Raw genomic sequence first — 56,226 nt, forward strand, 5'->3', positions numbered from 1 at the left:
TGCCTGGTCGGGCGCGACCGCCTACAACCGCGGCCAGATCCTGTACCGCGTCGCCGAGATGCTGGAGGGCCGCCGCGAGCAGTTCGTGCGCGAGGTCGCCGACGCGGAGGGCCTGTCGAAGTCCAGGGCGGCGTCGGTCGTGGACGCCACGGTCGACCGCTGGGTCTGGTACGCGGGCTGGACGGACAAGATCGCCCAGGTGACCGGCGGCGCCAACCCGGTCGCGGGCCCGTTCTTCAACCTCTCCTCGCCCGAGCCGACCGGTGTCGTGGCCGTCGTGGCCCCGCAGGAGTCGTCGTTCCTCGGCCTGGTCTCGGTGATCGCCCCGGTGATCGCCACCGGCAACACGGCGGTCGTGGTCGCGAGCGAGAGGTCCCCGCTCCCGGCCCTCTCCCTGGGCGAGGTCCTGGCCACCTCCGACCTGCCCGGCGGAGTGGTCAACGTGCTCTCCGGCCGTACGGCCGAGATCGCGGCGCCGCTCGCCGCGCACCAGGACGTCAACGCGATCGACCTCGCGGGCGCCGACGAGGCGCTGGCCAAGGAGCTGGAGATCGCGGCGGCGGACAACCTCAAGCGGGTCCTTCGTCCACAGCCTGTGGACGACTGGTCCGCGGCGCCGGGCACCGACCGCATGACGGCGTTCCTGGAGACGAAGACGGTCTGGCACCCGACCGGTTCGCTCGGCGCCTCGGGCTCGTCGTACTGACGGTGCCGGCAGGGCCGTGGCGACCGGCCGCGGCCACACGGACGAGAGCCGCGCCCTCCCTCCGTCCGGGGAAGGCGCGGCTCTCCGCGTCGGCGGGGACGCCGGCCGGTCAGCGCACCGCGCCGAGCACCTGCCCCAGCACCGGGATGCTCCCGACCGACGGGGCCTGCGCCACCGGGTGGGTGAGCATCTGCGAGGTCAGCGGCTGGAAGTCGGCGAGCTTGGTGCCGACCCCGTTGTCCAGCGGGTCGACGCCGGTGCCCGCCAGCGGGTTCGGCTTGAGACCGGCCACCGGACCGGTGACGTAGCCGACCGTGCCCGTCAGCGCCCGCAGGCCCGCCTGCGGGTCGATCTTCCCGACGGAGCCGGTCTGGTACTCGCCGTTCAGGACCGGGAGGCTCTCCGCCGCGGCGGTCGACGCGCCCGCGCCCAGGGCAGCACCGGCGGTCGCCACGGCGATCAGCACGCGCCGGACGGTGGGACGGGGAACGGACGCGGACGCGTGTCGGGCCATTTCTGGTGCCACCTTCTGATGCGCTGAGTAACGGAGACAGCGCACAGGGTAGTTGAGACATGAGCCACCCGCCAAAGCCGACCCGCGGGCTCGGCAGGAAGGCCGCCATGCGTCAAACTGGTGTTCCGTGAGCCTTCATCCCCCGTCCCCCGCCCGTGTCGTGCTGCTGTGCGGCCCCTCGGGTTCCGGCAAGTCCCTGGTCGCCGCCCGTTCCGGGCTGCCCGTGCTGCGCCTCGACGACTTCTACAAGGAGGGCGACGACCCGACGCTGCCGCTGGTGGCGGGGAGTTCGGACATCGACTGGGACCATCCCGCCTCGTGGGACGCCGACGTCGCCGTCGAGGCGATCACCCGGCTGTGCGCCACGGGCTCCACGGGCGTACCGGTGTACGACCTCGGGCGCAGCGCCCGCACCGGTGAGGAGACGCTGCGCATCGGGCGTACGCCGCTGTTCGTCGCGGAGGGCGTCTTCGCGGCGGAGATCGTGGAGCGCTGCCGTGAACTGGGCGTGCTGGCCGACGCGCTGTGCCTGACCCGGGGTCCGGTCACGACCTTCCGGCGCCGTTTCCTGCGTGATCTGCGGGAGGGCCGCAAGTCGGTGCTGTTCCTGCTGCGCCGCGGCTGGCGGCTGATGCGCGCGGAGCGGGCGATCGTCGCCCGCCAGGTCTCCCTGGGCGCGCACGCCTGCGGCCGGGACGAGGCGCTGGGACGACTGGCGGCCGCGGCGGCGGGCCGCCGGATGCCGACGCGGACGGCGGCGTGACGACGCCGGACATCGGCGCCACGACGGCCGGACACCGACGCAAGGGCGGCCGGGCGGCCCCGTCGCCCGGCCGGCGGTGGGCGGGCGCACACGAAGGCGGGACCGGACGGGCCCCCCGGCCCTCCAGCCCCGCTCCCCGTGTTCCCCCACTTCCCCCGTGGGTTCCCCATTTCCCCTGTTTCCCCCGTGGGTTCCCCTGTTTCCCCCGTGGGTCCCCCGTTCCCCCCAGCCTGCGGCGGGCCGGTCAGGCGACCAGTTCGCCGAAGGACTCCTCGTGGTCACGGCCGAAGCTGAGGACCTCGTCGTCGCGCAGCCGGCGCAGCGAGCGCCAGATGCTGGACTTCACCGTGCCGACGCTGATGCCGAGGATGTCGGCGATCTCCGGGTCCGTGCGGCCCTCGTAGTAGCGCAGGACCAGCATGGTGCGCTGGAGTTCGGGCAGCCGGGTGAGCGCCTGCCACAGGACGGCGCGCAGTTCGGTGCCGCGCATCGCGTCCGTGTCGCCGGGCGTCTCCGGCAGTTCCTCGGTCGGGTACTCGTTGAGCTTGCGGCGCCGCCAGGCGCTGATGTGCAGGTTGGTCATGGTGCGGCGGAGGTATCCGCCGACGGCCGCCTTGTCACTGATCCGGTCCCACGCCCGGTACGTCGAGAACAGCGCGCTCTGCAGCAGGTCCTCGGCCTCGAAGCGGTCGCCGGTGAGGTGGTAGGCGGTGGCGTACAGGGAGGCGCGGCGCTCCTGGACGTAGGCGGTGAACTCCGCCTCCGACGGGCTGCGGCGCTCCCCCGAGGCCTCCCCGTACGCGGTTCCCCCGGGTGTCTCCCCCGTGTGTGCGTCGACCACCGTCATGTACGCGGTGTGCTGACGCCCGGTGCCGCGAGCGCATCCCCGCGCCCCCGCCGCACCGGTCTTCTCCGATCCGCGGGTCACGTCGTGCAGACGCGTGACCACTGCGCTGGTGCTGGTGCCGTGCAGCGTGTTCATCTCGCGCCCCCCGTCGGTGGACCTCTGGTGTTCGGATCATTCCTTGCTGGTGTCGAAAATCCTGCCCGGGGCACTTCATGGCCGTGTCCGCCGACTGTCACAGACCTGTCACAGGGCCTCAAGCCGCCGGCCGGTCCGTACAGAGCCGTACGGGTGTCGAAACCCCGGCCCCGCATGGGCCAGAATGAGGCCCGTGCCTTCCCTGTTGCTGATCGAGGACGACGACGCCATCCGGACGGCCCTGGAGCTCTCACTGACGCGCCAGGGACACCGGGTGGCCACCGCTGCCAGTGGTGAGGACGGTCTGAAGCTGTTGCGCGAGCAGCGGCCGGACCTGATCGTGCTGGATGTGATGCTGCCCGGCATCGACGGGTTCGAGGTGTGCCGGCGCATCCGGCGCACGGACCAGTTGCCGATCATCCTGCTCACCGCGCGCAGCGATGACATCGACGTGGTGGTGGGCCTGGAGTCCGGCGCCGACGACTACGTCGTCAAACCCGTGCAGGGGCGGGTGCTGGACGCCCGGATCCGGGCCGTGCTGCGGCGCGGCGAGCGGGAGGCGAACGATGCGGCGGCCTTCGGCAGCCTGGTCATCGACCGCGCGGCGATGACGGTGACGAAGAACGGCGAGGACCTGCAGCTGACCCCGACCGAGCTGCGGCTGCTCCTGGAGCTGAGCCGGCGGCCCGGTCAGGCGCTGTCCCGGCAGCAGTTGCTGCGGCTGGTGTGGGAGCACGACTACCTCGGTGACTCGCGGCTGGTGGACGCCTGTGTGCAGCGGCTGCGGGCCAAGGTGGAGGACGTGCCGTCGTCGCCGACGCTGATCCGGACCGTGCGCGGGGTCGGTTACCGCCTGGACGCGCCTCAGTGACCAAGCAGCAAGGGGGGTCCGGCGGCTGGTCCGCGGGACGCAAGGGAGTGCTGTCCAGGTGGCGGTTCACGAGTCTGCGGCTGCGGCTGGTCGTCGTCTTCGCGCTGGTGGCGCTGACGGCCGCCGTGTCGGCGTCCGGGATCGCGTACTGGCTCAACCGTGAGGCGGTGCTGACGCGCGCGCAGGACGCGGTGCTGCGGGACTTCCGGCAGGAGATGCAGAACCGTGCGGGCACGCTGCCGGTGCACCCCTCGCAGGACCAGTTGCAGCACACCGCCGGCCAGATGGCGGGCAGCAGCCAGCGGTTCAGTGTGCTGCTGGTGAGCCAGGACACGGACGGCCGGGCGGTGTACGCCAGTTCGGGCGGGCTGAGCGGGTTCTCGCTCCAGGACGTGCCGATGACGCTGCGGACCGCGGTGAACAAGGAGCAGTCGCTCTCCTCGGGGAACACGTCGGCGTACCACCTGTACTGGCAGCGGGTCACCGAGCACGGCACGCCGTACCTGGTGGCCGGGACCAGGGTGATCGGCGGCGGTCCGACCGGCTACATGCTCAAGTCGCTGGAGCCGGAGGCCAAGGACCTCAACTCGCTGGCCTGGTCGCTGGGGGTCGCGACCGCCCTGGCGCTGGTCGGGGCGGCGCTGCTCGCGCAGGCCGCCGCGACGACCGTGCTGAAGCCGGTGCACCGGCTCGGTGTCGCCGCGCGGCGGCTCGGCGAGGGCCGGCTCGACACCCGGCTGCGGGTGTCCGGCACGGACGAACTGGCCGACCTCTCGCGGACGTTCAACAACGCGGCCGAGGCGCTGGAGAAACGGGTCGCCGACATGGCCGCCCGGGACGAGGCGTCCCGGCGCTTCGTGGCGGACATGAGCCATGAGCTGCGGACGCCGCTGACCGCCATCACCGCCGTGACGGAGGTGCTGGAGGAGGAGCTGGAGTTCGAGGGCGGCGGCATCGATCCCATGATCGAACCGGCGGTACGGCTGGTGGTCAGCGAGACGCGGCGGCTGAACGACCTGGTCGAGAACCTGATGGAGGTCACCCGCTTCGACGCGGGCACGGCCCGGCTGGTGCTGGACGACGTGGACCTCGCCGACCAGATCACCGCGTGCATCGACGCGCGGGCCTGGCTGGACGCGGTGGAGCTGGACGCCGAGCGCGGCCTGCACGCCCGGCTGGACCCGCGCCGCCTCGACGTCATCCTCGCCAACCTGATCGGCAACGCGCTCAAGCACGGCGGTTCGCCGGTGCGGGTGTCGGTGCGGGAGTCGGCCGGGGAGACCGAGGAGGACGCGCAGATCGTGATCCAGGTCCGCGACCACGGTCCGGGCATCCCCGAGGACGTCCTGCCGCACGTCTTCGACCGGTTCTACAAGGCGAGCGCGTCCCGGCCGCGTTCGGAGGGCAGCGGACTGGGTCTGTCCATCGCCCTCAACAACGCCCACATCCACGGCGGTGACATCACCGCGGCCAACTCGCCGGAGGGCGGTGCGGTGTTCACGCTGCGGCTGCCGAGGGACGCCTCGGCGCTCACCGAGGAGGGCGCGGAGGGCGCCGGGGGCCGGAGCGGCGACGGCGAGGGCACCGGCGCGGCCGGTGGCACGAAGGGGGGTGCCCGGTGAGGGCGCGCGGGACCCGCGGGCGCTGGACGTCCGCCCACCGGCCGCTGCTGGCACTGCCCGCCCTGGCCCTGCTGCTCGCCGGGTGCGGGATCCGTCCCACGGGGGTGCCGACCGACTTCGGCGGGGCGCCCTCCCGGGTGCCGTGCTCGCTGTCCCAGCCCGGCCTGGCCACGCAGACCTCGCGGGGGGTGCCGGTCCAGGCGTTCCTGCTGTGCGGCTCGTCGCTGGTGACCGTGGACCGGGTGGTGCCGGTACCGGAGGGCACGGCGGACGCGCGGCGGCGGCTGATCGTGGCGCAGGGCCTGCTGAGCCAGCTCGCGGCGCCGCCGTCGCCCAGTGAGAAGGCGGCCGGGTACACCACGCACGTCCCGGCCGGTCTGACCGTGTCCGGGCCGCGCCCGAAGGACCCGGAGGACAGCCTGCGGCTGAGCACCTCGCCCAGCGGTCTCGACCCGTACGCGCTCGCGCAGATCGTCTGCACGCTGTCCGACTCGGCGGCGGCCGAGGGCGACGGCTCGGTGGTCCTCGGCGGCCCCGCCGAGGCGCATCTGCGCCGTTACGAGTGCACGGACGACCTCCGTTCCCGCCCCGGCACGACCCGGCCCCCGGCGACGGACGTCACACCCGCCTGACACCCGGCCCGGGCCGCCCGGGCCGTTGCGCACCCCGCCGGGCCCGGTCCGGCTGCCGGCAGCGGCCCGGCCGCCCGTGGCGCCCCTGTCCGGGCCACCGGCGGCTCCCCCGCCCCGGGAGCCCCCGCCGTGGCGCGCGGGCCCGGTGGCCTCCGGCCGTGTGGTGTGGGACTCATCGGGGCGGGTGGCGGGTTTTCCGGAACCGATCGTGCGAGGGGGCGCGTCTTGGGGGGCGTGCAGCTTCAAGGCTCCATCGGCGGCAGCGCCGCGTTCCGCGTCCGCGTGACAGGAGGTGTCCTCCTCGTCGCCCATCTCGCGTTCGTCGCCTGGCTGATGCTGCGGCCGCTGGACGTCCCGTGGGTGATGCCGGCGAATCTGCGGCCGCTCACCACGATCCGCGCCGACCTCGCGCTCGGCGGCGCCGAGGCGGTCCGGCGCATCGGGGAGGGGCTGGTGCTGCTGGCCCCCCTGGGAGTGCTGCTGCCGCTCGTGCACGGCAGGGTCCTGGCCGTCTCCCCGGTGGCGTCCGGAGTCCGTACGACCGCCGCCGGCGCCCTGGTGTCCCTGGGGATCGCCCTGCTGCAGACCGGCGTGCCCGGCCGGGTGGTGGACGTCGACGCGCTGCTCCTGAACACCGCCGGGGTGGCCCTCGCCCATCTCGCGGTCGTCCCCGCGGCACGCGCCCTGCTGCGCCGCGGGGCCGAGCGGCGCGGCGGGTGGGCGGTACGTCAGGAGGACGCCTCTCAGGGGCGGACCCCGACGATTCCCAGGGTCGGGATCGCCCCGTGGAGCGACGCTTTGCCCCCTTCGTCTCCGTAGCGTGGTGGTCAGACGGGGCCGCCGACGGGGAGGCTCCGCACCGACAGTCCACGGAGGCACCGAGATGAGCGCCCTTTCCCGCCCCACCAACGGCCGCATGATCGGCGGAGTGTGTGCCGCGCTGGCCCGGCGCTTCGGCACCTCCGCGACGACGATGCGCGTGATCTTCCTGCTGTCCTGCCTGCTGCCGGGCCCGCAGTTCCTGCTCTACATCGCGCTGTGGATCCTGCTGCCCGCCGAGGGCAAGGCGGCCCGCACGGCGTGGTAGCCGTGGTGACCGGACGCCGCCGGGGCGCATCCCGGAGCAAGGGGTGCGCCCCGGCGGCGTACCGGCGAAGCCGTCGAGCCGGGTGGGCTCAGCCCAGCGGCAGACCGTTCACCGGCAGGCCGTGCGTGGGCAGGCCGTTGACGGGCAGCCCGCCGAGCAGGCCGGCGACCGGTGCGGTCGGGCCGTGCTGCAGCATGCTCTGGACCACCGGCTGGGCGGCGGCGAGACCCGTCGCGAGGGTCGGCTTGGCCTGGTCCAGCGCCTGACCGGCCCCCGGCAGCGTCTTGGTGAGGTTCTCCGTGGGGAGCGCCTTGCTGACGGTGCCCAGCGCCTGGCCGGCGTCCGGGGCGGCGGGCGCGGCGTTCGCGGCACCCGCGCCGGCCGCGGCGAACGCGGCACCGAGGGCGGCGACACCGAGGGTCTTGACAGCAGACTGCTTCATGAAAATGCGTCCTTGACTGGAAGACGGGGGGACTGAGCGGTCCTCGACCGTAAACACGTCGGGTGTCGCACCGCAAACATCGAAATCCCAACGGGTGACAAACCCGTTTCACCCCGCCCGGCCCGCACTTTCCCCTCGGTCAGTCCTGATGACGCGAAGACGCCCTGGTGGAGGCGGTCTGGCGGAACAGCCATTCGGATTTCAGGGCCGCGTATCCCGGCTTGATCACGTCATTGATCATGGCCAGTCGTTCATCGAAAGGAATGAACGCTGATTTCATCGCATTGACGGAGAACCACTGGATGTCGTCGAGCGTGTAACCGAATGCGTCGACAAGGTGCTCGAATTCCCGGCTCATGCTGGTGTGGGACATCAGCCGGTTGTCCGTGTTGACCGTGGCGCGGAAGTGCAGGCGCCGCAGCAGACCGATCGGGTGCTCCGCGTAGGAGGCGGCGGCGCCGGTCTGGAGGTTGGAGCTGGGGCACAGCTCCAGCGGGATGCGCTTGTCGCGGACGTAGGCGGCCAGCCGGCCGAGTTCGACGCTGCCGTCCTCGCGGACGTGGATGTCGTCGATGATCCGCACCCCGTGGCCGAGCCGGTCGGCGCCGCACCATTGCAGCGCCTGCCAGATGGAGGGCAGCCCGAAGGCCTCCCCGGCATGGATGGTGAAGTGGTTGTCGGCCCGCTTCAGGAACTCGAAGGCGTCCAGGTGCCGGGTGGGCGGGTGACCGGCCTCGGCGCCCGCGATGTCGAAGCCGACGACGCCCGAGTCCCGGTACCGGTCGGCGAGTTCGGCGATCTCCAGGGAGCGGGCCGCGTGCCGCATGGCGGTGAGCAGGGCGCCGATCCGGATGCGGCGGCCGTCCGCGAGGGCGGCCCTCTCCCCCTCCCGGAAGCCCTCGTCGACCGCCTCGACGACCTCCTCCAGACTGAGGCCGCCCTCCAGGTGCTGTTCGGGGGCGTAGCGCACCTCGGCGTAGACGACACCGTCCGCGGCGAGGTCCTCGGCGCACTCGCGGGCGACCCGGACGAGCGCGTCGCGGGTCTGCATCACGCCGACCGTGTGGGAGAAGGTCTCCAGGTACCGCTCCAGCGAGCCGGAGCCGGCGGCCTCGCGGAACCACAGGCCGAGCTTGTCCGGATCGGTGTCGGGCAGGTGCGCGTAGCCACCGGCACGGGCCAGGTCCACGACGGTCGCCGGGCGCAGCCCGCCGTCGAGGTGATCGTGCAGCAGGACCTTGGGCGCGCGGCGGATCTGGTCACGGCTCGGGGCACTCCCCGGAAGGGCAGGCTGGCTCGTCATTTCCGCACTTTAACTCCTACGCGCGTAGAAGGAGCTGTACGCGGCCCGCCGGGCGTCGCCCGCGTACCGGCGTGCGTCCTCGCCGTACGTCTTCGCCGCCGCGGGCGTCCGCGCGGGTGGCCGGTACCCGTCCGTACATCCACGCCGATACGTAACGGTGACCGCACGGACGGGTCGCGTACACCCGGCCTTCTGACACTGTTCTGTCATGGCACAGCAAGCGACGCCGGTTCGCACGGCCCGGCTGGGGAGGACGCTCGGCCCGGAGCCGGCCGCGGTGAGCGGAGCGGTGCTGCTGCTCCCGGCGGGCCGGGAGGTGTCCGCGCGCAGACCCCACGCCCTGACGGCCGCCCGGGTGCGCGCCCTGGGGCGCCGGCTGGCCCGCGTGGGCCGCGCCGAGGGCCTGGCCACCCACGTGGTGCACTACCGCTACCGCGGCTGGAACGGCGGCGAGGCGCACCTCGCGCACGACGCCACCTGGGCCGTGGAGGAGACCGTACGGCGCTACGGAGACGTCCCCGTGTGCCTGGCCGGTCTCGACATGGGCGGCCGGGCGGCGCTGCACGCGGCCGGGCACGAGGCCGTCAACTCGGTGGTGGCGATCGCCCCCTGGCTGCCCGAGGACGACGTCGCCGCCTCGCCCGAACCGGTGAAGCAGCTCGCCGGCCGGCAGGTGCTGATCGTGCACGGCACGAACGACGAACGCACCGACCCCGAGCTGTCCTTCCGCTTCGCGGAGCGTGCGAAGAAGGCGAACCGGGACGTGTGCCGGTTCGAGGTCCACGCCGACGGGCACGGGTTACGGCAGTACCGCGAGGAAGTGGCAGCGCTCACCGCGAACTTCGTCATGGGCGCGCTGTTCGGCCGGGTGCTGTCGCGGCCGGTGCGGGACGCGCTGGCGGCACCGCCGCCGCTGGGGCTGCGGATGCCGCTGGCGGCGGGGTTCGGGAAGTCGCTGCGGCAGTGACCGCACCGTCGTGGCCCGGACCGGCCCGCACGGCCACCGGACCGTCGTGGCCGGGACCGGCCCGCCTCCGGCCACTGCGCCGCCGCGCCCGCGCGCCGGAACGGGGCACTGCCCGTCGCCGCGGGCAGTGCCCCTGACGGCACCGCCTACGGCAGCAGTCTGCCCCGGCGGGAGAGCAGGAACTTCTTGAAGGCCGCCACCGGCGGTGTGTCCGGGTGGCCCTCCAGCCAGGCCACGCCGATCTCGCGCACCGCGCGCGGCGCCGTGACCGTCAGTTCGGCCACGCCCGGCCGGGGCACGGCCGGCGGCGGGAGGAGGGCGACCCCGAGCCCGGCCGCCACCAGACCCCGCAGCGTCTCCGTCTCCTCCCCCTCGAAGGCGATCCGCGGGGTGAAGCCCGCCTCCCGGCACAGCGCGTCCGCGATACGGCGCATGCCGTACCCCGGCTCCAGGGTCACGAAGGTCTCCTCGGCGGCCTCGGCGAGCCGGATGCGGCGGCGGCCGGCGAGCCGGTGGTCGGCGGGGACCACCAGGCGCAGCTTCTGCTCGTCCAGGCGCCGGGCGACCAGGTCGGGGGCGTCGGGGACGGGCGAGGTCAGGCAGAGGTCCAGTTCGCCCGCGCGCAGCCGCTCCAGCATGGCCTCGCCGTAGTTCTGCACGAGGCTGAAGCGGACGCGGGGGTGGTCGGCGCGGAAGGCCTGGAGGAGGCCGGGCACGGTCTCGGCGCCCATGGTGTGCAGGAAGCCGAAGGCGACCTTGCCGGTGGCCGGGTCGGCGTCCGCACGCACCTCCTCGGCGGCGCGCCGGACCTCGGCGAGGGCGCGTTCGACGGAGCCGAGGAAGGTGCGGCCGGCGGGCGTGAGGGACACGGTGCGGCCGCGCCGGGCGAACAGGTCGACGCCGAGGTCCTGTTCCAGGCGGACCATGGCCCGCGACAGCGTGGACTGCGGGACCCGCATCTCCTGCGCCGCGCGTGTCACGTGCTCGGTGCGGGCGACACCGGCGAAGTAGGCGAGCCGCGGCGCGAGCAGCCGCGCGACCTCCTCCTCACCGTTCCCGCGCATGACTTCTGTGTCACCGGACGGTGACACGCGCCGCTGTGACCTCTGCTGATGCACCATGGGAACGATTATGGCGAGTGTGTGCATTGGACGGATGAACGCGGGGTTCCTACCGTCGAAGCATGTCTCCCGCCGATACCGGGGCGTCCACCGCCGTGGACGCCGTGACCGCCGCCCCCGCCGCCTCTCCCGGCACGCCCGCCGCTTCCCCCGCCGCCGACTCCCGGATGGCGCCGGGCGGCCCCGGCTACCGCCGGATGAGCCTGGCCCTCTTCCTCGCCGGGGTCGCCACCTTCGCCCTGCTGTACTCCACGCAGGCGCTGCTCCCGCTGATCTCCGGGGAGTTCGGGGTGGCGGCGAGCGAGGCGAGCTGGACGGTGGCGGCGGCGACCGGGGGCCTCGCGCTCTTCGTCCTGCCGATGAGCGCGCTCTCGGAACGCTTCGGGCGGCGCACGGTGATGACGGCGTCGCTGGCGGTCGCGGTGGTGGTCGGCCTGCTGGTGCCCTTCGCCCCGTCGCTGGGCGCGCTGGTGGCGCTGCGGGCGCTGCAGGGGGCCGCGCTCGCCGGACTGCCCGCCTCGGCGCAGGCGTACCTGGCCGAAGAGGTCCGCCCCAAGGCGCTGGTCACCGCGATCGGCCTGTTCGTGGCGGGCAACAGCGTGGGCGGGATGAGCGGCCGGGTCATCACCGGCTGGGTCGCCCAGGAGTGGGGCTGGCGGGTCGCCGTCGGGATCGTCGGGGTGATCGCGGTCGGGTGCGCGGTGGCCTTCCGCGTGCTGCTCCCGGCGCCGCGCCACTTCACGCCGGGCTCGCTGCGCCCGCGCGTGCTGGCCGGGACGGTCCGCGACCACCTGGCCGACCCGCTGCTGCGGCGCCTGTACGCGATCGGCGCGCTGTTCATGACGGTGTTCGGCGGCGTCTACACGGTGATCGGGTACCGCCTGACCGAGGCGCCGTTCTCGCTCCCGCAGGGCATCATCGGGTCGGTCTTCCTGGTGTACCTCGTGGGCACGGTGTCGGCTTCCACGGCCGGCCGGCTGGTGGGCCGGCTGGGCCGCAGGGGAGCCCTGTACCTGGCGGGCGGGACCACGGCGGCGGGTCTGCTGGTGTCCCTGACGGACTCGGTGGCGTTCGTCCTGCTGGGCCTGGTCCTGATCACCGCGGGCTTCTTCGCCGGTCACGCGGTCGCCTCCTCGGCGGTCAGCAGGACCGCGACGCACGGCCGCGCGCAGGCCTCCGCGCTCTACCAGTCCGCGTACTACATCGGCTCCAGCGTGGGCAGCACGGTCGGCGCGACGGCCTTCCACGCCCAGGGCTGGAGCGGGACCGTCGGCGTGGGGCTGCTGGCGGTCGCGGGGGTCGTGACGATCACGGTGCTCGGCTCGCGGGCGGCCCGGCGGGCGGGCGCGCGGGGCGGGCGCCCCGGACCGGCGGCGGCGTAGCCGCCGACCGCGCCGGCCGGTCCCGGGCCGCCCCCCTCCGGCCTGCTGTTTCTCCGAGTCCGCGGGCCATTGTCAGTGGGCTGCGGTAGCTTCCGGAGTGCCGGGTGCGACGACGCACCCGGACGGGACGGCCACAGGGGTGGGTGGACGACGATGGGCAACGGGACGGCGGCGCCGGCGGACCTGGACATGCAGCTGGAGAAGTACCGGGTCGAGCTGACCGGTTACTGCTACCGCATGCTCGGTTCGTCCTTCGAGGCGGAGGACGCGGTCCAGGACACGATGGTGCGCGCCTGGCGCGGCCACGACCGGTTCGAGGGCCGCTCCAGCCTCCGTTCCTGGCTGTACCGGATCGCGACCAACGTCTGCCTGGACATGCTGACGGCGGGCGGCAAGCGGGCCAGACCGATGGACCTGACCGAGTCGACGCCGCTGGCCCGGGCCGCCCTGGCGCCCCGCCCCGACAACACGTGGCTGGAGCCGGTGCCGGACGGCCGGGTGCTGCCCGCCGTCGAGGACCCGGCGGAGGCGGCGGTCGCCAAGGAGTCCGTGCGGCTGGCCTTCATGGCCGCGCTCCAGCAGCTCCCGCCCAAGCAGCGGGCCGTGCTGATCCTGCGCGAGGTGCTGGCCTGGAAGGCGAGTGAGGTCGCCGAGCTGCTGGGCACGACGGTCGCCTCGGTCAACAGCGCGCTCCAGCGGGCCCGCGCCACGCTCGCCGAGCGCGAGGAGGCCGGTGCCCGCGCCGACGTCTCCGACCCGCTGGACGAGGAGCAGCGAAAGCTCCTGGAGCGCTACGTGAAGGCGTTCGAGGGGTACGACATGACGGCGCTGACCGCGTTGCTGCACGAGGATGCGATCATGACGATGCCGCCGTTCGACCTGTGGCTGACCGGCCCGGCGGACATCACCGGCTTCATGGCGACGATGGGCGCGGCCTGCGCGAACTCCCGGCTGGTGCCGGTTGAGGCCAACGGCCTGCCCGCCTTCGCCCAGTACAAGCCGGACCCGGACAAGGGCGGGTTCGCCCCGTGGGCCGTGCAGGTCCTGGAGATCTCAGCGGGCCGCATCACCGGGTTCCACTGCTTCCTGGACACCCAGCGGTGGTTCCCGCTCTTCGGGCTGCCCCTCCACCTCGAAGGCGAGGCCGACCAGGTCCAGCAGGGCGGGTAGCGCGGGGTCGGGGTCGCGCAGCCGGATCCGGCCGCCGGCCCGCCGGGCGGCGAGCTGGAGCCGCGCCAGCAGGTCGACGGCCGCCAGCCCCGGCGGCCCGAGGCCGCCGACGTCGCAGACGACGACCGCGGCCGGTCCGGCCTTCAGCAGCGACCGCACGTCGGCGCAGAGCCCGGCCACCTCGTCACGTGCGACGGGGCCGGGCAGCACGAGCACGGCGGGTGTCTGGGCATCCACGTCCGGTAGACCGGCGGCACCGGCGGAACTCATCGGCCGGCCCCCGCCGGCGAGCCGTCGCACGCCGGGCGTGAGCACGCGCCGGAGGTGAGCACGCCCTTGCCGCAGCGGCTGCCGGAAGGCCCCGCCGCTGACGCGCCGGGCCCCCGGCGGAGATCACATTGACCCGCTCAGCCGCCGCCCCGGAGGGTGGGCGGCATGCGCCGACGATCAGCCCCGCCCCCGCAATCCCGGATACGCGCCGGTCTCCCGTCCGCCGAGGGGGCCGCGTGCAGGGGGTGCTGACCGGGTTCGCGGTCATCGCGGTCGTCATCGCGGTCGGTTACGTGCTCGGGCGGCGCGGTTCGCTCGGCGACCAGGGCCGCGAGGTGCTGACCCGGCTGGCCTTCCAGGTCGCCACCCCGGCCCTGCTGTTCACGACGCTCGCGCGGGCCGACCTGTCGGTGGTCTTCTCCAGCCGGCTGCTGGTGACCGCGATGAGCACGGCGGCGGCAGCGGGCGTGTTCACGATGGTCGGCGTCGTACGGCACTGGGGCGTGGGCCGCACCACGATCGGCGCCCTGTGCTCCAGTTACGTCAACTCCGGCAACCTGGGCATCCCGATCGCCGCGTACGTCCTCGGTGACGCCTCGCTGGTGGCGCCGGTTCTGCTGTTCCAGCAGATCGTCGTCACGCCGGTCGCGCTGACGGTGCTCGACCTGTCCGGCGCGGGCGAGAAGGGCCCGCTGTGGCGGCGGCTGCTCACGCCGCTGCGCAATCCGGTCGCGGTGGGGGCGCTGAGCGGCGTCCTGGTCTCCGCGAGCGGGGTGCGCGTCCCCGGCCCGGTCATGGAGCCGCTGACGCTGATCGCCCACATGTCGGTCCCGGCCGTCCTGCTGGCCTTCGGCATCGCCCTGCGCGGCAGCGCGGCCCCGGCCCGGGGGCGGGACCGCCATCCGGTGCTGCTGTCGGTGGCGCTGAAGTCGGTGGGTCAGCCGGTGGCCGCCTGGGCCCTGGCGGCGGGCCCGTTCGGGCTGCACGGCGCCGCCCTGCTGGACGTGGTGGTGACCTCGGCACTGCCCGCGGCGCAGAACCTGTTCACGTACGCCGGCCGCTACCGGGTCGGTGAGACCCTGGCCCGCGAGTCGATCCTGCTGTCGACGGTGCTGGCGGTGCCGGTCCTGGTGGCGGTGGCCGCGCTGCTGGGGTGAGGAACCGGCGGCCGCAGCCGGTGCCGGACCTGCCGGACGGGACCGGTGGCATTCCACCGGTCCCGTTCACCCGGGTACGGAATCGCGGGTCAGGCGATGCGCTCCAGCACCACCGGGGACGCGGTGAAGTCCGTGCCGGCCGGGGCGATGTCGTAGGAGCCGGCCACGGCCTGCAGGGCGTACTCGAAACGCTCGGGGGTGTCCGTGTGCAGGGTCAGCAGGGGCTGGCCCGCGGTGACCGTGTCGCCGGGCCTGGCGTGGAGTTCCACGCCCGCCGCCGCCTGCACCGGGTCCTCCTTGCGGGCACGGCCCGCGCCCAGCCGCCAGGCGGCCACGCCGATGTCGTAGGCGTCCAGGCGGGTCAGGACGCCGGCGGAGGCGGCCTTGATCACGTGCTGTTCCTTCGACGTGGGCAGCGGCGCGTCCGGGTCGCCGCCCTGCGCGGCGATCATGCGGCGCCAGACGTCCATCGCGGAGCCGTCGGCCAGGGCCCTGGCGGGGTCGGCGTCCTTCAGGCCGGCCGCGTCCAGCATCTCGCGGGCGAGCGCCAGGGTCAGTTCGACGACGTCCGCCGGGCCGCCGCCCGCCAGGACCTCCACGGACTCGCGGACCTCCAGCGCGTTGCCGGCCGTCAGGCCGAGCGGGGTCGACATGTCCGTCAGCAGCGCGACCGTCCGCACACCGTGGTCGGTGCCGAGACCGACCATGGTGGACGCCAGTTCACGGGCGTCCTCGATCGTCTTCATGAAGGCGCCGGAGCCGACCTTCACGTCCAGGACCAGTGAACCGGTGCCCTCCGCGATCTTCTTGGACATGATGGAGGAGGCGATCAGCGGGATCGCCTCGACCGTGCCGGTCACGTCCCGCAGCGCGTAGAGCTTCTTGTCGGCGGGAGCGAGGCCGTCACCGGCCGCGCAGATCACCGCGCCGACGCCGTCCAGCACGGACAGCATCTCCTCGTTGGACAGCAGGGCGCGCCAGCCGGGGATCGACTCCAGCTTGTCCAGGGTGCCGCCGGTGTGGCCGAGGCCGCGGCCCGACAGCTGCGGGACGGCCGCGCCGCAGGCGGCGACCAGCGGGGCCAGCGGCAGGGTGATCTTGTCGCCGACGCCGCCGGTGGAGTGCTTGTCCGCGGTGGGCCGCGACAGCGAGGAGAAGTCCATCCGCTCGCCGGAGGCGATCATCGCGGCGGTCCAGCGGGCGATCTCGCGGCGGTCCATGCCGTTGAGCAGGATGGCCATGGCGAGCGCGGACATCTGCTCGTCGGCGACCTCCCCGCGGGTGTACGCGTCGATGACCCAGTCGATCTGCTCGTCACTGAGTCCGCCGCGGTCCCGCTTGGTGCGGATGACGGAGATGGCGTCCATGGCCATGGCGTTCGCTTCCTTCCAGGGTGCGAAGGGGGTTCCCGAAGGGTGCGGCCCCCCGGCGCCGCGGTGGGCGCCGGGGGGCCGCGCGGGGCTTACTTGGCGAGATGGTCCGGCCCGAAGGCCTGCGGGAGCATCTCGGACAGCGGCAGGATGCCCGCCGGGGTCTCCAGCAGCAGGTCCGGCCCGCCGAACTCGTACAGCAGCTGGCGGCAGCGCCCGCACGGCACGAGGATGTCGCCGTTGCCGTCCACGCAGGTGAAGTGGGTCAGCCGGCCGCCGCCGGTGTTCTGCAGCTGCGAGACCAGACCGCACTCGGCGCACAGGCCGATCCCGTAGGAGGCGTTCTCGACGTTGCAGCCGGTGACGGTGCGTCCGTCGTCGACCAGGGCGGCGACACCGACCGGGTAGCCCGAGTAGGGGGCGTAGGCCCGGGTCATCGCCGCCCGCGCCTGCTCGCGCAGGGCCGCCCAGTCGACGGTCGCCGCCTCGTGGGTCACTTGCCCTGTCCCTTCCGGTAGCGCAGTCCGTCCGCCTTGGGCATCCGCAGCCGCTGCGCCGACAGCGACAGCACCAGCAGGGTGACGACGTACGGGGTGGCGCCGACGAAGTCGCTCGGCACCTCGTCCGTGAACAGGTACCACAGCAGGACGAGTACGGACATGACGGCACTGACCACACCCTGCACCAGCGCCTTGCGGTACAGCTTCCAGCCGGCCAGCGCGGCGAGCAGCACGACCAGCAGGAGCAGCAGCGCGTGCACGGTCTCGCCGCCGTTGCGCAGCTGCAGCGCGTCGGAGAAGCCGAACAGGCCCGCGCCCATCGCGAGGCCGCCGGGACGCCAGTTGCCGAAGATCATCGCGGCGAGGCCGATGTAGCCGCGCCCGCCGGTCTGGCCCTCCAGGTAGGTGTGGGAGGTGACCAGGGCGAGGAAGGCGCCGCCGAGGCCCGCCAGGCCGCCGGAGACGGCCACGGCCGCGTACTTGTAGGTGTAGACGTTGACGCCGAGGGACTCGGCGGCGACCGGGTTCTCGCCGCAGGAGCGCAGCCGCAGACCGAACGGGGTGCGCCACAGCACCCACCAGCTGCCCACGAACAGCAGCACGGCCAGGATCGTCACCACGGACAGGTTGGTGACCAGGCCGCCGATGATGCCGGCGAGGTCGGAGACCAGGAACCAGTGGTGCTTCTCCAGCGACGCGAGGCCGTCGGAGAGGCCGGGGACGGTGACGTGCGGCAGGGCGTCCGCGGGCGGGGACTGCTTGGGGTTGCCGCCCGCGTCGGCGGCCTTGCCGTCGGCGAAGAACAGCTTGGCGAGGTACTGGGTGGCGCCGAGCGCCAGCAGGTTGATGGCGACACCGGAGACGATGTGGTCGACGCCGAAGGTGACGGTGGCCACCGCGTGCACGAGACCGCCGAGGACACCGAAGCCGATGCCGCACAGCAGGCCGAGCCACGGGCTGGACTGCCAGCCGACCCAGCCCGCGCCGAAGGTGCCGAGGATCATCATGCCTTCGAGGCCGATGTTGACCACGCCGGACCGCTCGGACCACAGGCCCGCCAGGCCGGCGAGGCCGATCGGGACGGCGAGGCCGAGGGCGGCGCCGACCTGTCCCGCGGAGTCGAGCTGGTCGGCGCCGGTGATCACCCGGACGGCGGCCACGAGCAGCAGGGCGCCGGCGACGAGCATGAGGATCTGGCCGAAGGAGCGGCCCGGCCGCCGGGAACCGTTGTCCGCCTTGGGCGCCACGGGCGGCGGCGCGTCAGTCATCGTGGCAGTCATCCCGCCACCTCCTGCTTCATCTTCGGAGCGATGGCCTGGGCGGCGAGTTCGGCGCCGACCCGCTGCTGCTGGCGCTTGAGGCCGTAGCGGCGGACGACCTCGTAGGCGATCACGACGCACAGGACGATGACGCCCTGGATCACGCCGAGGATCTCCTTGTCGTAGCCCTGGAACTCCAGGTGGTTCGTGGTGCGCTCCAGGAAGCCCCACAGCAGGGCGCCGAGCGCGATGCCGATCGGGTGGTTGCGGCCGAGCAGCGCGATGGCGATGCCGGTGAAGCCGATGCCCGCCGGGAAGTCGTTGCTGAACTGGTGGCTGTCGTTGAGCAGGGTCGGCATGCCGATCAGACCGGCCACCGCACCCGAGATGACCATGCTGGTCGCGACCATCTTCTTCACCGACACACCGCTCGCGGCGGCCGCGCTCTCGGACTGGCCGACGGTGCGCAGGTCGAAGCCGAACCGGGTGCGGCCGAGCACGAACCAGTAGGCGACGCCGACGAGCGCGGCGATGACGATGAAGCCCCACAGCTCGCCGGCCGCGCCGGTGTCGAAGCCGAAGAAGTACGAGGACTTCGGCAGCGGCTTGGTGGAGACGAGGGTGCCGCCCTGCTGGAGTTCGCCGAGCTTCCCCGGCTGGAGCAGGTAGGCGATGACCGCGGTGGCGATCGAGTTCAGCATGATGGTCGCGATGACCTCGCTGACGCCCCGGGTCACCTTCAGGATGCCGGCGATGGCCGCCCACAGGGCGCCGGTCGCCATCGCGCAGAGGATGATCAGCGGGACGGCGATCCAGCCGGGCGCGCTCAGCGCGCCGCCGAGGACGGCGGCCACGAACGCGGCGAGCCGGTACTGGCCGTCGACACCGATGTTGAACAGGTTCATCCGGAAGCCGACGGCCACCGCGACGCCCGCCAGGTAGTACGTCGTCGCCTTGTTCAGGATGTAGACCTGGCTGTCGCTGGCCGAGCCGTAGGTGATCATGTCGCTGAACGCGTCGGCGGGGTTCTTGCCGGTCGCGAGGATCACCAGCGTGGTGACGACGAGCGCGGCGACGACCGCCAGCAGCGGTGCCGCGATCCCGAGGAGCAGCCGCTCCTTGTCGATGCGTGAGGTCAGCTTGTTCATCGCACGTCGTCCTCTGTCTGCTCCAGGTGGCCGGCGGCGGCACCCGTCATGGCGGAGCCCAGCGCCTCGGGGGTGACCGTGGCGGGGTCGGCGTCGGCGACCAGGCGTCCGCGGTACATCACCCGCAGGGTGTCGGAGAGCCCGATCAGCTCGTCCAGGTCCGCGGAGATCAGCAGCACGGCCAGGCCCTCGCGGCGGGCCTCGCGGATGTGGTCCCAGATGGCCGCCTGGGCGCCGACGTCCACACCGCGCGTGGGGTGGGCGGCGATGAGCAGCTTGGGGTCGTGGCTCATCTCGCGGCCGACGATCAGCTTCTGCTGGTTGCCGCCGGACAGGGAAGCCGCGGTGACCTCGATGCCGGGGGTGCGGACGTCGTAGGCCCGCACGATCCGCTCCGTGTCGGCGCGGGCGGCCTTGATGTCGAGGAGGGCGCCGCGCGAGTTGGGCCGTTCGGCGACGTGGCCGAGGATGCGGTTCTCCCACAGCGGCGCTTCCAGGAGCAGGCCGTGGCGGTGGCGGTCCTCGGGGACGTAGCCGATGCCGGCCTGGCGGCGGCCGCGGGTCGAGGTGTGGGAGATGTCGGCGTCGTCGAGCGTGATGGTGCCGGTGTCGGGCCTGCGGATGCCCATGATCGCCTCGACCAGCTCGGACTGGCCGTTGCCCTCGACACCGGCGATGCCCAGGACCTCGCCCTTGCGGATGGTCAGGGAGACGTCGTCCAGGATGACCCGCTCGACACCGTCCAGGTCGGTCTGCGTCAGGCGCAGGCCCTCCACGGTGAGCAGGGGGACGTCCGTGACGGTGGATTCCTCGGTCGCCGGGGTGGGCAGTTCGCTGCCGACCATCAGCTCGGCGAGCTGGCGGGGGGTGGTCTCGCCCGGCTCGACCGTGCCCACGGTGGTGCCGCGCCGGATGACGGTGATGTCGTCGGCGACGGAGAGCACCTCGCCCAGCTTGTGGGAGATGAAGATGACGGTGAGGCCCTCGGCCTTCAGCTCGCGCAGGTTGTCGAAGAGCGCGTCGACCTCCTGCGGCACGAGCACGGCGGTGGGCTCGTCCAGGATGAGGGTCTTGGCGCCGCGGTAGAGGACCTTGAGGATCTCCACGCGCTGGCGGTCGGCGACGCCCAGCTCCTCCACCAGCACGTCCGGGCGGACGCCCAGGCCGTACGCGTCGGAGATCTCCTTGATCCGGGCGCGGGCCCGGCCGCCGATGCCGTGCAGCTTCTCCGCGCCCAGGACGACGTTCTCCAGGACGGTGAGGTTGTCGGCGAGCATGAAGTGCTGGTGGACCATGCCGATGCCCCGGGCGATGGCGTCACCCGGATTGCTGAGGACGACCTGTTCACCGTTGACCGTGATGGTGCCCTCGTCCGGCTGCTGCATGCCGTAGAGGATCTTCATCAGGGTGGACTTGCCGGCGCCGTTCTCACCGCACAGTGCGTGGACGGTGCCCGTGCGGACCGTGATGTCGATGTCGCGGTTGGCGACGACGCCGGGGAAACGCTTGGTGATGCCGCGCAGTTCGACGGCAGCGGGAGGGCTGGACGCGTTGATGGCGCACTCTCCTCGGGGAAAGGGGCTGCGTAGGGGAGGGCAGGCGTCGGCGACGCTAGCGCGGCAACTCGGTGCTACACGCGTAGAGTTGACACATTGTTATGGCTCGGCGAAGGGTGCCGAAGCGGGCACCCCCCGCCGAGCCGAAATCCGACGACCGACCGGGACCGTCAGGTCACGGGGTGGTCTTGACCTTGGTCTGACCGTCGACGATCTTCTTCTTCGCGGCGTCCAGCTTGGGCTGGATGTCGGTCAGGAAGCCGCCGCTGGTGGACAGCGAGACACCTTCCTTGGCGAGGGAGTAGACGTTGTTGCCCGTCAGCGGCTTGCCGTCGCGCACGGACTTGATGAGGTCGTAGACGCCGACGTCGACGTTCTTGACGACCGAGGTCAGGATCGAGTTCTTGTACTTGGCCAGACCCGGGATGTTGAACTGGTCGGAGTCCACGCCGATGGCCCAGGCGCCCTTGGCGCCGCTGACGGCCTCGATCGCGCCGTTGCCGGAGGAGCCGGCCGCCGTGTAGATGACGTCGGCGCCCTTGTCGAGCATGCCCTGCGCGGCCTCCTTGCCCTTGTCGGGGCTGGCGAAGCCGGAGGTGTCCGAGCCGTGGGACAGGTACTGGGTGTCGACCTTGATCTTGGGGTTCGTCTCCTTGACGCCCTGGACGAAGCCCGCCTCGAACTTCTTGATCAGCGGGACGTCGACGCCGCCGATGAAGCCGACGTGGTCCTTCTTCGTCTTCAGCGCCGCCGCGACACCGGCGAGGTAGGAACCCTGCTCCTCGGTGAAGGTGATGCTGTCGACGTTCTTGCCGTTCACGACCGAGTCGACGATGCCGAAGGTGGTCTTCGGGTACTTCGCGGCGACCTTGGTCATGGACGGCGCGTAGGCGTAACCGACGGCGACGATCGGGTTGTAGCCCGCGTCCGCCAGGTCCGACAGGCGCTGCTCGCGGTCGGCCTCGGTGTCGGAGGTCTTCGCGGTCAGCTCCTTGACGGAACCGCCGAACTCCTTCTCGGCCTTGTCGGCACCGCGCGCGGCGGAGTCGTTGAAGGACCGGTCACCACGGCCGCCGACGTCGTAGGCGAGACCGATCTTGACGCCCTTGCCGCCGTCGCCCGAGGACGAGGACGAGCTGGCGCTGTCGGAGGAGGTGCTGCCACAGGCGGTGGCAGTCAGTGCGAGTGCTGCGGAGGCGATACACGCAGCGGAAAGCTTGGCAACCCGGCGCACGGGAAGGCTCCTTCACCTGACCTGAGCGCCGTGTCGGCGCTTGATGTGAGCACCGTTGCGGTGCTCGAGCCGAGACGCCCTGGCGGCGTCGGCCTCGGCATCGTAACGCGCGTAGATGTCAGAAAAAGACCTCTTCCAAAGCCGTTATCGATTCGAGGCAAACGGCGTCTGAACGCCGGGTCCCGCGCATGTGGCGCACGGGTTCCGGGCCCGCGCGCCGGCCCGGCCGGGAGCGCCTGCCGGGCCGGCCGCCGTGGCCGGAAACCGCCCCTGCTGCGGCGGCGGGGGCGGGCGAAGGGGGGGCGGTGGGGCGCTGTGGGGTGCGGCGGGAGGCGCCCGCCCACCGTGGGCCGCGAGGCGGCACCGGCCGAGGCGCGCGGCGCAGGGTCGGCGCCGGACGCGCCTGCTCAGCACGTGGCCGAGCCGCTCAGTGTGCCGGCCCACCCGCCCCGCGCGGCGGATGCGGTCGTTCGGTGTGCCGGCGCACCCGCCCCGCGCGGCTGACGCGGTCGTTCAGTGCGTCGGGTGCAGCAGCGCCGCCGCCGTGAACAGTTCCACGCCCACCCTGATCGCGGACTCGTCCGCGTCGAAGTCGCCCTGGTGCAGGTCGCGCAGGGTGCGTTCGCCGGGGGTGCGGACGCCGAGGCGGGCCATGGCGCCGGGGACCTGTTCCAGGTACCAGGAGAAGTCCTCGCCGCCCAGGCTCTGCTCGGTGCCCTCCACGGAGGCCGCGCCGCGCCGTGCCGTCATGGCCTCGCGCAGCAGTTCCGTCACCACCGACTCGTTGACGACCGGCGGCACCCCGCGCACGTAGTTGATCTCCGACTTGGCCTTGTGCAGGTTGGCCACCTCGTCGATCGCGGCGACCACGATGTCGGGGGCGTGCCGCCAGGCGTTGATGTCCAGGCAGCGCACGGTGCCGGCCAGCTCGGCGTGCTGCGGGATGACGTTGGGGGCGTGGCCCGACTCGATCCGCCCCCAGGTCACCGCGAGCCCGGCGCGGGTGTCGATCCGGCGGCCGACGAGCGCGGGCACGTCCGTGACGACGCGGGCGGCGGCGGTGACGAGGTCGGTCGTCAGGTGCGGCCGGGCGCTGTGTCCGCCGGGCCCGTCGAGGGAGACCTCCAGCCGGTCGCAGGCGGAGGTGATGGCGCCCTGGCGCAGGCCGATCATCCCGGCGTCCACGCGGGGGTCGCAGTGCACGGCGATGATCCGGCTCACGCCGCTGAGCACGCCGGCCTTGATCGCCTCGGCGGCACCGCCGGGCAGCACCTCCTCGGCGGGCTGGAAGACCAGGCGCACGGGCCGGGGCAGCAGCCCCTCGCGGTGCAGTCCGGCGAGGACCAGTCCGGCGCCGAGCACGACGGTGGTGTGCACGTCGTGGCCGCAGGCGTGGGCGCGGTCGGGCACCGTCGAGCGGTAGGGGGACTCGCTCTTGGTGTCCGGGATCGGCAGCGCGTCGATGTCGGCGCGCAGCGCGAGCATGTCGCGGGCGCCGTCGCCGTCCCCGGCGTCCTCCCCGATGCCCGTGTCGTCGCCGGGCTCCCTGCCGATGTCGCAGACGAGCCCGGTCCCGGAGGGCAGCACGCGGGGCCTGAGTCCCGCCTTCTCGAGCCGCGCCTTGATCGCGGCGGTGGTGCGGAACTCCTGGTTGCCTAGCTCGGGGTGCATGTGCAGGTCGCGGCGGAACGCGACGAGCTCGGCGAACAGTGCCTCCGGCAGGGTGCCGGGAAGGGCGGTCTCCGCGGGATGGTCGGCCTCGGACTCTGGGGACATCAGCTGGTTCACCCTCTGAAGGGTATGACGCCGGACCGGTCAACTGCCCCTCGATCAACAAAAGTTCAGCCCGTCAGGGGAAAGAATGACCGACCGTCGGCGCATAGGTGTCGGCGGGGATGGGTACACTCGCCCGTCTTGACCGGCCGAGGGTACGTCTTTTGTTCTTTCCTCCAGACATACCACGTACCGTCCGGATCACGCCCGAAATGTTCGCCTGCTGGACGTTCCGGCGGCCCGGCGGGCCCCGGACGCCGGCCGTTACGGGGCCTGGGGAGCCGTCCGGTCGGGCAGGGCCGCGCCCGTGACGCGGTGCACGTCGCGGGCGGTGCCGGTCACCCCGGACAGGAAGCCCTCGGCGCGCGGCGAGGCCGTCGCCGTCAGCCAGCTCGGGTCGATGTCGCAGACGGCCACGCGGACGTCCGTGCCGGCCAGGGCGAGCGGCAGCGTGTGCACGACCGTGGAGGGGAAGCTGAGGACCGTACGGCCGATGGGGCCGCGGCGGGCTATGAGCTCCAGGGGCAGTTCGGGACGGACCACCTCCAGGCCGGTCTCCACCGCCAGCCGGTGCAGTTTCTCCGCGCTCTCGCGGCGGTGCGCGAAGTAGCGGGTGGCGCCGTGCGCCTCGGCCAGCGCGCGGACGGCGGCGAGGTAGCGGTCGCCGTCCACCACGCCGGTCTCGACCAGCGAGGTGCCCACGAGGTCCGCGCCGGCGGTGACCCGGGGCGGCCCGAAGCGGGCCCGGGTCCACACGAACCGGTTCGCGGTGACGCTCACCCCGTCCGGGACCGCGTCGATCGGCATGGAGGAGAACACCTCCACCCGCCGCCCGCCCCGGCCGGGGGCGAGGCGGCGGCGGGCGGCGGCGGACACCGGGGCGAACAGCAGGTCCCGGGGGCCGGGCCGGCCGCCCTTGCGGTGCCAGCGCACCAGCCGCTCGCCGCGGCTGAGCTGGGCGGTGAACTCCATGGTCGCGGTGCCGTCGTCCACGACCACGAGGTCACGCGCCTTCGTGATCGTCAGCAGCAGCTGCACGTAGCGGGAGAACGGGTCCCCCATCACCACCCGCTCCGCCCGCCGCAGCTCCCCCGCCAGCCCGCCGACGGTCTGGAACGGCGCCGACGCCCCGCCCCTCGCCTCCTCCCACCGCACCTCGTGCCCCTCGTCCCGGGCCAGCTCCGCCATGCGCCGCAGCTGGCCCCGGGTCATCGGGTCGGTGGGGGCCAGCACGACGAGGGTGAGCAGGTCGCGGGCGGGCCCGGCGGACGCGTCCGGCGGGCTGTGGCCGTCCTCCGTGGCCGGGCGCCGGGCCGGGGCCGACAGGCCGTGCGCGTGCGCCCACTCCAGGACGTTCAGGAGCTGGACCGGGCTCTCGACGAAGGCGAGGGTGCGGGTGGGGGGCGGGGAGCCGGGGGAAGCGGGGCCGGTGGTGCCGGCGCGGGGGCTCATCGGCGTACGACCGTTCCGTCGCGTGAGGGTGCGGGACTGGACGGGCTCGGCCTCACACCGCGACCGGCTCGCCCGCCGCCGCGGCGATCTCCGCCTCGGCCACGGCACCGGCGACGCGGCGCAGCTTCTTCATCGGGCCCAGCTCGGAGTCGTAGACCTTCTTCACGCCGTCGCCGAGCGAGGCCTCGATGGTGCGGATGTCGCGGACGAGGCGGGTCAGGCCCTGCGGCTCCACGGAGGCGGCCTGGTCGGAGCCCCACATCGCCCGGTCCAGGGTGATGTGGCGCTCGACGAAGGCGGCGCCGAGGGCGACCGCGGCGAGCGTGGTCTGCAGGCCGGTCTCGTGGCCGGAGTAGCCGATCGGGACGTTCGGGAACTCCTTCTCCAGCGTGTTGATCACGCGCAGGTTCAGTTCCTCGGCCTTCGCCGGGTAGGTGGAGGTGGCGTGGCACATGAGGATGTTGTCGGAGCCGAGGACCTCGACCGCGTGCCGGATCTGCTTCGGGGTGGACATGCCGGTGGAGAGGATGACCGCGCGGCCGGTGGCGCGCAGGGCGCGCAGCAGCTCGTCGTCGGTCAGCGAGGCGGAGGCCACCTTGTGGGCGGGGACGTCGAACTTCTCCAGGAAGGCGACGGCCTCGGTGTCCCACGGGGAGGCGAACCAGTCGATGCCCTTCTCCTTGCAGTACGCGTCGATCCGGCGGTACTCGTCCTCGCCGAACTCCACGCGGTGGCGGTAGTCGATGTAGGTCATCCGGCCCCAGGGGGTGTCGCGCTCGATGTCCCACTGGTCGCGGGGGGTGCAGATCTCCGGGGTGCGCTTCTGGAACTTGACGGCGTCGCAGCCGGCTTCGGCGGCCACGTCGATGAGCTTGAAGGCGTTCTCCAGCTCCCCGTTGTGGTTGATGCCGATCTCGCCGCAGATGTAGACGGGCCTGCCGGGGCCGACCTCGCGCGAACCGAAGGTGCGCAGACGGGAGTTGGTGCTCATGAGGGGGTTTCCTTACTGGGGGAGGGAATCGAGGGAGGGGCCGAGGATCCAGCCGGCGATCTCGCGGACGGCGCCGTCGCCGCCGGGGAGGGCGGTGACGGCGCGGGCGGCGCCGCGGACGGCGTCGTGGGCGCTCGCGACCGCCACGGGCCAGCCGACGAGGGAGAAGCACGGGAGGTCGTTGACGTCGTTGCCGACGTAGAGGACACGCTCGGGGGCGATGCCCTGCTCCTCGCACCACTGCTTGAGGGCGAGGTCCTTGCGGTCGATGCCGTGCAGCACCGGGAGCTTGAGCTTGCGGGCGCGGGCGGCGACGACCGGGTTCTGCTCCGTGGACAGGATCAGCATGCGCAGGCCGCTCCTGCGCAGCGCCGCGATGCCGAGGCCGTCCCCGCGGTGCACGGAGACGAACTCGCGTCCGTCGGAGTCGATCAGCACCCGGTCGTCGGTCTGGGTGCCGTCGAAGTCGAGCACGACCGCGTCGATGTCCTCGGCGGTGGGCAGGGCGCCGCCGGGGGTCCGCGCCGCCCGGCCGGTGCCCGGCGCCGGGGGGCGGTCCGCGTCGAACAAGGGGGCGAGAGCGCGGGCGCGGGCGAGGTCGTGCGGGTCGTCGATCTCCAGTACGCGCGCCGGGTCGGTGCGCACCAGTTCGGTACGGCCGAAGAAGCGGTGCCGGTGGGTGCGGAAGCCCGCGGCGTCCATCGCGTAGGCGGCGCCGGTCTCCAGCAGGTCCTGCGGGCGGTCCTGGCGGCGCGGACGGAAGGACTTGTCATGGTTGACGCCGTAGCCGCCGGCCACGGCGGCCGGTGCGGTCCCGTCGGCCGGTGCGGTCCCACCCGCCGGAGCGGCTCCGTCGTCCGGTGCGGCGACGGCCACGGCGGTCGCACCACCGGTCCCGCCGACACCCACAGGTCCGGCGACACCACCGGTCCCGTCCGCGGCACCGGCCCCGCCCGCCGCCGCACGGCGGGTCACCGCGCCCCCCGGGCCCCCGGCGTCGGCCGGGCCCGCGGCGTCCGCCGTCTCCCCGGCGTCCCGCCAGAGGAACCCGTGGAACGGTGCCACGGTCACCGCGGTGTCCGCGCCGGTCTCGGTGACCGCGCGGGCGACCCCGTCGACGTCCTCGCGGGTCAGGAACGGGCTGGTGCACTGCACCAGCAGCACGACATCCACCCGCGCGCCGTGCAGCGCCTCGTGGGCGTCCATCGCGTGCAGGACGGCCGCCTCGGAGGTGGCCGTGTCCCCCGCGATCGCGGCCGGCCGCAGGACGACCTCGGCACCGGCCTCGCGCGCCGCCGCCGCGATGGCCCGGTCGTCGGTGGAGACCACGACGTCCGTCACGGACCGCGCCGCCCGGCACGCGTGCACCGCACGCGCCACCAGGGGCACACCGCCCACGGGGGCGAGGTTCTTCTCGGGCACGCCCTTGGAGCCGCCGCGCGCGGGTATCACCGCGAGCACACGGCGTACCGGGGCGCCCTGGCCCGCTTCCGGGTGGGACATGACATCTGCTCCTCGAGGTGGGGTCGGGCGGCTCACAGCTCCCCCATCCGCCGGATGACGGGCGCCACGCGCTGCACGCCGTGGCGGTAGGCGCCGCGGGCGGCCCGGCGGACGATCTGCCGGACCGGTCCGGGGCCGCGGTCGGCTGCCGGGGCCCCCGGCAGCGGCGCGCCGTCGGGTCCCAGGTGGTGGCGTGCGAGGAGGCCCGGCAGGTAGCCGGGCGCGGTCCCGGGTGTGTAGTACGGGTCGAGCGGGGGCAGGCCGCCGGGCGCCCGGAGCAGCTCGCCGATGCGTTCGCGGGCCGTGTCGAAGGCGGTGGCGTAGGAACCGCCGGTGGCGACGCCCTGCCGGGCCACCCACTCCTCCTCGGGCACCGGACGGTGTCCGGCGTCGAGCTGGTCCCAGGAGGCGAGGCAGCCGGACCCGGTGAAGTGGTGGTTGCCGAGCGTCTCGCGCACCCCGAGGTCGGTGAGGACGACGGTGGGGATCCGGCGGTGCAGCGCCTCCAGCGCGGCGGTGGAGCTGACCGTCACCAGCAGGTCGGTGCGGTCGAGCACCTCCCCCATGTGCCCGTAGACCAGGCGCAGGTTGGGCGGCAGCGCGGCCCGCTGCGCCAGCCTCTGGTACGGCACCTCCTCAATGTGGGTGGTGTGTTCGCCCGGCCGGGAGCGCAGCTTGAGCAGCACCTCGCGGCCGGGGTGCAGCCGGGCGTGCCGGATCAGCCGCTCCAGCAGGTACGCACGGTCCCGGCGGCTCTCGGGGACGGAGGGCTGCGCGGCGAACACCACGGTGTACGGGTCGTGCGCGCCGGTGTAGGGAGCGCCGCCGAGGAACGGCAGGGCCACCTCGGTGACCGCGGACGCGTCGGCGCCCACTCCTTCGTAGACGGCGCGGAAACGCTCCGCGTCCTGGCGCGAGTTGGCGAGCACCAGGTCCGCGCCGTGCCGCAGCAGCAGACCGTCGGCGAGCTTCTCGTAGACGACACCGACGTACCCGGTGACGACCACGGGCCGCCGGCCGGCGCCCTCCCAGGCCCGCTTCAGTCCGTGCAGCACCGCCTGCACGCCGCCGCCCACGAGGGCGAGCACGAGGACGTCGCAGGGCTCCTCGCCCGCCGCGCCGGGGGCCATGGCGCGCAGGAACTCGACGGCGGTCACCTCGCGGAGCGAGTCCGCGCGGACGCCGACCTCCGTCAGCTGGCGGGCGGTGGGGGTGGCACGGCCCCGCAGGAGGTAGCCGTCGAGCCGGATCCCGGCACCGGCGGGGGCGACGCGCTGCGCGGTGAGCGCGCCCCATTTCCACCGGGTGTCGGAATCCGCGAGAACGGCGACCCGCAGGGTTTTCGTTGCACTTGCTGGCACGTCGCAGACGCTAGGAAGGCATTTCTAGGTCCCGCCCAACCGGAATGCAACAAACGGTTAACAGCACACCGCCGAATGCGGAACCGGCGCCGGGGGCAGACCGTGGAAAGCCTGGTTCACGGCATCGCCACGTGTCGTTCACTCCCGGTCAAACTCCAGGTAAAGACGGGACCGGGGCCCGCGTCCTAACGTCGCACACGTGGTCAAGCTCTCCGTCATCGTGCCGTTCTACAACGTGCAGCAATACGCACCCGACACCTTGAAGAGTCTGCGTGCGAACGCGCGTGACGACTTCGAATTCGTCCTCGTCGACGACTGTTCACGCGATGAGACCCCGGACATCCTCGCGCGCGCGGAACGGGAACTGCCCGGTGCCGTCCTCGTCCGGCGCGAGGAGAACGGAGGGCTGGCGACCGCACGCAACACCGGGATCGACCGGGCGCGCGGCGAGTACCTGACGTTCCTGGACGGCGACGACTGGCTGGCCCCCGGCTACTACCCGCGGCTGCTCGCCGTGATCGAGGAGCTGGGCTGCGACTTCGTCCGCGCCGACCATGTGCAGTGCACCGGCCGGGCGCGCAGCGTGCACCGGGTGCCGCACGGCCGGCGCGGGGTGGTGCTCGACCCGCGGGCGGCGATCCTGCCCGCCGACCGCTCCACCTCCGTGGACTACCCCTACGCGTGGGCGGGCGTCTACCACCGGCGGCTGCGCGAGCGGGGGCTGCTGCACTTCACCGACGGGCTGCGCACGGCCGAGGACCGGCCGTGGATCTGGAAGCTGCACCGGGAGGCGGAGTCCTTCGCCGTGACCGGCCTGCTGGGGGTCCACTACCGGCGGGGGGTGGCCTCCTCGCTCACCCAGATCGGCGATGTGCGCCAACTGGACTTCATCCGCGCGTTCGACCAGGTCGTCGAGGAGACGGCCCGGGACCGGGAGGCGGCCCTGCTGCTGCCCAAGGCGGTCCGTACGTACTGCGCGATCATCGCCCACCATCTGGGCTCCATCGAAAGGTTCGAACCGGCGGTGGCACGGAAACTGAAGTCGCTCAGCGCGCGCGCCCTGCGCCGTATGCCGCAGGGCGTCCTGGACGAGGCGCTGGACTCCATGGACGTCCAGCGCGCCACCCGGCTGCGCCGGCTGCGCCGCCGCCCCGCCGGCACGGGGGCCGCCGCGTGACCACCCGGATCTTCCTCGCGTCGACGCTGTACGGCACCGCCACCCTCGCCGCCGCCCTCGACGCCGACTGCTTCGGCCCCGCCGACCGCCGCATCCTGGTGGTCTGCAACAACACGGCGACGCCGGAGACCACCCCGCCGGTGGACGAGCTGCCCGGCTTCGAACGGCTGCGGGAACGGTTCGACGACGTCGTGTCGTGGAACGAGGCCGTCTCCCCCTTCCACCCGGGCGGCTGGGCCCCGCGCCCGGACGACGTGCCGCTGTGGGAACGGCACCTGAGACTGCTGTGGGACCTGGGCGAGGACGCCGTCGAACTGGCCGTCGAGTCGATCCAGGTCAACCCCGCGCTCGCCGTCTGCCAGATCTTCACCGGCGCGCCCGTCACCGTCTACGCCGACGGCCTGATGAGCTACGGCCCCACCCGCAACAAGATCGACCCGCTGGTCGGCACCCGCATCGACCGCCTGCTCCACCTGGACCTGGTGCCGGGCCTGCGGCCTGTGCTGCTCACCGAGTTCGGGGTGGCGCCGCAGATCGTCCCCACGGACGCCTTCCTCAAGGTGCTGGCCGAACTCGCGGACACGGGCGAGGCGTTGCCGGGCCTGCCCGCCGAACCCGCCCTGCTGCTCGGCCAGTACCTGAGCGCGCTGGACATCCTCACCGCCGAGGAGGAGGAGGCGCTGCACGTGCGGATGCTGCGCGGCGCCGTCGCGCTCGGCCACACCCGCGTCGTCTTCAAACCCCACCCCTCGGCGCCCGCCCGCTGGTCGCGCGCGCTGGAGCGGGAGGCCGGGAAGCTGGGCGCCGACCTCACGGTGCTCGCCACGCCCGTCCTCGCCGAGGTGCTGTACCAGCGGATACGCCCCGCCCTGGTCGTCGGCTGCTTCTCCACCGCGCTGCTCACCGCGTCGGCGCTGTACGGGCTCCCGGTCGCCCGTACCGGCACCGGCACCCTGCTGGAGCGGCTGACGCCGTACGAGAACAGCAACCGCGTCCCCGTGACGATCGTCGACGCACTGCTGCCGGACCTGGCGGTCCTGGCCGGCGGTGCCGCGGCGGGCGCGGAACAGGGGCGGGACACCGTCCCCGAGCCGCCCGCCGCCCGTGGCGGGGACCCAGCCGCCGAAGCGCTGGGCGAGCTGGTGCGGGCCGTCTCCTTCGCGATGCAGCCGAAGATCTACCCGGGTCTGCGCCCGGCCGCCGAGCGGTACCTCGCCGCGCACCTCGACACGCACGCCCGGCGCTACTTCAAGCGCCGCCGGCTGACCGCGCTGGCGCTGCCCGGCGGTGTCCCGCAGCAACTCGCCTTCATACCGCGCAACGCGACGGTACGGCGGGTGGCCCGCCGCGCCCGCTCACTGGGACGGACGGTGGGCCGCTGACGGACCGGCCACCGCCAGGCGCCGGCCACGGCTTCTAGGCGCTGGCCAGCGACAGCTTGACCGCGAAGCCCAGGAACAGGGCGCCCGCCGCCGAGGTCGCCCACGCCGACAGGCGCTTGCGGCGGCGGAAGGCGGCGGCCAGCCGGGTGCCGCCGAAGATCAGGGCGCTCAGGTAGAGGAAGCTGGCGAGCTGGGCGAAGAGGCCGAGGACGACGAAGGACAGCGCCGGGTAGGCATAGCCCGGGTCGACGAACTGCACGAAGAACGTTCCAGAATCAAACTGCCTGTACGCTCGCGCCCATGACCGCTACCAAGACCGCTCCCGAGTGGACCGTTGAGGAACTGGCAGAGCTGGCCGACCTCCAGGCCAGGAACGATGCGCTACCGCAGGACGCGCCCCGAGGGCTCCTGTCGGTACGCCTGTCGATCCTCACGGAGGACACCACCAGCCCGGCGCGGCAGGAACTTGACCTTCGTCGCCATGCCATCCGCGAGGGCATCAGGGTTGTCGGTGTGGCCAGAGACCTCGGAGTGTCCGCGACCAAGAAAGCCCCCTGGGAGCGGAAGGAACTTGGAGATTGGCTTAACAACCGGATTCCTGAGTTCGACCTGATCCTGTTCTGGAAGCTGGACCGGTTCATTAGGCGAATTTCCGACCTGCACGAAGTAATCAAGTGGTGCGAGAAGTTTGGGAAAAACCTCGTTTCCCTCAATGACACCCTGGACCTGTCATCCCCGATGGCTCAGGCAATGGTGACTTTCGTTGCGACAGTTGCAGAGATTGAAGCCGCCAACACCAAGACCCGCGTTTCTTCCCACTGGGAATACACCAAGCAACAGGATCAATGGCGTATTGGTAAGCCGTCGTATGGCTACAAGACTGCCAGGGTGAGGGGGAAGCTCCGCCTAGTACAGGACCCCAAGCAGGCGCGAGCGGTGCGCTACATGTTCCAGGCTGCCATGCGAGGGGTTCCGGCAAACCGAATTGCCAAGGTGCTGGACCGGGCCAAGGTTCCGACCTACAGCAACCGGAAATGGAACAATCAGCAGGTTCTCAGGATTCTCAGGAACCCTGCCGTTAAGGGGCTTCGCACCGAAGGAGGGACGAAGTCGACTACCTACAAATCTACGCCGGTGCTAGACAAGCAGGGCCAGGAAATCAGGGTCACGGATGAACCGATCCTGACTGATACAGAATTCGAGAACGTACAAGCAGCACTTGCCACCCGCGCGAAGAACAAGCGTCATCATGAGAAGAACCGTCGCCCTACGAGGTTCCTAGGTGTCATGAAACACCAGTGCGGCAGGAACGTTAACGAAACGAATAACTACAAGACACTTTCTACCGGCGAAGTGAAGGAGTACCGATACTTGCGGTGCCCCGACTGCCGGAAGCCAGGATTCGTGACACCAGATCCTGAACATGTGTACTCCGCTCTAGCGGAGGCCGTCTTCGAGGCCCTGGGAGATTTCGAGGTGATCCGTCGTGAGTACGCCAGAGGCGACGAGAACAGGCGAGAGCGGAAGCGACTGGAAGAGTCCATCGCCTACTACATGTCCGGGCTGGAGCCCGGTGGAAAGTTCGATAAGGCCGGATTCATTCGTGAGAAGGCAGAGAGCACGCTAGACGCTCTCATGAACGACTTGACGAAGATCGACCCGGACTCCACAAAGGATCGATGGATCTACGAAAGCACCGGCATGACGTACAGGCAGCATTGGGAGGCTGGCGGCGTAGAGGCCATGGAAAAGGACCTACTGAGCGCCGGAATAACTTTCGAACTCGGAAAGCAGGACGATGGGGAACTGTTGGGGCAGTTGATCATTCCGCACGATGTTAAGAAGCGACTGATCAGAATGGACAACAACTGGAGTTAGCCGCACCCGCGCACTTTGCGAAGCAATGCCCCCTCCGGAAGGAGGGGGCATTCTTATGTCAACTCTCGGAGGGATAGACGACATCGGCAACGACTCTCCGGTTACCGTCCTGATCCTGGATAACAGTTACAACTCGCATACTCCCCCTGTCGGCACCGAGACCGTGCGCCGGGCGCTAGTAACGAAGAAACCTTGCATCGCTGCCCCCTGGCGAAGTCAAAGGGGATCGTTTAAACCCTCTCTCCAAAGCGGTGTTTAAACGCTTGTCCTTGAAACCGCCAGGGGTGCGCCTGTAGACACGACTGCACTACCGACTGGAGTACCCGTGACCGATTTTTCCCCTGTCGACCACGACATGTGGCGACAGTGCATATCCCGCGATCCTCGCGTGAAACAGAACACGTACGCCGTCGCCATGGCGTTCTCGATGTTCGGTGACTACACCGATGGAACCGACGTGTTCCCGTCCATGGCGACCATCGCCGGAATGGTCGGCCTATCCAATGCGACGAAGGTTCATCCGTACCGCCGGAAGCTGGTCGAGTATGGCTACCTTGCCGACACCGGGCGGCGGTCGACCGCCGATACGGTCGTCTACCGCCTGACTGCCCCGGCCGAAGTCGTGGCAGCGGTCAAGGCCGGGCGGGAAGCCCGCACGCCGAGAGGACGCGAGAGCGGCCCTTCAAGGCTCGCTGCGGCGAGCCCTGACCACTCGGCCCCCTCGGTCGGAGATCAGCCTTCCACTGGCCCCACAGGACCACTGGAACTCACCCTGGAGCAGAAGGCTTGGTTCCTCGGCGGGGACGATCCGCAGTCCTGGCCGTGGGCGGCTGTCCCCTACGCCCTGGCCGAGCAGGCATACCGGCGCTACACGGGCGAACTAGCGGCCTAGCCTCGCGCTTTCATGAAGCGGGCCGTCCGGCAGGCGGTCAGGAAAGCAGAAAGTGCCTCTGACCAGCAAGAATGAGGATTGTCGAGGTCCTTGTTCCTGCCATCGCCGGAGGCACTTCCCAGGTGAAGCACTCTATCGGGTCCTATCCCCGTGTCCGCGTCCAGGACGACGGCCGCCAGGTCGTCTCCCAGGCCGGGTCGGTCGTGCTGGTCGAAACGGTCCGCAAGAGCGGTCTTGACCAGGTCGTATCGGCATCTCTGGCGCCGTGGCGCAAGCCGCGGGCCGTCCACGATCCCGGCAAGGTCCTCCTGGATGTCGCCCTGGCGGTCGCACTGGGCGGGGACTGCCTCGCGGACGTCGCGATGCTGCGGGCCGAGCCGGCCGTCTTCGGTCCGGTCGCCTCCGACCCGACCGTCTCCCGCCTGATCGACACCCTCGCCGCCTCCGGCGAGAAAGCTCTGCAGGCGATCCGGTCCGCACGCTCCGAAGTCCGTGACCGTGTCTGGTCGTTGGCCGGTGAGAATGCCCCGGACGCCGACGGTCAGATCACCGTCGACCTCGACGGTGTCCTCGTGATCGCGCACTCCGACAAACAGGACGCGGCCGCGACCTGGAAGAAGACCTACGGCCACCATCCGCTGACGGCCTTCGTCGACCACGGCCCGGGCGGAACCGGTGAGCCCGTCGCGGCCCTCCTCAGACCGGGAAACGCGGGCTCCAACACGGCCGCCGACCACATCACCACCACCCAGCTCGCCCTGGCCCAGCTGCCGAAGAAGTACCGGCAAGGGCGGCAGACGCTGATCCGCACGGACTCCGCCGGCGGCACCCACGACTTCGTGTCCTGGCTCGCGAAGCGAGGACGCTGGCTGTCCTACTCGGTCGGCATGGTGATCACCGAGACCATTCACCAGCACCTCCTGAGGATCCCGACCTCGGCTTGGACACCGGCCGTCGAGGCTGATGGCACGGTCCGTGACGGGGCCTGGGTCGCCGAGCTCACCGGCAGCCTGCTGGACGGCTGGCCGAAGGGAATGCGGCTGATCGTCCGCAAGGAACGGCCACATCCCGGTGCCCAGTTGAGGATCACCGACGCGGACGGCATGCGGATCACCTGCTTCGCGACCAACACCCCGGACCGGCCGATCGCCGAGCTCGAGCTCCGCCACCGGCTGCGGGCCCGCGCCGAGGACCGGATCCGGGCCGCCCGCGCGACTGGACTGCGCAACCTGCCCCTGCACCACACCGCGCAGAACAAGGTCTGGCTGGAGATCGTCCAGATCGCGCTTGACCTGCTGGCCTGGCTGCCCATGCTCGCTCTGACCGGCCAGGCCCGTCTCTGGGAACCCCGCCGTCTGCGGTTCCGCCTGTTCTCCGCAGCCGCCCAGCTCGTCACCACCGGCCGACGCCGCATCCTCCGCCTCGCCCGCCACTGGCCCTGGACCGGCGAGATATCCGCCGCCCTTGAACGACTTGCGCTCCTGCCGAACCCCGGCTGACCAGCGGATTCGCCTGTCCCTACAAGAAGAGGAACCAGCCCGGAGCAGTGGGACCCGGCGTCCACCCGAGGCGACACTCGGGCCCTCGGAATGCCCGCCATCAGCCACCGAAAGCGAAACGATCCACCGACTCCGTCAGCGGACCGTCATGCAAGATCGAGGCTAGTACCCACACGGGCACTAGGGGTGTCCCTCTACAGGTACAAGGGCTATACCCGAGCGGGTACACAATCTCATAGAGATCTCAATAAGAGATCTCATATTTAGCTCGTAGAGAGCGTGTACCCCTTCGGGTGCACCTTTGCCCTGGCCGATCGAAGAGCGGACAGACAGCCAGGCTCCCTATCGGGGCCTGACTCTGGCCAAGGCTGAAAGCTCGAAGCCTGTGGAACAGAGCGAAGAGCGATAGTAAGACTCCTTCGACTATGGAGCCTACGGAGTCTTTATCGGCCAAGGCTTAGCGAACGACTCCCGAAAGGAGTCGGAGCGACAGAACAGCGTTCCGCTCGCTTCCTTCTCGACTGGAAGGCGAGGCCGGCAACGTCAGGCCAAGGCGACAGAATGGCTTAGGTGGACCGCGTGGCAGGTCCAGTGGCTTGGACGCCCTGATGCGATCCCATCACCTGTTGAGCTGCCGCAACGAAGTCCCGGTGGTAATCGCGCCATCTATCGGGAAGCAATTCACTCTCCTCGACAAGACCGTTGATCATCCGAACATAGTCTGCCTCTGGCACACCATCGGCCCCAGAATTCATGCGATGCATGGCGGCCAGCGCAGCAAGTCTCATTCCGAGAACCGACAACACTCCCTCGGCGCTTTCTGCAACGGCTGGGGGGCCGAGGATTTCTATTCGCGCTTGCCACCGGTACAACGTCCGGATCAGCTCGACAGCCTGGGTAACGTCTTCCTCCTCACCAAGCTCAACACGGCGAGCAACCTCGTTATAGGCATCTTCGAATTGCTCGTACGCCTCTGATCGTTGCTGTCGAAGCCAATGAGCATGCTCAGCGGCGGCCTGGTCCTGCACCTGCTGCCTCACGGCGCGGGCTGACCTCTCAGCCCCGATCTTTGCGCCCCAGACGGCCGCAGCACCGCCGACCACGGCACCCAACAGTCCGACCCCTGCTGCGATCAGCGCAGCTATGCCTTGATCCATAAGGGCATCTTGCCGGATGCCCATCCAAGGGAGGGGACGTTTCAAAGATCCAGGCTTGCCTTCTGTGCACCCGCGTCCTTCCCTTCACGCGAACGCGCGGGGGTTCGCCCATAGTCGTGGGACCGATAGGCGGGGTGCAATCTCGCCGAGGCATCCCGCACCTCATCGAGAATCGCGCATGGTAGCGCGTGTGATTTTCGTCCTCCTAACAGGTCTTTACAGAGCGCAAGAACGACTTCGACCTACTAGGGGGTCGGGGGAGGAAGCGCCACGGGGCGGCGCGACGACGACGGCCCGGCTTCACGGCAGTTTCCAAATGCTGTGGAGTCGGGCTGTCTTCCGTTCTGTCGCCGAACGCTGCGCTCCTCTCAATCGACCTCGAAGAAACATGGGACATGAATAACACAGTCGAGCTGAAATGCTGGGCTTGTGAGAAGCCGTTCAACATCGAGTACGGCCCTGGCCGGCCGCCACGGTATTGCGGTCCTTCCTGCAAGAACCTAGCGCGCAAGATCGCGCGGCGAATCCGCTTCGTCGAGCGGATCGAACAGCAGCGCGCGGCACGCGCTGAAGTGCCAGCTGTAGAAAAAAACTCCGCAACCTAGCGGAGCAACACCCGCCCCCGAGCCGCCCCACCCATTTCCGGGTGCTGGGCGGCTTTTGCATTCCCGGCCGCTTCCGGCCCCGACCAAAGAGGAATATACATGTCTACTGATCTCTACAGGCGTCAGGCTGAGGCCGCGCTGGAGAAGCGAGCGAAGCTGATTGACGAGCTGCGCGCTGTCGAGAAGAATCCCAGCCTCTCCAACGCCGAGAAGCGCGAGCGTGTCGATCGACTCGACACCGAGCTTCGCGGCCTGGAGGCGGAGGCCCGCGAGGCCATCGAGCGCGGGGAGCGTGAGGCCGAGGTTCGCAGCCTGGCCGCCCGGCACGGGAGCGTCCTTACCCCCGTCGCTGGTCCGAGCGAGTCGACCGAATGGCGCTCGCTCATGCCGTCACTCAGTGAGTACCGTGCCCTGATCTCCGAGGGCGTTCCCCAGGATGGCGGGTACACCGTGCCCGAGCAGATCGCGGGTAAGTACATTGACGCGCTGAAGGCGAAGTCCACTTTTCTCCGTGGCCTCCCGGCTAGCAGCATCATCCCCTTTGCCTCGGCCTCTTTCTCTGTGCCGCAGCTTCTTTCCTCTACCGGTGCGGATTACGTCGCCGAGGGACAGCCGATCCCCGAGGGTCAGATGGTTTGGGGTGAAGTTAAGTTCGAGGCGCAGAAGATCGGCGAGGTTCAGTGGGCGTCGACTGAGGTTTTGGAAGACTCCGCGCTTGATCAGCGGCGGGTCATCGCCGAGAACCTTCTCCGTGACGCTTCTCTGAAGTTCGACGCTGACGCTTTCACCGGTGCCGGCCGAATTAAGGGCATCGTGTCTCAGGGCATTTCTACGACTCTCGGCAGCGGCAAGGTTTCGGTCACCTATGACGACCTTGCCGATGCCGTAGCCCGTATCGAGGCCACGAACGGCACTCCCTCGGTTGTCTGGGCTTCTATCGATATGGCTGCGGCTTTGCGCAAGGAGAAGTCGTCCGGTTCCGGCGTTTACCAGGGCGGTTCTCCGACCGACAATCCGGCTTCTACAGCTTGGGGCCTGCCGATCCTGCCGAGTGCGTTCCTTCCTGCTAAGACGATTGTCGTCGCGGACGCTTCCCGGATCGTTGTCGGTATTCGTCGCAATGCCACGGTGAGGGTTAGCGAGGACGCTCGGTTTGATTCTGATCAGGTGGGCTTCAAGCTCACTATGCGAGTGGCTGGCGTTTCCCTCGCGGAAGCAACTAGCTGCCAGGTCATCAAGGCTGCCGCTAGCTAATAGCTCGGCACCCCGGTCACCTACCGGGTGACGCTGAAGAAGTAACCCGATAGAAGAAGGCCCCCGCCACACGGCGGGGGCCTTCTTCGTTGGAGCCCTGGCCGTCCTCGACGGGGGACAAGGGCGGCCAGGGCGGTACCGGGGGGCCGCTCAGTGCCTACGGGGCCGGGTAGCGGCGCGAGTCGCAGCCTGACGCCACCACCACAAGCCCCGACACGTAGGCAGCGACAGGCCGAAGAATGCCCCGCACCGGGCGCACCACGGAAGACCGCTCTCCGGGTCCGTGGGGCACTCGGCAGATCAGCGGGGGCACTTCGGCATACGGCCCTACCTTCATGCGCTCAGATCGAACTCGCCGGCCTTCACGGCGTCCGTGAGGGACCGCCAGTCCGCGACGGACATGGTGACGATGGTGTCCGGCTGCTGGCTGTCGCGCAACGCCACCACGCCCGGCACATTCATCGCGACCTCCGGGCAGTTGTTGACCTTCGGGTCGCGGCACGCGGCCGTCCTCACGAACTCGAACTCGGGAAGTGCAGTCATGATGCTTGATCCCTTCTCCGTTCGGCGGGGATGCGGTCCCCGCGCCGCCTTGCGACCCGCCCTCGGCACAGGCCGAGGGCGGGAGATCAGATAGAACCGGGACCCCTGAGCGCGCGCGACAAAGCGTTCAGCCCCGGCTCTTTCATCAGTTGGTCGGCTTGCGCCTTCGCGGCCAGCAAGGGCGGATCGATGTACTCCCAATCGCACTTGCCCGGATGCTTCCGAAAGATCGTGCAACCAGAGTCCAGCGGCTTGCGGCGCTTCATGCAGACCTCAATGTCCTCAAGCCACTGTTCGTCCCCGCCGTCGACCCAGCACAAGAACACATCTGTGCAGGGGTCCGCGAAAGCGCCCGTGCGGAGAAAAGCCGCGTGATAGTCGTGCGGCGCGTCCTCCAGCTTGCACTGGAACGCGTACTGACCCTCGGTCTCGATTGCCCATTCGATGCCCCCGAAGGGGCTTGGAATCTGCGCCGCCAGGTCCCGAAGCTTCGGGTCCAACATGATGGTCTCTTCGCATCGGTACGTCATCGCAGCTTCCCCAGGAACGCCGAAACCAGAATCCAGAAACAGGCCGCGTACACGCCGGCCACGAACGCCACCCAACCGAAGCGGCGCGACAGCCCGTGTAAACGCTTCAACATGGCGCTAGCCCCCCGCCCTTGCATGTGGGGCACGTCCGGCGCTCCAAGCCTGCGCACCTCCGACAGCCGCCGAACCCCCAGCACTCGTCACACCAGACCGTGCCGTGGCCGGCGCACTCCCCACACAGCGTTCCGTCTTTCCAGAGGGACCACGGGGCCTCTCCGCCCGTACGCCCGGCGCGGCGCGGGCCGACAACGGGGGGCGTGGGGGGCGACTGCCCGAACGGGACCCGGAGAGGTCCCGACCAGCGTCTTGCGGCGGCCTTCTGGGGCCGCTCCGGTGCCGTAGTCACGACTCCTCCGTATGCGGGTGCATGCGGATCGTCCGCGCCGCGTCAAAGCGACGCTGCGCCTTGTGTGCCTTCTTCGCCTTCTCCAGCTCCAGCGCGGCGGCCTGGCACACCTGGCAACTGGGGACCGGCCGCGCCTCATACAGCCAGTCATCGAGCGGGAGTTGAATCACCGGTTCGGGATAGGTTCGCTGCCCCTCAAGCATCCATCGCCCCTCGCATCCACGTCTGTCAGACAATGGTGCCCAGGGGCGCACTTAAATGCGCAGGTTATTTGCGTTGTCGGGTGCCAGCCTAAGAACGGAACCGGCTGGCTCAATCGGACAGCTGTTCCCTACATTCGCCCCCGAACAGGGCGTATCCCTCGTAGGTTCGGAACTCGGTGAGGTATGCCGACACGTCTCGGTGATCCCGAAAGACCATTACTCCGGTCTGTGTCTCCACTGTGGCGATCCGGGTGTCATAGATGGTGAAGGTGTTCAATGGCGCGGTCGGCATGTGGCCATCCAGGGGCATGACTCCGAGGTGGATATTAGGCAGTAGACTGATGGAAATCAGTCGGTCAATCTGCATGGCCATGGCTACCGGGGGCAGGAATGGCCACCTAACTGCCTGCTCGGTCAGAATGAACGTGAAGTGTTTCGACGCGTCATAAAGGACCGACTGTCGTTCCAGCTTCTTCGCGATTGCCTTGCTGTGGTCGCCGGGGATGTGGGCGAGACTCGCCCTCACATATTCGGGCGTTGCGAGTAGACCGGTGACCATGGACAGCAGGAAGTATCGGAACTCCTTGGACGACTTCTCGAAGCCGGCTAGCTCGTTCTGCTTCTTCTCCAACCCGGTACGGCGTTGCGACCAAGCATCTTGCCATTCACTGTTAGCGTTACGCGCAAGGGCCGCCACTCGGGAAACGAGGTCCGGGGGCGCATCCAATGCTCTGAGAATCAGCTCAACGTCGACCAGGGTCGGGGTTAGCTTCGCCCCTTCAATGTTGCTGATTTTCGTTTGACTCATGGCGCACCGCTGAGCGAGCCGGGTCTGAGTGATCCCGGCCCGCTTGCGAAGCGACTTCAGCGTCTCGGCTAGGTCGGCTCTGTACTGGCCTAGCTCTTCCGGCTCAAAGGTCAAGGCCCTTCACGTACTCCTCGAAGGGAACAGACTCGGCCAAGGCAATGCGCTGATATTCGAGGAACGGTGTCACGTCACCCTCGTACAGTTCGCGGCTGATCTGAGTGCCGTCCGGCTGGTAGTGCATGAGGACGACTTCTGCTTTGTCGAACATCCAGAAGTCCTCAACGCCCGGAAGCGGATTCTCGCGCTCGGTCACGTCGAGGATTCGAATGTCTTCCCCGATGGGGGCCTGATGGCGGTAGTACCTCTCGAACTCGAAGCGCAGGTAATCGGAGAGCGGTTGAGTCAGGATGTGCACTCGTCCGACACTTGCCCCGGATTCCCTACAGTGCCGGATCATTGCCGCCCAGGAATCCTCGTACGGCCCCGGAAACCGTTCACCGGCCAGGAAGCGGGAGAACTCTTCGGCCTCTTGCGGTACGCGGTACGCGGGCAGGGTTTCCAGTCGCCATGCCTCGCTCTGGAAGTCGCGGAACTTGGCCTGCCAGGCTTCACCAGCCAAGAGCACGAAAAGCCTCCCTCAGCACGCTTTCCGGGATCTCAACCAGTCCTTCGCCTTCGGGCGGCGTGAAGGCGTCCGACACGTCGCCCTGCACGACCAAGGTTCCTCGCTTCGTCAAATACAAATTGGGGCAATCACCCTGTCCGCACTCTCCGTTGCCGTTGCCGGTAAGGCGGGTCAGTTCCTCGCGGGCCATGCTCAAACCCCCTTGCGAATGGCCCCTGTTGGGGCCTGGTGGCTACGACCGTACGAGGGGCGGGAACGGTCGTCTACCCGAACTCGCCGATATTTGCGTGTTCGGGTAAGCCGGGAGTCAGGGCACCTCAGGGCTACGCACTGCCCTCACGGTGAGTGGCTGCCGCTTCCGCCTGCTGGGCGTGCCGACAAGGGCAGAGAACGGGGTGGCCTTGGAGGGCTTCTGAGACTCCTTCGGCAGCCTCTCAGGCAGGCCGAGGGCTCCTAGTGCCTCGCGCTGCTCTTGGAGGTTCATGCGGGCGAACAGGGCCGCAGCATCGTCAAGATGAGACATGCCAGCCCCTACGCGCTCGCCAGCGACAGTTTGACGGCGAACCCCAGGAACAGCACCCCGGCGGCCGAGGTGGCCCCTGCGCTGAGCGTCCTCCGACGCCGGAACGCGGCAGCTAGACGAGACCCACCGAAGATGAGCGCAGACAGGTACAACACGCTTGCCACCTGGGCGAGTACGCCTAGAGTCAGGAACCCCACTACTGGGTTGGACTCTGACACGAACTGCACGAAGAAGGCGATGAAGAACAGGATCGCCTTCGGGTTGACCAGGCTGACGACGAGGGCCCGCCGGAAGGGCCGCTCGTCGGCGGGTCCGGCCGCGGCGGGCGCGGCCTGCGCGCTGCGCTCGTGCCGGGTGCGCCACATGCCCCAGGCGGCACGCAGCATGCCGATCGCCAGCCAGGTGAGGTACCCGGCGCCCGCGTACTTCACGATGCCGAACAGCAGGGCGTTCCCCTTGAGCAGGGAGGCGACGCCGGCGGCCGACAGCGTCATCAGCACGGTGTCCCCGCACCAGACGCCCGCCGCCGCCGAGTACCCGGCCCGGACGCCGCGCCGGGCGGCGACGGACAGCACGTAGAGCGAGTTGGGGCCGGGGAGCAGGACGATGAGGACGAGTCCCGCCAGGTAGGTGGGGAGATCGATGACGCCGAACATGGCTGGAGTGTCGCACGGGGGTGCGCCGCCCGGGGAGGTGTTCCGGGTGCCGAGACGGGCGGCCGGCCGCCACCGTCGTCGCCGCCCCGCCGTCGCGGAGAGTGCCCCGGAGAGGCCGGGGGCCGCACCGGCCGCTGCGGGCGGCGGGACCGGCCGGGCCGCCCGAAGCGCTCGCGGCCCGCTCCTCACGGCCCCGACCGGGAGTGGACGTCGTCCGCCCCGGTCACTCGTCCGAGGAGAGGGCCGGCTCAGAAGGCGTCGCTCGGCACGTAGTTCCCCCACACCTCGCGCAGCGCGTTGCACACCTCGCCCACCGTGGCGCGGGCGCGCAGCGCGTCCTTCATCGGGTAGAGGACGTTGTCCTCGCCCTCGGCGGCCTTCTTCAGGGCCGCCAGGGCGGTGTCGACGGCGGCCTGGTCGCGTTCGGCGCGCAGCGTGGCGAGGCGTTCCGCCTGCTGGGCCTCGATGGCGGGGTCGACGCGCAGCGGCTCGTACGGTTCCTCCTCGTCGAGCTGGAAGCGGTTGACGCCCACGACCACCCGCTCGCCGGAGTCGGTCTCCTGTGCGATGCGGTAGGCGCTGCGCTCGATCTCGCTCTTCTGGAAGCCGTGCTCGATCGCGGAGACGGCGCCGCCGAGGTCCTCGACCTTCCGCATCAGTTCCAGGACGGCCGCCTCGACGTCGTCGGTCATCCTCTCCACGACGTAGGAGCCCGCGAAGGGGTCGACGGTCGCGGTCACGTCGGTCTCGTAGGCGAGGACCTGCTGGGTGCGCAGGGCCAGCCGGGCGCTCTTGTCGGTGGGCAGCGCGATCGCCTCGTCGAAGGAGTTCGTGTGCAGCGACTGCGTGCCGCCGAGGACCGCTGCCAGGCCCTGCACGGCGACGCGGACCAGGTTCACCTCCGGCTGCTGGGCGGTGAGCTGGACCCCGGCGGTCTGGGTGTGGAAGCGCAGCATCAGCGACTTGGGGTTCTTCGCACCGAACTCCTCCTTCATGACCCGCGCCCAGATCCGGCGTGCGGCACGGAACTTGGCGACCTCCTCCAGGATCGTCGTACGGGCGACGAAGAAGAAGGACAGGCGGGGTGCGAAGTCGTCCACGTCCATCCCGGCCGCGACCGCCGTACGCACGTACTCGATGCCGTCCGCGAGCGTGAACGCGATCTCCTGCGCGGGCGATGCACCCGCCTCCGCCATGTGGTAGCCGGAGATCGAGATCGTGTTCCACTTCGGGATCTCGGCCCTGCAGTACTTGAAGATGTCCGCGATCAGGCGCAGCGAGGGCTTGGGCGGGAAGATGTACGTGCCGCGGGCGATGTACTCCTTGAGCACGTCGTTCTGGATCGTGCCCGTCAGCTTCCCGGCCGGGACGCCCTGCTCCTCGGCCACCAGTTGGTAGAGCAGGAGCAGCAGCGCCGCGGGCGCGTTGATCGTCATCGACGTGGAGACCTGGTCCAGCGGGATCCCGCCGAACAGCACCCGCATGTCGTCGATCGAGTCGATGGCGACACCGACCTTGCCGACCTCACCGTGCGCGATCGGGGCGTCGGAGTCGTGGCCCATCTGCGTCGGCAGGTCGAAGGCCACCGACAGGCCCATCGTGCCGTTCGCGATCAGCTGCTTGTACCTGGCGTTCGACTCCGAGGCCGTACCGAAGCCCGCGTACTGCCGCATCGTCCACGGACGCCCGGTGTACATCGAGGGATACACCCCTCGCGTGAACGGAAACTCACCCGGCCGCCCCAGCTTCTGCGCCGGGTCCCAGCCCTCCAGGGCGTCCGGTCCGTACACCGGCTCGATGGGCAGACCGGACTCCGACTCGCGCGCCATGGTGTGTGCCTCCGCGTTCTGTGGTTACTTGCCAGTTACTCGCTGGTACGGCCGACCCTCGCGACGGACTGTAGCGGCGGCCGAGCGCCGGGTGCAGGGGCCCACGCTGGGACCTTGCTCACAGACCTGGCCCTGCCCCTGCCGCATGCGTTCCGCTTCTGCCGCTGCCGCGGCTTGTCGTGCTGATGCGCTTTCCGCTTCTGTTCCTGTTTCCCACCATGCCCCGTGGTTCGCCGCCGGTCACGGATGGAAAGACTTTCCGTGAGTGCCCGGGCCGCCACGGGGCCGGGCGGCCGCGAGGATCTCTGGGACAGCGGGGGGCCGCATGGGTGTCGGGGGCATGAGGAGGGCGGCCGTCGGCGTGGCCGCGGCCGTGGCGCTGACGGGGGTCTACGGCTGCACGGTGCAGCCCACGGGTTCGGGCGCCGCTCCGGGACCGGGCGGCGGCGCGGGCGCGGGCTCGGGTTCCGGTACGGCGTCCGGTTCCGGCTCGGCCGGGCGGCACCGCTCGCCCGTGCACATCGAGGTGCCGGGCGGCGGGAGGGCCGACGGCAAGAGCGGGAGCGGAAGCGCGGGCAGGAGCGGCGGGCCGGGCGGGAGCGCCCGCACCGCCCCGGCCGCTCCGCCCGCCGCCGGCCCCGTGCTGTGGTCGCGCGGCGACAGCGGGCAGGCCGTGCGGGAACTCCAGGCCCGCCTGCGGCAGATCGGCTGGCTGTCCCAGGGGCCGACCGGGACCTACGGCCCCGCGACGGAGCAGGCGGTCCGTGGCTTCCAGGGCAAGCGCGGTCTGCCGCGCACGGGACGCACCGACACCGTCACCTGGCAGCGGCTGCGCGGGATGACGCACGAGCCGGGCCGCTGGGAGCTGTACCTCATGGGCGGCCAGCCCGCCGGCGCGCCGGACCCGCGCTGTCTGACGGGCCGGGTGCTCTGCATCGACAAGACGACCCGGACCCTGCGCTGGATGATCGGCGGGCGGACCGTCTCGTCGATGGCGGTGCGGTTCGGCACGGAGGCCACACCCACCCGTGAAGGTGTGTTCCAGGTCTACTGGAAGTCACGTCACCATGTGTCGACGATCTACCACTCGGCGATGCCGTACGCGATGTTCTTCAGCGGTGGACAGGCCGTCCACTACTCCTCGGACTTCGCGGCCCGGGGCTACGCCGGCGGCTCGCACGGCTGTGTCAACGTACGGGACGAGACGGCGATCGCCCGCATGTTCGCGCAGGTGAAGGTGGGCGACAAGGTCGTCGTGCACTGGTGAGGCGGACGTCCGGGCCCGGGAGGGATGCGGGGCGCGGGCGGGACCGGGGGAACGTGTCCCGCCCGCGCCAGATGCACGAGCCGTAGGTACGGGGGGAACCCCGGCGTCGTGCAAGGGCCGATGACCAGTCGGCTCACTCAGTACTGCGTCGGTGCCGCCAAAAACGTCACACCTTGCCGGGAGAAATTTTTCGGTGACTGCGAAAGCGCAGGTCAGAGGCGTGCGGACGGGCGAGGCGAGGCCGCCTTCGCGGGCGGCGACGGTACGGCGGACGAGCGGGGCAGGACGCCCTCGCGCGGACGGCCGCCGTCCGGACGGCCGCCGTCCGGACCGCCGCCGCCGGGAAGCCCGCCGGAGCCGGCACCGCCGGAGGGACCGCCGTCCGCGTGACCCGCGTCGTCGTCACCGCCCCGGCCGCCCTTGCCGTCGCCGCGCCCCTGGTGGTCGCCCTGGCCGTTCTGACCGCCCTGGCCGTTCTGGTCCCCCTGGCCGTTCTGGCCGCCGCTGCCGGTCCCGCCCTGGCCGCTGCCGTTCCCCTGGCCCGACCCCTGGCCGCCGGCCGTCTTCAGGACGCCCTTGCAGTACGTCCAGACCCGCGAGGAGCCGCCCGCCGCGCTGTCCAGCACGTGCTTGCGGCCGGTGTCCAGGATCTTGCCGTCCCGCAGGTCCCGGCACGCGGCCGACAGCCGGCCCCAGCGACCGGCCTGCCCGCCCTGTCCGGCCCGGTCGCCGTCGCCGACGGCCGGGGAACCGCGCCCGTCCGCGCCGTCGCCGTCGCGAGCGGTCGCCGAGGCGTCACCGGCGGACGCACCGGCCGTGACGCCGGCGTCGGGTGTCGGCGCCCCGGAGCCGTCGCCGCTCCCCTCCCCGCTCCCGGCGAACGGCGGCGAGGGACGGGCCGACGTGGCCGAGGGTGAGACGGACGCGGCGGGTGCGGGCTCGTCGCCGCCGAACGGGGTCGGCAGCACGCCGGTCGTGGCCGCGGCGGCCACCCCGCCGAGGGCGCCCGCGGCCAGGGTGGCGGACAGGGCCAGGCGGACCGGCCGGCCCAGCCGCGGACCGGGGCGCCGGGAACGCGCGGAGTTCGCCCGCGACCCGTTCCGGGACGTGTGCGCGGCGAGCCGGACGAGCCCCGCGTCGGCGGACGGGGCGGCGCCGTACCGGCCCGCGGCCTCGGCGGACGCGGCCACGGCCTGCCCGGCGCGGGCGTCGGCCCGCTCGGCGCGGACCTTGCGGAAGGCGGCGAGCGCGGCCGCCTCGCCGGGCAGTTCGGCCGCGGCGTCGGAAGGAGGCACGGCGGGCGCGGCGGACAGGGCCCCCAGTACGTCGGCGAGGCGTTGCGCCTGGTCACGGACGGTGACGTCGCCGGTGTCCGGTGGCTCTCCGCGGAGCAGGCGCTCCGCGGTGTCGCGGTCCAGCCATCGGTACTGCTCGTCGGCCATCACATGTCCTTCTGCGTCCGGGCGCGCGTATGCGTCACACCGGCGGACGTCACCGCGTGGCCGCGCGGTTCTCGCGGGGGCGACATCGCGCTGAGCGCGTCGGCGGATTCCGGATCGTCGCCGAGCAGCTCCGCCAGCCGTTTCAGACCGCGGTGCGCGGCGGTGCGCACGGCGCCCGGTCGCTTGCCGAGCGTCTCGGCGGCGGTCTTGGCGTCCAGACCCACGACCACGCGCAGCACCACGGCCTCGGCCTGGTCCTGGGGCAGTTGCGCGATGAGGGAGAGGGTGCTGCCGGTGGTCAGCGCCTCGATGGCCTCACCGGCGGTGTCGGAGGCGGCGGCCCGGTCGGCCAGTTCCGTTTCGTCGCCGCCGATGGCGGGGCGGCGCCCGCGCATGCGTATGTGGTCCAGGGCGCGGTTGCGGGCTATCCGCGCGGCCCAGCCGCGGAAGCGGTCGGCGTCACCGCTGAAGCGCTCGAGGTCGCGGGCGATCTGGAGCCAGGCCTCGGAGGCCACGTCCTCGGCGTCCGGCTCGCCGACCAGGGTGCGCAGGTATCCGAGCAGCCGCGGGTGCACGGCGCGGTACACAGTCCGGAACGCGGTCTCGTCCCCGGTCTGCGCGGCAAGCACCGCGGCGGTCAGCTCCGCGTCGTCCCCCAGCACCCCGTGGTTCCTCAGTAGATCGAGCAGGATCGTCGCGGCATCGCGGCCGTCGGACGTGCGGTGATCATGCATCTTCCGCACCCGGCGCGAACGGCACGTTACGGCCTGAAACCGCCTCTCGTCCATGACCGTACAACGTGCAACCAACCACTCGGGAGCCGAGGTGTGACAGAAAACGCACTCATGGCGCTGAAGGAGATACGGGCCGCCGCGCGGCCCGTGCCGCGCGACGGCCGGGGCCTCTCCTGTGGGGGGTGGCGGCCCCGGCCGTTGCTTTGGCCAGGGCGTCCGTGACGCCGTGGTGCCGCAGGGCCCCCGCTCGGCCCCGGTGCCGCCCGGGGCTCCTGCCCACTCCCTTTTCCGCGGGGCCCACGCCCGAGCCGGGCGCCGCCCCGCTCGTTCACTCCGGCGCCCTCGGCCCCCGCGGGTCGTCCCGCGGCTCACCGGTCTCGGCGAGGCGTTCGGCGAGACGTTTCAGCCCCCGGTACGCGGCCGTGCGCACCGCGCCGGGCCGCTTGCCGAGGACGCGGGCGGCGGCGGGGGCGTCGAGGCCGACGACGACCCGCAGCAGCACGGCCTCCGCCTGGTCGGGCGGCAGGGTGCGCACCAGGTCGAGAGCGTGCGCGGTGGAGAGCGATTCCAGCGCCTGCTCGTACGTGCCCAGCGGACCGGCCAGGCGGAGCACGTCCTCCTCGTCCGGCGCCGCCGCCCGGGGCCGTACCCGCCGGCGCCGCAGGTGGTCCACGGCGCGGTGCCGGGCGATGGCCGCCGTCCAGGCCCGGAACCCCGCCCCGTCGCCGTCGAACCGGGCCAGGTCCCGGGCGATCTCCAGCCAGGCGTCGGAGGCCACGTCCTCGGCGTCCTCGCCGACGAGCCCGCGGAGGTAGCCGAGCAGCCCGGGGTGCACGATCCGGTACGCCACCGCGAACGCGTCCTCGTCCCCCTGCTGGGCCCGCGCGACCGCCGCGCCCAGTTCCCCGTCCGACGCGTGCGTGCGACGGGGCTCCCCTCGCTGGCCCAACGCTGTCCTCGTTCGTACCGGGTGCGAAGCGGGCTGCGCCGGAGCCGCACCGTGTCACAGGACGGACGGTGCGTCACCGCCCATGGTCATCAGCGCCGGGCCGCACCGAAGTGTCACAGGCCCCGGCGCCCTCGGGGCCCGGCGGTCACCCCCGGACGCGAGCCCGGCGGGACACCGCCGCCCGCAGGACCCGGCGCCCCTGTGTCGAGACCTCCCGGGCCTGCCGCAGCCCGGCGGCGCCGTGCCCGGTGAGGAGTTCGAGGACGGTGATCTGACGGCGCAGTTCGGCCGCGGCCAGCGGCGACAGGCCCGTGCCCGGGGCGTCGGCCGGTGCGGCGGCCCCGGCGGGGTCGAGGAGCCGGTGGATCCGCAGGGAGGCGGCCGAGCAGGCGTCGGCCCACTCCCGTACGGCGGCGGCGGACCGGACGGCCGGGGCGGCGTCGAGCATGCGGCGGGCCAGCAGCGCCGCCTCGTCCCCGGCGGGCCCGCCCGGACCCGTGGCGCCGAGCGTGCCGCGCGCCCGCTCCAGCCGCGCTCCCCAGTCGCCGCCCTCGTCCGTGAGCGCCCCCCACAGCGGGCGCAGCACCTCGTCGTCACCGCCGAGCAGCGGCACGCACCGGTCCAAACAAGCCAGACCGCTGGCGGCGAGGCCGCGTTCGTCGGCCCGCGCGATCAGTTCCACCAGGCTCATCCACGCCCCCTCGGCAGACCGCCGACCTCAGCAAAGACCGCACCGTCCGGTGCTGCGTGCGGCCGCCCCGTAGTGTCACACGGCCGTCACACCCCGTCGAGGGGGAGCGCAGAAGAAAGATTCCGGCCAATCCGGTGCGTGGGCCCCTCTCAGTCCAGGCGGTCCGCCAGGGCCTTGAAGTCCGTCCAGGACAGGGGCGGCCGGCCCGGGTCCCACAGCTTCTGCACGGTCGCCCGCAGCGGCAGGCGGATGCCGGCGGCCACCTGCTCCTGGGTCTGGGAGTGCGCCAGGTCGCACCAGACGGCGAAGCTGCCGCCCAGGATCTGGGAGTCGTACCGGGCGGGCACCGCCTCGGTGCCGCGCAGCACCCGCGGGGTCCACTGCTCGTAGATCCGCTGCCCGGTCGGGTAGACGAAGGTCTGCGGCTGGCCGAGGACGTAGTAGAGGAACTCGTCGTTGTAGTTGATCACCTTGCGGCCGGCGGCCAGGTACTCGGCCGGCGGGCGGGCGCCCAGCTCCTTGCCGGTCCAGTAGGCGGCCTCGATGTCCTGGTCCGGCCGCACGGAGGCGTTCCGGAAGAAGCCGTCGTTCCAGGCGCGCGGGGCGCGGCCGTGGCCGCGGACGGTGGCGGCCCGGTCGTTCAGCCAGCCGGTCGTGAGGTCGGCCACGGTGCCGCCGGAGCCGTAGGCCCTGCGCGCGGCGGCGGCCAGCTGCGGGTAGGACGCCTCGGGGCTGCGGACGGTCAGCGCCTGGTACTCGTCGCCGCCCAGGTGCCAGTAGCCGCCGGGGAAGACGCCCGCGAACTCGTTCAGGAGGTCGTCGACGATCCGCGCCGCGCCGTCCTTGGAGATGTCGATCGCGCCCCTGGTCGCCACGCCCTGCGCGTTGCGCAGCTGCAGATCGGGGTGGGCGGCGATCACCGCGCCCAGGTGGCCGGGCGAGTCGATCTCGGGCACGACGGTGATGTGCCGGCCGGCGGCGAGGTCGACGATCCGCTTGACCTGCGCCTTGGTCAGGTGGTCGGGGGAGACGATCTCCGGGTGCGTCTCGGACTGGAGGCGGAAGGCCTGGTCGTCGGAGAAGTGCAGGCCCAGCTCGTTGTACTTGAGGTCGCCCAGCTCCCGTATGCGGTCCTCCACCCACTCCGCGGTGAACGGCTTGCGCGCGATGTCCAGCATGAAGCCGCGCCGCGGCTTGGCGGGCGCGTCGTCGACGACGCCCTCGGGGGCCGTGCCGCCCGCGTGCACCTCCTGCTTGAGGGTCCGGGTCCCGTAGAAGACGCCCGCGTCGGAGGGCGCGGTGATGGTGACCCGGCCGCCGCGCACGGTCAGGGAGTACGACTCCGGGTTCGCGCCCCGGCCGCCGCCCAGCGCCAGCCGTACGTCGCCGTCCCGCGCGTCGTCCGCCCGCCCCGCGTAGGTCAGGCCCAGCTCACCGGCCAGCAGCTTCCCCTCGTCGGCGAGGGACACGTCGCCGACCACCACCCGCCGGCCCGGTGCCGGGCGCCAGCCGGGGCCGCGGGCGGGGGTGTGCGAGCGCACGGCGGGAATGGTCCGCGGCGCCCGCGAGAGCGGGTAGGTCCTGCTGGGAGCGGGCGGGGTCGGGGACGCGGTGGCCGTGGCCCCACTCGCCACGTCCGCCGGTCCGCCGTCGTCGCCGTCCCAGGCCCACACGCCGAGACCGGCGCCGAGGCCGACCGTGGCGGCGAACGCCCCGCCGACCAGTAACCATCCGTGCCGCGGTGTGCGCGCCGGGGCACGGCGCCGCCTGTGCTGACTCACGCGGCCAACTTACGGCCTCGTCCCGCGCCGGGTGTCCACGAGCCGCTCCCGAACTCTCCCGTCCGGGTGAAATCCGGGCACCGGCCGGACACGCCGGGAACACTCCCGGTAACGTGGCGGCACAGTTCGCACCCTCCCCTGCCGACTCATCCGGAACGCCCGTCAGCGGGCGCGCCGGTTTCCCACGCCGAGGACCCACGCTGCCCGCGCAGAACCTGGAGCACTTCAACACCGCCCCGCCCGACGAGGCCCGCCGCGTCCTCCTGGCCTGCCTGCGCAGTCCGCGCTGGGCCCGGCGCGTCGCCGCCCACCGCCCCTACCCGGACCTGTCCGCCCTGCTGGCGGCGGCGGACGAGGCGGTGTACGACCTGGCGGCGGCCGAGCTGGCGGAGGCGGTGGCGGCGGAGCCGCTGCCCGTGCTGCCCGAGGACATATACCTGGCCGCCTCCACGGCCCTGAGCGCCGCGTACGCGGCCTACGAGGCAAGATTCGGACACACGTTCGTCATCTGCCTCGGCACCGTCTCCCCCGCCGAGACCCTCGACCACCTCCTGGCGGCGATCCGGTCACGATTGACGAACGATCCGGAGGACGAGCGGGTGGTGACGGCGGAGGAGCTGCGCCGCCTGGCACGGGACCGGCTGCTGCGGGCCACCCGGGGCCGCGACCTCGCGACCAGCCCCGACGCGCCCGCGGTCGGCGCGTGAGCGGCCGCACCCGCCCGGTGGCCGCCCGACGCTCACCCGTACGTGCCCCTTTGCGTGCCACTTCGATCACACCGGCAGGCCCGCTGTCAGCACCGCTCTCACACGTCGCTACGATGCTGGGGGCCGGTGGACCGTACCCGGCCGGGCCCGACCGACAGTGAAGCCGGCGCGGCCCTAGTCCCCGCTCCCGGAGGGTTCTTCCGTGCCGGCTGGAACGCTGTACCGCGGCCGGGAAGGAATGTGGTCCTGGGTGGCTCACCGAGTCACCGGCGTCCTCATCTTCTTCTTCCTGTTCGTTCATGTGCTGGACACCGCGCTCGTCCGCGTGTCTCCCGAGGACTACGACAAGGTCGTGTCCACGTACAAGACCCCCATCGTCGCGTGCCTGGAGTACGGCCTCGTCGCCGCCATCCTCTTCCACGCGCTCAACGGTCTCCGTGTCATCGCCGTCGACTTCTGGGCCAAGGGCGCCCGCTACCAGAAGCAGATGCTCTGGACGGTGGTCATCGCCTGGTTCGTGCTCATGGTCGGGGCGATCTACCCCGTCCTGGGCCACGCCGCTCGAGTCGTCTTCGGGAGCTGACGCCGCATGTCCACCACTGAAACCACCGCTTCCGGCATCGGCCCGGTCGAGGGCGCCTCCTACAACGTCGACAACCCGGCGCCGCTCATCGAGGCCCCGCGCAAGCGCACCAAGAAGACGCCCCGGTCGACCCGGGGCAACTTCGAGATGTACGGCTGGCTGTTCATGCGCCTGTCCGGCGTCGTGCTGGTCGTCCTCGTCATCGGCCACCTGCTCATCCAGCTCGTCCTGGACGGCGGTGTCTCCAAGGTCGGCTTCGCCTTCGTCGCGGGCCGCTGGGCCTCGCCCTGGTGGCAGGTCTGGGACCTGCTGATGCTGTGGCTGGCCATGCTGCACGGCTGCAACGGCCTGCGTACCGTCATCAACGACTACGCGGAGCGCGCGAACACGCGGCTGTGGCTGAAGGGCCTGCTCTACACCGCCACGGTGTGGACCATCCTGCTGGGCACGCTGGTGATCTTCACCTTCGACCCGAACATCCGCTAGGCACGGGGCTGAGGTAATCCACTCATGAAGATCCACAAGTACGACACCGTCATCGTCGGCGCCGGCGGCGCCGGTATGCGCGCCGCCATCGAGTCGACCAAGCGCAGCCGCACCGCCGTGCTGACCAAGCTCTACCCCACCCGCTCCCACACGGGCGCCGCGCAGGGCGGCATGGCCGCCGCGCTGGCCAACGTGGAGGAGGACAACTGGGAGTGGCACACCTTCGACACGGTCAAGGGCGGTGACTACCTGGTCGACCAGGACGCCGCCGAGATCCTGGCGAAGGAGGCCATCGACTCGGTCCTCGACCTGGAGAAGATGGGCCTGCCGTTCAACCGGACGCCGAACGGCACGATCGACCAGCGCCGGTTCGGCGGGCACTCCCGCAACCACGGCGAGGCCCCGGTCCGCCGCTCCTGCTACGCGGCCGACCGCACCGGCCACATGATCCTCCAGACGCTGTACCAGAACTGCGTCAAGGAGGGCGTGGAGTTCTTCAACGAGTTCTACGTCCTGGACCAGCTGATCACCGAGGTCGACGGCGTCAAGAAGTCGGCCGGTGTGGTGGCGTACGAGCTGGCGACCGGCGAGATCCACGTCTTCCAGGCGAAGTCCGTGATCTACGCCTCCGGCGGCACCGGCAAGTTCTTCAAGGTGACCTCCAACGCGCACACCCTGACCGGTGACGGCCAGGCCGCCGTCTACCGGCGCGGGCTGCCGCTGGAGGACATGGAGTTCTTCCAGTTCCACCCGACCGGCATCTGGCGCATGGGCATCCTGCTCACCGAGGGCGCCCGCGGTGAGGGCGGCATCCTGCGCAACAAGGACGGCGAGCGCTTCATGGAGAAGTACGCGCCCGTCATGAAGGACCTCGCCTCCCGCGACGTCGTCTCCCGCTCCATCTACACCGAGATCCGCGAGGGCCGCGGCTGCGGTCCCGAGGGCGACCACGTCTACCTCGACCTCACGCACCTCCCGCCGGAGCAGCTGGACGCCAAGCTGCCTGACATCACCGAGTTCGCGCGGACCTACCTGGGCATCGAGCCGTACACGGACCCGATCCCGATCCAGCCGACCGCGCACTACGCCATGGGCGGCATCCCGACCAACGTCGAGGGTGAGGTCCTGGCGGACAACACCACCGTCGTCCCGGGCCTGTACGCGGCCGGCGAGGTCGCCTGCGTCTCCGTGCACGGCGCCAACCGGCTGGGCACCAACTCGCTGCTGGACATCAACGTCTTCGGCCGCCGGGCGGGCATCGCCGCCGCGGAGTACGCGCAGAAGGCGGACTTCGTCGAGCTGCCGGAGAACCCGGAGAGCCTCGTCGTCGAGCAGATCGAGCGGCTGCGCTCCTCCACGGGCACCGAGCGGGTGGCCACCATCCGCCGCGAGCTGCAGGAGACCATGGACGCCAACGTCATGGTCTTCCGCACCGAGCAGACGATCAAGACGGCGGTCGAGAAGATCGCCGAGCTGCGCGAGCGCTACAAGAACGTGGCGATCCAGGACAAGGGCAAGCGGTTCAACACCGACCTCCTGGAGGCCATCGAGCTGGGCAACCTGCTGGACCTGGCCGAGGTCATGGCGGTCTCCGCCCTGGCCCGCAAGGAGTCCCGCGGCGGTCACTACCGCGAGGACTACCCGAACCGCGACGACGTCAACTTCATGCGCCACACCATGGCGTACCGCGAGGTCGGCGCCGACGGGTCCGAATCCATCCGTCTCGACTACAAGCCGGTCGTCCAGACCCGCTACCAGCCGATGGAGCGTAAGTACTGATGGCAACCCCTGTTCTGGACAAGGCGGACGCGGCCGGGCAGCCCGAGCCGGGATTCGCCGACTCCCCCTACATCACCGTCACCCTGCGGGTCCGCCGGTTCAACCCGGAGGTCTCGGCGGAGTCCACCTGGGAAGACTTCCAGCTGGAGATGGACCCCAAGGAGCGTGTCCTCGACGCGCTGCACAAGATCAAGTGGGACCACGACGGCACGCTCACCTTCCGCCGCTCCTGCGCCCACGGCATCTGCGGCTCGGACGCGATGCGGATCAACGGCAAGAACCGCCTCGCCTGCAAGACGCTGATCAAGGACATCAACCCCGAGAAGCCGATCACGGTGGAGCCCATCAAGGGCCTCACGGTGCTCAAGGACCTCGTGGTCGACATGGACCCGTTCTTCCAGGCGTACCGGGACGTGATGCCCTTCCTGATCACGAAGGACACCAACGAGCCCACGCGTGAGCGGCTGCAGTCGGCCGAGGACCGGGCGCGCTTCGACGACACGACGAAGTGCATCCTGTGCGCGGCCTGCACGTCCTCCTGCCCGGTGTTCTGGAACGACGGCCAGTACTTCGGTCCGGCCGCCATCGTGAACGCCCACCGCTTCATCTTCGACAGCCGTGACGAGGCGGGCGAGCAGCGCCTGGAGATCCTCAACGACAAGGACGGCGTGTGGCGCTGCCGCACCACCTTCAACTGCACCGAT

General features: G+C 71.1%; 54 protein-coding genes and 1 pseudogene (2 of these 55 cut by a window edge). 24 read left to right on the forward strand and 31 right to left on the reverse strand.

Annotated elements, in window-relative coordinates; genetic code table 11:
- Positions 1–706, forward strand: the 3' portion of a protein-coding gene (locus AC6I72_RS11930) for an aldehyde dehydrogenase family protein (protein ID WP_498000764.1). The gene continues 200 nt to the left of window position 1, outside the view; 706 of the gene's 906 nt are visible here — the last part of the coding sequence; its start codon lies beyond the left edge, outside the window; it ends in the stop codon at positions 704–706.
- A 109-nt stretch (positions 707–815) separates the two neighbouring features.
- On the opposite strand, the gene AC6I72_RS11935 is transcribed toward AC6I72_RS11930, so the two are convergent.
- Positions 816–1,220 carry a hypothetical protein gene (locus AC6I72_RS11935; RefSeq protein ID WP_366723572.1) on the reverse strand — a complete coding sequence of 135 codons (405 nt, stop codon included), beginning with the start codon at positions 1,218–1,220 and terminating at the stop codon, positions 816–818.
- Positions 1,221–1,380: 160 nt separating this feature from the next.
- Here AC6I72_RS11935 and AC6I72_RS11940 point away from each other — a divergent pair, with 160 nt between their 5' ends.
- Complete coding sequence (locus AC6I72_RS11940) at positions 1,381–1,983, forward strand: uridine kinase family protein (protein WP_498004659.1); 603 nt, start codon at positions 1,381–1,383, stop codon at positions 1,981–1,983.
- A gap of 244 nt (positions 1,984–2,227) precedes the next feature.
- Here AC6I72_RS11940 and AC6I72_RS11945 read toward each other — a convergent pair whose 3' ends face one another.
- Complete coding sequence (locus AC6I72_RS11945) at positions 2,228–2,965, reverse strand: SigE family RNA polymerase sigma factor (RefSeq protein ID WP_498000765.1); 738 nt, start codon at positions 2,963–2,965, stop codon at positions 2,228–2,230.
- A gap of 193 nt (positions 2,966–3,158) precedes the next feature.
- On the opposite strand from AC6I72_RS11945, the gene afsQ1 reads away from it, so the two are divergent.
- The 5 genes from afsQ1 (at position 3,159) to AC6I72_RS11970 (ending at position 7,177) form a co-directional block, all read left to right on the forward strand.
- The gene (gene afsQ1 / locus AC6I72_RS11950) at positions 3,159–3,836 is read left to right on the forward strand and encodes a two-component system response regulator AfsQ1 (protein WP_158679181.1); all 678 of its coding nucleotides are present in this window, start codon (positions 3,159–3,161) and stop codon (positions 3,834–3,836) included.
- A complete protein-coding gene (locus AC6I72_RS11955) occupies positions 3,833–5,458 on the forward strand; it encodes a sensor histidine kinase (protein ID WP_498000766.1) in 1,626 nt (541 codons plus the stop codon). Before afsQ1 ends, AC6I72_RS11955 begins: the two co-directional genes overlap by 4 nt.
- A complete protein-coding gene (locus tag AC6I72_RS11960) occupies positions 5,455–6,090 on the forward strand; it encodes a hypothetical protein (protein ID WP_498000767.1) in 636 nt (211 codons plus the stop codon). The genes AC6I72_RS11955 and AC6I72_RS11960 overlap by 4 nt, the downstream gene beginning before the upstream one ends.
- A gap of 234 nt (positions 6,091–6,324) precedes the next feature.
- Positions 6,325–6,909 (forward strand): VanZ family protein, encoded by a 585-nt coding sequence (locus AC6I72_RS11965; RefSeq protein ID WP_498000768.1) that lies wholly within the window; start codon positions 6,325–6,327, stop codon positions 6,907–6,909.
- Positions 6,910–6,973: 64 nt separating this feature from the next.
- A complete protein-coding gene (locus tag AC6I72_RS11970) occupies positions 6,974–7,177 on the forward strand; it encodes a PspC domain-containing protein (protein ID WP_498000769.1) in 204 nt (67 codons plus the stop codon).
- A gap of 88 nt (positions 7,178–7,265) precedes the next feature.
- Here the strand turns inward: AC6I72_RS11970 and AC6I72_RS11975 are convergent, their stop codons facing one another.
- Together AC6I72_RS11975 and AC6I72_RS11980 are read right to left on the reverse strand one after the other, a co-directional pair.
- Positions 7,266–7,619 (reverse strand): ATP-binding protein, encoded by a 354-nt coding sequence (locus tag AC6I72_RS11975; RefSeq protein ID WP_498000770.1) that lies wholly within the window; start codon positions 7,617–7,619, stop codon positions 7,266–7,268.
- A 139-nt stretch (positions 7,620–7,758) separates the two neighbouring features.
- Complete coding sequence (locus AC6I72_RS11980; protein ID WP_498000771.1) at positions 7,759–8,922, reverse strand: adenosine deaminase; 1,164 nt, start codon at positions 8,920–8,922, stop codon at positions 7,759–7,761.
- Positions 8,923–9,130: 208 nt separating this feature from the next.
- Here AC6I72_RS11980 and AC6I72_RS11985 point away from each other — a divergent pair, with 208 nt between their 5' ends.
- Positions 9,131–9,889: an alpha/beta hydrolase gene (locus AC6I72_RS11985; RefSeq protein WP_498000772.1), complete on the forward strand. Its 759-nt coding sequence runs from the start codon at positions 9,131–9,133 to the stop codon at positions 9,887–9,889.
- A gap of 146 nt (positions 9,890–10,035) precedes the next feature.
- On the opposite strand, the gene AC6I72_RS11990 is transcribed toward AC6I72_RS11985, so the two are convergent.
- Entirely contained in the window at positions 10,036–11,010 is a 975-nt protein-coding gene (locus AC6I72_RS11990) for a LysR family transcriptional regulator (RefSeq protein WP_498000773.1), read from the reverse strand.
- A gap of 62 nt (positions 11,011–11,072) precedes the next feature.
- Here AC6I72_RS11990 and AC6I72_RS11995 point away from each other — a divergent pair, with 62 nt between their 5' ends.
- Complete coding sequence (locus tag AC6I72_RS11995; protein WP_498000774.1) at positions 11,073–12,392, forward strand: MFS transporter; 1,320 nt, start codon at positions 11,073–11,075, stop codon at positions 12,390–12,392.
- 153 nt (positions 12,393–12,545) lie between these two features.
- The gene (locus AC6I72_RS12000) at positions 12,546–13,562 is read left to right on the forward strand and encodes a sigma-70 family RNA polymerase sigma factor (protein ID WP_498000775.1); all 1,017 of its coding nucleotides are present in this window, start codon (positions 12,546–12,548) and stop codon (positions 13,560–13,562) included.
- On the opposite strand, the gene AC6I72_RS12005 is transcribed toward AC6I72_RS12000, so the two are convergent.
- On the reverse strand, positions 13,446–13,832 hold the full coding sequence (locus AC6I72_RS12005; protein ID WP_498004660.1) for an STAS domain-containing protein: 387 nt from the start codon (positions 13,830–13,832) through the stop codon (positions 13,446–13,448). The genes AC6I72_RS12000 and AC6I72_RS12005 overlap by 117 nt on opposite strands.
- A 236-nt stretch (positions 13,833–14,068) precedes the next feature.
- Here AC6I72_RS12005 and AC6I72_RS12010 point away from each other — a divergent pair, with 236 nt between their 5' ends.
- Positions 14,069–14,989 (forward strand): AEC family transporter, encoded by a 921-nt coding sequence (locus tag AC6I72_RS12010; RefSeq protein ID WP_498000776.1) that lies wholly within the window; start codon positions 14,069–14,071, stop codon positions 14,987–14,989.
- Positions 14,990–15,078: 89 nt separating this feature from the next.
- Here the strand turns inward: AC6I72_RS12010 and AC6I72_RS12015 are convergent, their stop codons facing one another.
- The 11 genes from AC6I72_RS12015 to AC6I72_RS12065 form a co-directional block, all read right to left on the reverse strand.
- Positions 15,079–16,356, reverse strand: coding sequence for a thymidine phosphorylase (locus AC6I72_RS12015; RefSeq protein WP_498004661.1), 1,278 nt, complete (start codon positions 16,354–16,356; stop codon positions 15,079–15,081).
- Positions 16,357–16,451: 95 nt separating this feature from the next.
- The gene (locus AC6I72_RS12020) at positions 16,452–16,856 is read right to left on the reverse strand and encodes a cytidine deaminase (RefSeq protein WP_498000777.1); all 405 of its coding nucleotides are present in this window, start codon (positions 16,854–16,856) and stop codon (positions 16,452–16,454) included.
- Positions 16,853–18,139, reverse strand: a complete 1,287-nt coding sequence (locus AC6I72_RS12025) for an ABC transporter permease (RefSeq protein WP_498000778.1) — start codon at positions 18,137–18,139, stop codon at positions 16,853–16,855. The genes AC6I72_RS12020 and AC6I72_RS12025 overlap by 4 nt, the downstream gene beginning before the upstream one ends.
- The gene (locus AC6I72_RS12030) at positions 18,136–19,266 is read right to left on the reverse strand and encodes an ABC transporter permease (RefSeq protein WP_498000779.1); all 1,131 of its coding nucleotides are present in this window, start codon (positions 19,264–19,266) and stop codon (positions 18,136–18,138) included. Before AC6I72_RS12030 ends, AC6I72_RS12025 begins: the two co-directional genes overlap by 4 nt.
- Positions 19,263–20,789 (reverse strand): ABC transporter ATP-binding protein, encoded by a 1,527-nt coding sequence (locus AC6I72_RS12035; protein ID WP_498004662.1) that lies wholly within the window; start codon positions 20,787–20,789, stop codon positions 19,263–19,265. The genes AC6I72_RS12030 and AC6I72_RS12035 overlap by 4 nt, the downstream gene beginning before the upstream one ends.
- 208 nt (positions 20,790–20,997) lie before the next feature.
- Positions 20,998–22,056: a BMP family lipoprotein gene (locus AC6I72_RS12040; protein WP_498000780.1), complete on the reverse strand. Its 1,059-nt coding sequence runs from the start codon at positions 22,054–22,056 to the stop codon at positions 20,998–21,000.
- 513 nt (positions 22,057–22,569) lie between these two features.
- Positions 22,570–23,832, reverse strand: a complete 1,263-nt coding sequence (locus AC6I72_RS12045) for an amidohydrolase (protein ID WP_498004663.1) — start codon at positions 23,830–23,832, stop codon at positions 22,570–22,572.
- 261 nt (positions 23,833–24,093) lie between these two features.
- Complete coding sequence (locus AC6I72_RS12050; RefSeq protein ID WP_498000781.1) at positions 24,094–25,281, reverse strand: hypothetical protein; 1,188 nt, start codon at positions 25,279–25,281, stop codon at positions 24,094–24,096.
- Between the two features lie 52 nt (positions 25,282–25,333).
- Entirely contained in the window at positions 25,334–26,272 is a 939-nt protein-coding gene (locus AC6I72_RS12055; protein ID WP_498000782.1) for an N-acetylneuraminate synthase family protein, read from the reverse strand.
- A 12-nt stretch (positions 26,273–26,284) separates the two neighbouring features.
- The gene (locus AC6I72_RS12060) at positions 26,285–27,775 is read right to left on the reverse strand and encodes a cytidylyltransferase domain-containing protein (RefSeq protein WP_498000783.1); all 1,491 of its coding nucleotides are present in this window, start codon (positions 27,773–27,775) and stop codon (positions 26,285–26,287) included.
- Positions 27,776–27,807: 32 nt separating this feature from the next.
- Positions 27,808–29,136 carry a DUF6716 putative glycosyltransferase gene (locus AC6I72_RS12065; protein WP_498000784.1) on the reverse strand — a complete coding sequence of 443 codons (1,329 nt, stop codon included), beginning with the start codon at positions 29,134–29,136 and terminating at the stop codon, positions 27,808–27,810.
- A 199-nt stretch (positions 29,137–29,335) separates the two neighbouring features.
- Here AC6I72_RS12065 and AC6I72_RS12070 point away from each other — a divergent pair, with 199 nt between their 5' ends.
- Entirely contained in the window at positions 29,336–30,313 is a 978-nt protein-coding gene (locus tag AC6I72_RS12070) for a glycosyltransferase family 2 protein (protein ID WP_498000785.1), read from the forward strand.
- Positions 30,310–31,695: a polysialyltransferase family glycosyltransferase gene (locus AC6I72_RS12075; protein WP_498000786.1), complete on the forward strand. Its 1,386-nt coding sequence runs from the start codon at positions 30,310–30,312 to the stop codon at positions 31,693–31,695. The genes AC6I72_RS12070 and AC6I72_RS12075 overlap by 4 nt, the downstream gene beginning before the upstream one ends.
- 34 nt (positions 31,696–31,729) lie before the next feature.
- On the opposite strand, the pseudogene AC6I72_RS12080 reads toward AC6I72_RS12075, so the two are convergent.
- Positions 31,730–31,960, reverse strand: a pseudogene (locus AC6I72_RS12080) (LysE family transporter); the annotation flags it as partial.
- A 35-nt stretch (positions 31,961–31,995) separates the two neighbouring features.
- On the opposite strand from AC6I72_RS12080, the gene AC6I72_RS12085 reads away from it, so the two are divergent.
- From AC6I72_RS12085 to AC6I72_RS12105, 5 genes are all read left to right on the forward strand, one after another.
- A complete protein-coding gene (locus AC6I72_RS12085) occupies positions 31,996–33,573 on the forward strand; it encodes a recombinase family protein (protein WP_498000787.1) in 1,578 nt (525 codons plus the stop codon).
- Between the two features lie 325 nt (positions 33,574–33,898).
- The gene (locus AC6I72_RS12090; protein WP_498000788.1) at positions 33,899–34,465 is read left to right on the forward strand and encodes a hypothetical protein; all 567 of its coding nucleotides are present in this window, start codon (positions 33,899–33,901) and stop codon (positions 34,463–34,465) included.
- A 122-nt stretch (positions 34,466–34,587) separates the two neighbouring features.
- Positions 34,588–35,964 carry an IS1380 family transposase gene (locus AC6I72_RS12095; protein WP_498000789.1) on the forward strand — a complete coding sequence of 459 codons (1,377 nt, stop codon included), beginning with the start codon at positions 34,588–34,590 and terminating at the stop codon, positions 35,962–35,964.
- Between the two features lie 596 nt (positions 35,965–36,560).
- The gene (locus AC6I72_RS12100) at positions 36,561–36,941 is read left to right on the forward strand and encodes a hypothetical protein (protein ID WP_498000790.1); all 381 of its coding nucleotides are present in this window, start codon (positions 36,561–36,563) and stop codon (positions 36,939–36,941) included.
- An 884-nt stretch (positions 36,942–37,825) separates the two neighbouring features.
- Positions 37,826–38,980 (forward strand): phage major capsid protein, encoded by a 1,155-nt coding sequence (locus tag AC6I72_RS12105; RefSeq protein ID WP_498000791.1) that lies wholly within the window; start codon positions 37,826–37,828, stop codon positions 38,978–38,980.
- A gap of 333 nt (positions 38,981–39,313) precedes the next feature.
- Here AC6I72_RS12105 and AC6I72_RS12110 read toward each other — a convergent pair whose 3' ends face one another.
- The 8 genes from AC6I72_RS12110 to AC6I72_RS12145 form a co-directional block, all read right to left on the reverse strand.
- Entirely contained in the window at positions 39,314–39,523 is a 210-nt protein-coding gene (locus AC6I72_RS12110) for a DUF397 domain-containing protein (RefSeq protein ID WP_498000792.1), read from the reverse strand.
- Between the two features lie 86 nt (positions 39,524–39,609).
- Positions 39,610–40,026 (reverse strand): hypothetical protein, encoded by a 417-nt coding sequence (locus AC6I72_RS12115; protein WP_498000793.1) that lies wholly within the window; start codon positions 40,024–40,026, stop codon positions 39,610–39,612.
- Positions 40,027–40,455: 429 nt separating this feature from the next.
- On the reverse strand, positions 40,456–40,662 hold the full coding sequence (locus tag AC6I72_RS12120) for a hypothetical protein (RefSeq protein WP_498000794.1): 207 nt from the start codon (positions 40,660–40,662) through the stop codon (positions 40,456–40,458).
- A gap of 109 nt (positions 40,663–40,771) precedes the next feature.
- The gene (locus AC6I72_RS12125) at positions 40,772–41,584 is read right to left on the reverse strand and encodes a helix-turn-helix domain-containing protein (RefSeq protein ID WP_498000795.1); all 813 of its coding nucleotides are present in this window, start codon (positions 41,582–41,584) and stop codon (positions 40,772–40,774) included.
- Entirely contained in the window at positions 41,574–42,095 is a 522-nt protein-coding gene (locus tag AC6I72_RS12130) for a DUF6879 family protein (RefSeq protein WP_498000796.1), read from the reverse strand. The genes AC6I72_RS12125 and AC6I72_RS12130 overlap by 11 nt, the downstream gene beginning before the upstream one ends.
- Positions 42,079–42,285: a hypothetical protein gene (locus AC6I72_RS12135; RefSeq protein WP_498000797.1), complete on the reverse strand. Its 207-nt coding sequence runs from the start codon at positions 42,283–42,285 to the stop codon at positions 42,079–42,081. The genes AC6I72_RS12130 and AC6I72_RS12135 overlap by 17 nt, the downstream gene beginning before the upstream one ends.
- Before the next feature lie 341 nt (positions 42,286–42,626).
- Complete coding sequence (gene leuE, locus AC6I72_RS12140; RefSeq protein WP_498000798.1) at positions 42,627–43,274, reverse strand: leucine efflux protein LeuE; 648 nt, start codon at positions 43,272–43,274, stop codon at positions 42,627–42,629.
- Between the two features lie 248 nt (positions 43,275–43,522).
- Entirely contained in the window at positions 43,523–45,103 is a 1,581-nt protein-coding gene (locus tag AC6I72_RS12145; protein WP_498000799.1) for an acyl-CoA mutase large subunit family protein, read from the reverse strand.
- A gap of 340 nt (positions 45,104–45,443) precedes the next feature.
- Between AC6I72_RS12145 and AC6I72_RS12150 the strand changes: the two genes are divergently transcribed.
- Positions 45,444–46,370, forward strand: a complete 927-nt coding sequence (locus tag AC6I72_RS12150) for a L,D-transpeptidase family protein (protein WP_498000800.1) — start codon at positions 45,444–45,446, stop codon at positions 46,368–46,370.
- 212 nt (positions 46,371–46,582) lie between these two features.
- Here the strand turns inward: AC6I72_RS12150 and AC6I72_RS12155 are convergent, their stop codons facing one another.
- The 5 genes from AC6I72_RS12155 to AC6I72_RS12175 form a co-directional block, all read right to left on the reverse strand.
- Complete coding sequence (locus AC6I72_RS12155; protein WP_498000801.1) at positions 46,583–47,812, reverse strand: extensin; 1,230 nt, start codon at positions 47,810–47,812, stop codon at positions 46,583–46,585.
- Positions 47,812–48,474 (reverse strand): RNA polymerase sigma factor, encoded by a 663-nt coding sequence (locus AC6I72_RS12160; protein ID WP_498004664.1) that lies wholly within the window; start codon positions 48,472–48,474, stop codon positions 47,812–47,814. The genes AC6I72_RS12155 and AC6I72_RS12160 overlap by 1 nt, the downstream gene beginning before the upstream one ends.
- Positions 48,475–48,874: 400 nt before the next feature.
- On the reverse strand, positions 48,875–49,495 hold the full coding sequence (locus AC6I72_RS12165; protein WP_498000802.1) for an RNA polymerase sigma factor: 621 nt from the start codon (positions 49,493–49,495) through the stop codon (positions 48,875–48,877).
- 145 nt (positions 49,496–49,640) lie between these two features.
- Complete coding sequence (locus tag AC6I72_RS12170; protein WP_498000803.1) at positions 49,641–50,186, reverse strand: hypothetical protein; 546 nt, start codon at positions 50,184–50,186, stop codon at positions 49,641–49,643.
- 149 nt (positions 50,187–50,335) lie between these two features.
- Positions 50,336–51,967: a beta-N-acetylhexosaminidase gene (locus AC6I72_RS12175; RefSeq protein ID WP_498000804.1), complete on the reverse strand. Its 1,632-nt coding sequence runs from the start codon at positions 51,965–51,967 to the stop codon at positions 50,336–50,338.
- Between the two features lie 113 nt (positions 51,968–52,080).
- Between AC6I72_RS12175 and AC6I72_RS12180 the strand changes: the two genes are divergently transcribed.
- The 5 genes from AC6I72_RS12180 to AC6I72_RS12200 all read left to right on the forward strand — a co-directional run.
- Positions 52,081–52,674, forward strand: a complete 594-nt coding sequence (locus tag AC6I72_RS12180) for a 2-oxo-4-hydroxy-4-carboxy-5-ureidoimidazoline decarboxylase (RefSeq protein ID WP_498000805.1) — start codon at positions 52,081–52,083, stop codon at positions 52,672–52,674.
- A gap of 202 nt (positions 52,675–52,876) precedes the next feature.
- Positions 52,877–53,257, forward strand: a complete 381-nt coding sequence (sdhC, locus tag AC6I72_RS12185; RefSeq protein ID WP_078884248.1) for a succinate dehydrogenase, cytochrome b556 subunit — start codon at positions 52,877–52,879, stop codon at positions 53,255–53,257.
- A gap of 6 nt (positions 53,258–53,263) precedes the next feature.
- On the forward strand, positions 53,264–53,743 hold the full coding sequence (locus AC6I72_RS12190; protein ID WP_037861021.1) for a succinate dehydrogenase hydrophobic membrane anchor subunit: 480 nt from the start codon (positions 53,264–53,266) through the stop codon (positions 53,741–53,743).
- 24 nt (positions 53,744–53,767) lie between these two features.
- Positions 53,768–55,522, forward strand: a complete 1,755-nt coding sequence (gene sdhA, locus AC6I72_RS12195; protein WP_498000806.1) for a succinate dehydrogenase flavoprotein subunit — start codon at positions 53,768–53,770, stop codon at positions 55,520–55,522.
- Positions 55,522–56,226: the 5' portion of a succinate dehydrogenase iron-sulfur subunit gene (locus tag AC6I72_RS12200; protein WP_037861016.1), read on the forward strand. The gene runs 75 nt beyond the window's last position; only the first 705 of its 780 coding nucleotides appear in the window; it begins with the start codon at positions 55,522–55,524; its stop codon lies beyond the right edge, outside the window. The genes sdhA and AC6I72_RS12200 overlap by 1 nt, the downstream gene beginning before the upstream one ends.

This window comes from Streptomyces sp. Xyl84 (assembly GCF_059731885.1).

What these genes read in the sequence shown, in the direction of transcription:
- AC6I72_RS11935 (WP_366723572.1), bottom strand. Translation starts at nt 1,220, where the DNA reads ATGGCCCGACACGCGTCCGCGTCCGTTCCCCGTCCCACCGTCCGGCGC.
- AC6I72_RS11945 (WP_498000765.1), bottom strand. Translation starts at nt 2,965, where the DNA reads ATGAACACGCTGCACGGCACCAGCACCAGCGCAGTGGTCACGCGTCTG.
- AC6I72_RS11970 (WP_498000769.1), top strand. Translation starts at nt 6,974, where the DNA reads ATGAGCGCCCTTTCCCGCCCCACCAACGGCCGCATGATCGGCGGAGTG.
- AC6I72_RS11975 (WP_498000770.1), bottom strand. Translation starts at nt 7,619, where the DNA reads ATGAAGCAGTCTGCTGTCAAGACCCTCGGTGTCGCCGCCCTCGGTGCC.
- AC6I72_RS11980 (WP_498000771.1), bottom strand. Translation starts at nt 8,922, where the DNA reads ATGACGAGCCAGCCTGCCCTTCCGGGGAGTGCCCCGAGCCGTGACCAG.
- AC6I72_RS11985 (WP_498000772.1), top strand. Translation starts at nt 9,131, where the DNA reads ATGGCACAGCAAGCGACGCCGGTTCGCACGGCCCGGCTGGGGAGGACG.
- AC6I72_RS11990 (WP_498000773.1), bottom strand. Translation starts at nt 11,010, where the DNA reads ATGGTGCATCAGCAGAGGTCACAGCGGCGCGTGTCACCGTCCGGTGAC.
- AC6I72_RS11995 (WP_498000774.1), top strand. Translation starts at nt 11,073, where the DNA reads ATGTCTCCCGCCGATACCGGGGCGTCCACCGCCGTGGACGCCGTGACC.
- AC6I72_RS12000 (WP_498000775.1), top strand. Translation starts at nt 12,546, where the DNA reads ATGGGCAACGGGACGGCGGCGCCGGCGGACCTGGACATGCAGCTGGAG.
- AC6I72_RS12005 (WP_498004660.1), bottom strand. Translation starts at nt 13,832, where the DNA reads ATGAGTTCCGCCGGTGCCGCCGGTCTACCGGACGTGGATGCCCAGACA.
- AC6I72_RS12015 (WP_498004661.1), bottom strand. Translation starts at nt 16,356, where the DNA reads ATGGACGCCATCTCCGTCATCCGCACCAAGCGGGACCGCGGCGGACTC.
- AC6I72_RS12025 (WP_498000778.1), bottom strand. Translation starts at nt 18,139, where the DNA reads ATGACTGCCACGATGACTGACGCGCCGCCGCCCGTGGCGCCCAAGGCG.
- AC6I72_RS12030 (WP_498000779.1), bottom strand. Translation starts at nt 19,266, where the DNA reads ATGAACAAGCTGACCTCACGCATCGACAAGGAGCGGCTGCTCCTCGGG.
- AC6I72_RS12045 (WP_498004663.1), bottom strand. Translation starts at nt 23,832, where the DNA reads ATGTCCCCAGAGTCCGAGGCCGACCATCCCGCGGAGACCGCCCTTCCC.
- AC6I72_RS12050 (WP_498000781.1), bottom strand. Translation starts at nt 25,281, where the DNA reads ATGAGCCCCCGCGCCGGCACCACCGGCCCCGCTTCCCCCGGCTCCCCG.
- AC6I72_RS12055 (WP_498000782.1), bottom strand. Translation starts at nt 26,272, where the DNA reads ATGAGCACCAACTCCCGTCTGCGCACCTTCGGTTCGCGCGAGGTCGGC.
- AC6I72_RS12060 (WP_498000783.1), bottom strand. Translation starts at nt 27,775, where the DNA reads ATGTCCCACCCGGAAGCGGGCCAGGGCGCCCCGGTACGCCGTGTGCTC.
- AC6I72_RS12085 (WP_498000787.1), top strand. Translation starts at nt 31,996, where the DNA reads ATGACCGCTACCAAGACCGCTCCCGAGTGGACCGTTGAGGAACTGGCA.
- AC6I72_RS12105 (WP_498000791.1), top strand. Translation starts at nt 37,826, where the DNA reads ATGTCTACTGATCTCTACAGGCGTCAGGCTGAGGCCGCGCTGGAGAAG.
- AC6I72_RS12110 (WP_498000792.1), bottom strand. Translation starts at nt 39,523, where the DNA reads ATGACTGCACTTCCCGAGTTCGAGTTCGTGAGGACGGCCGCGTGCCGC.
- AC6I72_RS12115 (WP_498000793.1), bottom strand. Translation starts at nt 40,026, where the DNA reads ATGTTGGACCCGAAGCTTCGGGACCTGGCGGCGCAGATTCCAAGCCCC.
- AC6I72_RS12120 (WP_498000794.1), bottom strand. Translation starts at nt 40,662, where the DNA reads ATGCTTGAGGGGCAGCGAACCTATCCCGAACCGGTGATTCAACTCCCG.
- AC6I72_RS12135 (WP_498000797.1), bottom strand. Translation starts at nt 42,285, where the DNA reads ATGGCCCGCGAGGAACTGACCCGCCTTACCGGCAACGGCAACGGAGAG.
- leuE (WP_498000798.1), bottom strand. Translation starts at nt 43,274, where the DNA reads ATGTTCGGCGTCATCGATCTCCCCACCTACCTGGCGGGACTCGTCCTC.
- AC6I72_RS12145 (WP_498000799.1), bottom strand. Translation starts at nt 45,103, where the DNA reads ATGGCGCGCGAGTCGGAGTCCGGTCTGCCCATCGAGCCGGTGTACGGA.
- AC6I72_RS12150 (WP_498000800.1), top strand. Translation starts at nt 45,444, where the DNA reads ATGAGGAGGGCGGCCGTCGGCGTGGCCGCGGCCGTGGCGCTGACGGGG.
- AC6I72_RS12155 (WP_498000801.1), bottom strand. Translation starts at nt 47,812, where the DNA reads ATGGCCGACGAGCAGTACCGATGGCTGGACCGCGACACCGCGGAGCGC.
- AC6I72_RS12170 (WP_498000803.1), bottom strand. Translation starts at nt 50,186, where the DNA reads ATGAGCCTGGTGGAACTGATCGCGCGGGCCGACGAACGCGGCCTCGCC.
- AC6I72_RS12190 (WP_037861021.1), top strand. Translation starts at nt 53,264, where the DNA reads ATGTCCACCACTGAAACCACCGCTTCCGGCATCGGCCCGGTCGAGGGC.
- sdhA (WP_498000806.1), top strand. Translation starts at nt 53,768, where the DNA reads ATGAAGATCCACAAGTACGACACCGTCATCGTCGGCGCCGGCGGCGCC.